This window comes from Burkholderia glumae LMG 2196 = ATCC 33617, assembly GCF_000960995.1.
GTDB classification, from domain to species: Bacteria; Pseudomonadota; Gammaproteobacteria; order Burkholderiales; family Burkholderiaceae; genus Burkholderia; species Burkholderia glumae.
In genome coordinates this window covers 2,326,696-2,383,847 of record NZ_CP009435.1, presented here as the reverse complement: position 1 = coordinate 2,383,847, position 57,152 = coordinate 2,326,696, and the positions used below count along the sequence as shown (strand labels likewise).

The window sequence follows — 57,152 nt, the reverse complement described above, 5'->3', positions numbered from 1 at the left end:
CATTCGGCCGGATCGGCATGATTGATGATAGGAAGTTGCAATACAAGCGAGTAAAACTACCTCATCATTAGAAAAACTTAACGATTGGCATTTTCTTTATAAAATCATATTGTAATTAAAAAGCATGAAAGATATCTAGATGTCAGAAATATTGACATCGCAGCAAGAAAATTCAGCTTTTATTTTTCCGGCCGTCACCCGTATCATTTAGGGATACGGACCGAGGCCGTGCACCGAGCATGACCTGCACTGCATCCGTCCGAATAGAAATAAATCGACTCGACACAGGCCTGAAATCGGCAACATGGATACTGCCGGATCGATTATGGTGAGACCACGCGTCACGAGATGCGCATCCGATCTACGCATCCAATTCACCCGATGTGCCACGATTCGCTTTTGCTTTCTCGGCGGCATACAGACATTACCGGCGGCATGGTTCGAAGCGACTATTTCGCCTTGATTGACGGCTTGTTGCGCGAATGCGCGTACTCTCTCGGCGCGAGGTTTCTCGCTCGCGTCCCGCCTGGGCCCTATACGCTCTCGATGCTCGGAAGCAGGCGGCCTCGTAGCGTGCAACGTCGATCACGTACGCTACTTTTTTATTCCTGCCGCCGCCGGTGACCACCGGCGGCGGACCGCGCGGCGGTTCGGCGCAAAGCCAACGACATCACTGGCGCGTTGACGACCGCTGTCGCACTCGCGCCACCAGTGCCGCCATCAATCACCACGAAAATCGCCCGCTCATCAAAATGTTCTGATTGCGCGTGCGCAATTGAGATCGGTACCCTTCCACGCAACAACGATGTTGCACATCGCGCGCCCAAGCGGCTTCAAGGAGGCTTGGCGGCTGACGATAGGCCGCCCAGGCGCGGCAAAGGCCGGCACCTGACGCCCCCGCCATCAGTTTGCGCGCCCGGGCCTGCGGAACGACTGGTCAGCGCTGCAGTCGGCCCGCGCCAGTGATGTCCACTGCCGCTCACGTTTACGCGGCGACCGCGAGGAATCCATGTCCAGCATTGCATTTATCGAGGTGGAGGGCCGGTTCGCGATGCCATCGTCGCGTTCTTGCGCGCCGTCCTCCTATGGCCACGAATGGGCGCTGCTGCCGCCGGCGCCGGAATCGCGCACGGGCATCCGTTCGCTCTATGCAGCGATCGTGCGCACCGTCTGTCTCGACATCGACGCGTTTCTCGCCGCGTCCCGCTGGGATCGTGGCCGAGACGCCAAGGCGGTCTCGGCCACGATCCCAGCGGCGGTGCACGCGCCCCCGGCGGCGGAAGCACCGCTTGAAACCAAGCTGCCGGAACCCAGGGGGCCAGCAGCCAATGCGTTCCCAGACGAAGCTCGCCCGATCAGCCTGCCCAAGACACCGCGATATCGCGCCGCGCGACGCTCGCCGCATTCGTTGCGGCGACGCGCGGGCCAGATCGGCATCGTTGGGGCGGCCATGCTGCTCGGCTGGATCGTGATCGGCCATGTGCCGCCGAAGCCGGAACGCAACGGTGCCGTCGATGTCTGGCAGGGTGCTGTCAATGGCTCAAGTTCCCGTCGAGCGGCGCCGGTTGCGCTGCGGCAAGCAGGCGCGGACGTCGAACCATCGAGTGCCGATGCCATAGCGAGTCCGCGGCGCACACCGATCTCGAAGCATGCTGCCGCCGGCGCACCTACTCGCGATGAGTCGAAACGCAATCACGCGCAAGCCGGCACCGGGCTTGCGCGCGTCGATTCACGCCGCCTCGCGTCGTCACACGCCTTCGCCCCCCATCGTGAACCCGCTCGCCCCACGGCGTCTGTCGACCGCAGCAGACAGGCTCGCCGCGCTTCCCGCTCAGCGAGCCATCACGACGTCAATGCCCGACGCGGCCTGGTCGCCTCGGATGCTTTCGACATCAACGACTACGCTGATCTCGTCGACGAATTGCGGCAACGTAGCGCAATAGCGACGCGAAACGAGCAGCCGACCACCGGCACCGAATGGGCCGATCAGATCTCACAGCGTCGCCTGACCGATATCCCCGAACAGTTTTCGCAATGAACGAAGCGCATCGACGCAGCACGTGCCGATGATGCCAGGCGCCGACACGGAGCCGTACCGGATGGTAAACATCCAGCCGACGCCGGTTCGGCGTAACGCCGTGCCGGCAGCTACTGCGACCATGCCAAGCAACGCCCGGATTCGGGCCAAGCGCGCAGCCGAACCGCATGACGCCGGTAGGCCTACAGTTATGGAAGCCGTGGCCGAAGCCAACATGCTCTCTTGCACGACGGTGAATGTCGAATCGGTCTGCATCCAGATAGACCGATTCATCGCGATTGCCCGAGTTGACCGTCATCAGCGCGCCCTCTGCGCGCCCCACCAACCTCTCGCCCACCAGCACATCATCGGTCGCGACACGCGGCAGGCCCGCGTGGTTCACCGATAAGTAACGCACCAACTCATCAACGAAATTCCCGGCAAGCAACTCATCAGAGAGAAACTCGGCGAGTGGCCCCGGACCATGCGTCGTCGGAACGGGTAGCTGTCAGATCGGGGCGCGACTTCTACAACTCAGACCGGCTGCGGAGCCAACTCCACTCGCACGCCATAATCGTCCGACAAGGTTGTCTCAAGCTGAACGATCTTTCCAGCGTTACGCAGGTCGGTTTCGGCCAAACCTAAATACGCCAAGCGCTCTGCAGAAGCAGCGACAACCAGTCGAGACACCTCCGCTTTCATCGAAACCTGCGCGTCGGATTTTGCGCGCCTAACTTCTCGCAGGACATCGGAAACCACCATCGTCATTTCTGCGCTTGTACTCCGATCGGTAAAAGCCATAAGCGACGAAGTCTCCGGCCACCCTGCCCGATGTACCGAGCCGGCTTGCCACCATGACCATCCCTCCTCTGCTGCAAACGGTAAAAATGGAGCAAACAGCCTCTGTAACACAGAAAGGGACTCAGCCAGTGCGTTTCGAGCCGAAGCAGCGTCTGCCCCGATTCCGTGGGCGCGGTTCTTGACGAGTTCGACATAGTCATCGCAGTACCACCAAAAGAAGCTTTCCGTGCACTCCAGGGCTTTGCTGTAGTCGAGCGACGCCAAGGCCGCCGTCGCCGCTTCGACAACGGTGGCCAGCCTCTTCAACATCGCTCGATCAAGCGGTTCCGAGACGGCAGCACTTTCGCTTCCTGGCAAACTGAGAACGAACTTGGACACGTTCAACAGCTTGAGCGCGAGCCGACGCCCATTCTTCATTTGGGTCTCGTCGAAGGCAGTATCCATGCCAGGGCGCCCCATGGCCGCCCAGTAACGCACTCCGTCCGAGCCATACTGTTCGAGAAGCGCGACCGGCGTCACCACATTTCCCTTCGATTTGGACATCTTTTTCCGGTCCGGGTCCAATATCCAACCGGAAAGCATAGCGCCCTTCCACGGCAAACTATTTGCCTCGAGATGTGATCTGACTATCGTCGAGAAAAGCCACGTTCGAATGATATCGTGCCCTTGAGGCCGCAAGTCCATTGGAAAGACGCGGTCGAAGCATCCGTCCGCCTCCTCCCATCTCGCGGCAATCTGGGGAGTCAGGGAACTGGTTGCCCATGTGTCCATGATGTCCGACTCCGCGACAAATCCGCCCGGTTTCCCTCGCTGCTGTTCGTCGAAACCGGAAGGGACATGCGTCTGCGGGTCAATTGGCAGCTCGGATTCAAGCGGCCGGATAGGTGCACCGAAATCGGGCCCCCCCTCGGAATCAATCGGGTACCACCAAGGGATTGGAACGCCAAACACCCGTTGCCGGCTGATGAGCCAGTCACCGTTAATACCTGAGACCCAATTGGCATAGCGGCTCCCCATAAAGCCTGGGCTCCAATGCAGTTCTTCGCCCCGCGCCAGGAATGCATTCCGTAGAGTTTCATTCCGCCCGCCGTTTCGAAGATACCATTGACGAGTCGCAATAATTTCAAGCGGGCGATCGCCTTTTTCGAAGAACTTCACCGCGTGCTTGATCGGACGCGGATCTCCTACCAATTGGCCGCTTGCCTTCAACATTTCCACAATGCACCGACGCGCCGACGCGAGGGGCAGCCCCGCGATTTGACAATATGCTGCCTGCCCATCGCGGGATTCGATCCACTCCGGCAAGCTACTCTCCAAGCGACCATCCTTGCCGATGATGGCACGCGTAGGCAAACCGAGTTCTCGCCACCAGATTACATCCGTGAGATCGCCATATGTGCAGATCATCGCAATGCCGGTTCCCTTGGACGGATCCGCAAGAGGATGCGCTAACACCGGTACATTAACCCCGAATAACGGGGAACTCGCCTGATGGCCAACCAAGTTCCGATAGCGAGGGTCGTCCGGATGCGCGACCAAGGCAACACATGCGGCCAAGAGTTCCGGCCGGGTCGTGGACACGACTATTTCGCCCTCCTGCGCGGCGTCGAATCGTAAATCATGATAAGCGCCATCGATCTCACGCTCTTCGAGTTCCGCTTGAGCAATCGCCGTCTGATACGTAACATCCCAGAGACAAGGGGCTTGCTGACTATACAGTTCACCGCGCTCGAGGTTGCGCAACAAAGCACGCTGGCTGATTCGCTGTGCCCGCTCATCGATCGTGGCATAGCCGAGACTCCAGTCGACAGAGATTCCGAGCCGAACAAACAGTTCGCGGAAAGAGACTTCGTCCAATTGAGTTAGACGATTGCAAAGCTCCAGAAAATTCCGACGACTGACACGTGCGAACGATGCTCTGGTTCCAGGAGTGGGCTCGGGCACCTGATAGTCCGGTATGTAGTCAGCCTTGGGGTCACATACAACTCCATAGAAATTTTCGACCCGCCTCTCCGTGGGCAATCCGTTATCGTCCCAGCTCATTGGATAAAAGACCGACCGTCCCTGCATTCGCTGGAAACGCGCGATGATATCAGTATGGGTGTAACTAAATACGTGCCCCATGTGCAGCGAACCCGAGACAGTAGGTGGCGGCGTGTCAATTGAAAAAACCTCATTGCGCCGAGCCGCACGATCGAATGCAAAAATCCGATCGGCCTCCCACCTGTGGGACCATCGTTGTTCAAGGCCTTCAAGCGAAGGCTTCTCCGGAACTCGAATGGACCTCGGCAAACGCGCATCGCGAGAAAAAGTATATTGATTTTTCATTAATAGCTCGCAAGAATTTACGGGAAATCAGCCGTCACATTTCCATATACATAAATCATCAAACGCGAAAGCGTACCGAGGTCCAATTACGATGCAAGGAAAATGTTTCCAATACGACCACCCCTCTACCGCTGAAAAGTAGAGAAACTGGTAAACCGTACAAAGGAATTAGCAATCGCCTGGTCTGGCTAATCAGTGCGACCAGCGAAAACAGGCTGCCGAAGGCAACCGATATTGAACAGATTACGAGAACGCTTGCCGGGGGGTACGCGGCTGTGACGATCCAGGCTCGCCAGTGCAAACCTGCTTTCGAATATCGTCTCGCGTATTTGGCGCGCGTGATGCGAGAACCGGAGATTAGGACTTCATTACGTTTAACGGTGACATAGCATCCTCCTGCGGCTTGAAAAATCGATACTCATCGCATAATAGTTGACATCGGCAGGGTCCGCAACGCTGCGGTAGCCGGGCGGTGGTGTCGCCGGCACGGTGATCCTGCAAATGACGTCTTCACGCGGAGATCGATCATCTGACCAGCACGCGGGCGCTGCGAGGCGTCGCGCTCGAAAGGCAGAACGCTCTATTCTCCGGTGCCGACTTCGGCAGCGAACCTGCCGCCGCGACATACCAGCTAGTTGGCACGGCAGGCCTGAGCAGCCTCGATCGAGAGGCGTATCTCGCCTGCCTGCGCGAACTCATCGCCGACGGCTAGGCCAACCGCATCAAAGCACTGCTACCGCGGGACGTTGCATCGTCGCTGTCGCTTACTGCTCGCGTCGCACTTATCACCTGGCGCCGCGACTCGCTGGCGTGAGTCCCCCTGAACCAGGGTACGGCTCAGGCACTCGCCCCGACGCGGACAGGCACACGGCAGCGGCCTCGGAAGGCTCGATGCGTCATCGAGCACACGCATACCTGAATCCACCATGTCGGTGTCTTCGCATCCAATTCGGACGGTATGCCGGATTCACGAGGCGCTCCCCTCCGCTGCAACAGCTTTCAGCGGCCTTGATGGAATCGTTCTTTAGGCTAGCGTCCGCCGAGCGCAACATAAAGCGCCACCTGATTGGTGAGAGTCGCATAGCGCACGCTTGCGAGTTCGGCATCGGCATCACGAGTCGCCTGCTGCGCGTCGAGCCAGTTCTGTAGCGGTACGGAGCCTGCGCGGTATTGCCAGCCGATGCGCTGCTCGCTTTGTCGTGCAGCTTCGAGCGCGTCCGCCCATTGCGTGATCTCGGCCTGGTAGTCGGAACGTGCAGCAAGGGCATTCTCCACATCGGCGAGCGCCTGATAGAACGTCTTGGCAAACGCGACCGCCGCAGCATCGTAGGCTGTCTGCGCCGAGCCAACCCGCGCTTTCATCGTCCTGAAATTCAGAAACGGGGCTGCGACATTGGCTGCGATCGTACCGAGCGGGTTTTGCAATAAATCGCGCAACGCGTCGCTCGCGGCACCGGCCGAGCCCGTCAACGTGAAGCTGGGGTAAAAGCTGGTTCGTGTCGCATCGACATTCGCGAGCGTGCTTCGCGTTCGCAATTCCGCCGCCTTCACGTCCGGACGGCGAGCGAGTACGGAGGCTGGCACCCCCGGAGAAACGGCGGGCAGCGGAGTCATCAGCCGCGCCGAAGAAACCGCGAAGACTTCGCCCGGTGGTTGACCGAGCAGGATGGCAAGCGCATTTTCAGCTTGTGTTTGCTGCGCCAGCAGAACATAGCGCGACGCGCGTAGCGACGCGAGCGATCGACGAGCGGCTAGCAGATCCACCGCGGCCACCGCGCCCGACGTATACCGGGCATTCGCCAACGCCAGGGTCTGTTCGCCGTAACGAATCGACGCGTCGCTCTGTTCGATCTGCTCGGTTAGCAGGGCGAGTAACCAGTAGTCGCCGGCAACCGACGATGCGACGGCCATCTCGACGGTCCGTTCGTCCTGCTCGGTTGCCTGTTTCTCCCAGCGTGCTGCGTCGACCGAACTCGCCAGTGTCCCCCACAAGTCGACGACATAGCTGGCCGATGCGAGAAGTGATTTCGCATGTGACGCGACTTGCGTGCCGCGCAGCGAGTGAGAATTCGACAGTCCCGCACTTGCGCTAATCGCGGGCAATTGATTCGCGCGTGCGAGATCGACGGCGAATTGCGCCGCGCGCAGGTTGGCGACCGCCGTCTTCAGATCATGATTGCCGGCCAAAGCCCGTTCGACAAGCCGGCTCAGTTCCGGATCGCCAAATGCCTGCCACCAGGGGTCGATGTCCGCGTCACTGCCCGACTTCGCTTCGGCCTCCGCCGGCAGAGGCTTGGACGAGCCGGGAGCGTCACGCTGCGTATAGGGATTCCCAGCTGTCGCGGACGCAGCTGTCCCCCCTGCGGCGGCGGCCCCTGCCTGCCAATGCGGTGGAACCGTAAGCTCCGGCTGCGTCCATGCCGTGCGCGTCAGCGTCCCGCATCCCGCAACGCCCAGCGAGGCAATCGACAAGACAAGCATGGTGAATCGTGACATCGATTTCGGCCTTCCAACCCGCCATGAGACAGTGCGTGGCGAAACCGCATGCGGTGAGCGAGGGAGCTTTTTCATTCGCGGGTCAGCGCTTCTGCCGGGCGCAGGCGTGCGGCCCGACGCGCCGGGAAATAGCCGAACACCACGCCCACGAGTGCGGCACTGGCGAATGCGGTGGCGATCGAACTGAACGACAGGACCATGTAGAAATGACTTCGAGGATCCGAAAAAAAACTTACGACACCGATCGCGAGTGCCACGCCGGCAACTCCGCCAGTAACGCATAGCCAGACGGATTCGATAAGAAACTGGTCGCGAATGTCGGACTGGCGAGCACCGATCGCCATGCGAATGCCGATCTCGTGTGTGCGCTCCGTCACCGAGACGAGCATGATGTTCATCACGCCGATGCCACCGACAAGCAGCGAAATGAACGCAATCGACGAAATGAAGATGCGGAAGGATTGATTCGATGCCGTCGCGATCTGGAACAGGGCATCCGAGTTGAAGGTGGTGAAGTCGATTGCCCCGTGGCGCGCCGCCAGGACCTTGGTGATGCCAGCCAGTGCGGCGCTCGATGGTACGCCATCGGCGAGCCGGACAGTCACGCTCTGAAGGTTATACGATCCGGTCATACGCGACATGACCGAGCTGTACGGCATATAGAGCCCAAGCATGCCGGGCGCAAACGACATGGCGTTCGAACCCGCAACGCCGATCACATGGCACGGCAGGTTTCCAACCAGGACGACTTTCCCTATCGGCGAATCGGTGCTGAACAGCGTTTGTTGCGTCTTCTCATCGACGACGACGACCGGAGCGTTCGATTCCACCTGCGACTGGTCGAACTGCCGGCCTTTGATCATATGGATGCCGTGGACGCGAAAATAGTCGGCACCAGTGCCGTGAACGGTCGCGGATACGTCTTTGTTACCCACACGGATCGTTCCGATACTCGTCACTTCCGGCGTCACGCTGTCGATGTAGCTCTGCGCCTGCAGGGCACGCACATCGGCAAGACTGAGCGTATGGATCGAGTTCGCGCGCAGATCGCCGGCCATGCGACCTGGAAAGATGCTGATCGTGTCCGTACCAAACTGTCGTATATGGCTCATGATCGTTCGGCGGCTTCCCTCGCCTCGGGCGACCATGCAGGCGACCGAGGCGATACCGGCAATGATGCCTAGCATGGTCAGGAACGAGCGCAGACGATTGTTGGCCACCGAGCGCATGGCAAGCCGGAACGCTTCGACGAACCGCCCAAATGCGAGCGGCTGCGCGTTTTTGCGCTGAAGCACGCCCGGGCGTTCGATGGGCAGCGCCATTTGCGCATCGCCGGGGGCTGCCGAAGGGCTCGACTCGAACGAACTGTCGCCGACGATGCGTCCGTCGCGAATCTCGATGACGCGGCGCGCGTGCCGGGCGACATTCATATCGTGCGTGACGATGATGATCGTATGGCCTTGCGCGTTGAGTTCGTGGAACAGCGCCATCAGTTCGTCACCGCTCTGGCTGTCGAGCGCGCCTGTTGGTTCGTCGGCGAGAATGATTTCGCCGCCGTTCATCAAGGCGCGCGCGATACTCACCCGCTGCTGCTGGCCACCAGAGAGTTGCATCGGCCGATGATCGAGGCGGTCACCGAGGCCCAGGCGTTCGAGAAGCGTCCTGGCTCGCTTGCCTCTTCGTGCCGCGTCGAGGCCCGCATAGATGGCGGGCGCCTCGACATTCGCCAGTGCGGTCAAATCGTTTAACAACTGATAGCGCTGGAATACGAAGCCGAAATGCTCCCGACGCAACAGTGCGAGCGCATCCGCGTCGAGCGACTGCGTCTCGACGCCGCCAATCCGGTAAGTACCGGACGTCGGCGTGTCGAGGCAGCCGAGGATATTCATCAGCGTCGATTTTCCCGAACCCGATGCCCCGACGATCGCCACCATCTCCCCACGCTCGATGCGCAGACTGACCTGGTGCAAGACCTTGACCGCCGCCTCTGCGGCGCCATAGATGTGGCTCACACCCAGGAGTTCGATCAGTGGAGCCGCCGGCGACTCGACACGTGGCATGGACATTCCGTTACCTTGGCATGCTGTAAGGATCACGCGTCCCCGCGCCCGAAGCCTGACCGACGATGACTCGATCGCCCGCACCAAGCCCGCCGAGGACCTGGACAACGGTATCGTTGGCAATGCCGGTTCGTATGGCCCGGATGGTGACGTTGCCGTCGGCCCCTAGGAGCCGCACCGTCGCCCGGCCGTCGTGTGCGGGCGCAGTCAACGCCACGACCGGTACGACCGCCGCGTGCCGTGCCCGTGCAAGCACGATCGACACCTGGGCCGTCATCGAGATGCGAAGTCGGTTATCGGGATTCGGCATGTCGAGCAGGCCGTTGTAATAGATGGCCGTATTCGTTGACGACGACGTTGTCGTGGTACTGATTGCCGTGTCGGTCAAGATCGAGTCAGGCGCAGGCTCGATCGCTTTGAGCGTGGTTTCGTACCGATGGGACGGGTCGCCGAGAATCGTGAAATAGGCCGGCAGACCGGGCCTGAGCCGCACGACATCGGCCTCCGAGATTTGCGCCTTGACCTCGACCGTGTCCAGGCGTGCGATCTTGACCAAATTGGGCGTGGTCTGATTTGCGTTGACAGTTTGGCCCTCGACGGCGAGCACGGCGACAATTTCTCCGTCGCTCGGGGCAACAATGCGCGTGTAGCCGAGCGTGACGCGGGCGGTATCCACGTTGACCTGTGCGACCTTTATCTGGGCATGACTCATTTCGACATTGGCGCGAGCCACATCGAAGGCCGCCTGTGCCGTTTCGAAATCGGCATGCGAGCCGGCGTCGTGTTCGGCCAGTTCCTTTTGGCGTTCCAGCGCGAGCCTAGCTTGGACCAGCGATGCCTGGCTCGAATGGAGCGTGGCCACCGCGCTTTGCAATTGCGCCTGCGCCGTGTCCAATGCGTAGATCTGTGGCTGCGAGTCGATTTCCGCGATCAGCTGACCTTTCCTGACGTGGTCGCCAAGCGCCACACGCATCGACTTGATCTGTCCATTGACTTGCGCACCGACGCTCACGAGATCGGCGGCGCGGATCGTACCTACGGCCTCAACGGTGGATTCGATATCTTGATACGAAACGGGAACGGTAAGGCATTGAATATTCGGTTTGTCATGCCGCGCATATCTGAATGCGATAGCAGCTGCGATGGAAATGGCCAAACCTAAGGCGACGTACTGGATAAGCTTTTTACTCACGACGCATGCACCTTCTTATGCGAAGTCCTCGCTTGCCTTCGCGCTCGATGACGTGTCGTGCATAAACACGCCCCGCAATCCGGTGTCGATGGCCGACTCAGCTTCCTGTTTTTGACGGCTTGTTCTGGTTGGCTGAGCAGCGTAACCGAAACAAATTAGAATTTTTTTGCTTTTCCAGATTGGCCGCGGCGGGCAGGTGGCCAGTACCCTTCGGTTTCGCTCAACAGGCTTGGCCCCCCATCCGGCTCGGACAGCAACCGTGGGGCGTCCAGCTGGAGTTGCCCCCGTAACTGAGGACACGGCACCCACTTAGGTTGCTGAATCCGTCGAGCGTCGAAACTCGCGAGGCGAGCGGTACTTCAACGCGCTATGGGGATGCTTTTCGTTGTAGTGCTCGAATGCGATGGCCGGATTCCTAGCCGCGGGCGCTGCATCCGGCTTCGGCAGCAACCGCTTCCCGAACCTCCTTCGTGTAGTTCCTCGATCCCGGTCGTCTTCCATGCACCACTGGCTTCGTCAATCTGATTCCCATTACATCTGATGGGAATCAGATTGACGGTGCCGTGCCCTCGTGAACAGACGGTACGTGTCGAGCGCTTACGGTTTTCCCTACACGTGTGTACGCGAGGTCTGGGGCAGCTCAGTCGCGACTTCTACATCTAAACCTCGCGCGATTCACATGGGTCGAGATACGGCCAACTAGCAACATTCGGCGCGGCCACCGGAATCGTTGACGATTGACGCTCTCATGACAACTTCTACTGTTCCTTCGGCACTCTCTTCACCCGTGCGCCAACCGTTCCAGAGGCCACCGAGCGAAGGATGCGCCGGAATGTAGGGCACTCCATGTGGCTCGGCGCAGGGCACACGGCGGCATGCCGCAGCCCATCGCGCATCGCGCACAGTTTGCGAATCTTCCTGTCCAACTCCCCGGCCTTTGCCACGAGCATCTGGCGGTCGATGCGCGGTTGCCCATCGGCCCCCAACATCGACGCAATATCATCCAACGAGAATCCACCGGCGCGCCCCAAAGCGATCAACGCTAGCTGGTCCAGCACGCCAGGATCAAACAGACGACGCAATCCACGGCGCCCGCACGACCTGATGAGCCCCTTTTCCTCGTAGAACCTCAGTGTCGATGCCGGAACACCGGATCGCTGCGCCACTTCGCCAATATCTAGCTGACCCATCGCTTGACCTCAAGTCGACTTGAAGTTGCATAGTTTAGCTTCCGCCCCCTAGGGGTAAGTCGAGGATAGTGATCGTGGATTCCAGACATCTGACTGAAAGCACGCAAAAGGCCCTTTGGAACGGCAGCGCCGGGCACGCATGGGTGGCCGCGCAGGAAGTGCTCGATCAAATGTTCAAGCCTTTCGAGGATCTGCTGGTCAACATGTTGGGCAATAGAGGTGGACTCCGGGTACTGGACGTCGGCTGCGGCACCGGCAGCACGACGTTGGCCGTGGCTCGGCAGGTCGGAGTAGACGGCAATTGCATCGGAGTCGATATCTCGGCCCCGATGATCGCCGTCGCCCAAGCGCGTGGCGAACGTGAGAGCTCGCCGGCAAGCTTCATCTGTGCTGACGCGCAAACCCATAACTTTGAGCCGGCGAGCTTCGACTTGATCACGTCGCGCTTTGGCGTCATGTTCTTCGATGATCCGGTATCGGCCTTCATCAACCTGCGACGTGCCGCAAAGGACGGCGCCCAACTGCGCTGCATCGCATGGCGCAGTGCCGTCGACAATCCGTTCATGACAACCGCCGAGCGTGCCGCCGCTTCTCTACTGCCGAACTTGCCCGTGCGCCGCCCTGATGCGCCGGGGCAATTCGCCTTCGCAGACCAAAGCAGAGTTTCAGCCATCTTGGAAACGAGTGGCTGGACGGAGATCGACATTCGGCCGATCGATATGAATTGCACCCTGCCCGAGCAGGAGTTGGTCGGCTACTTCAGCCGACTCGGGCCCGTTGGTACGAGCCTTCAGCAGATTGATGAGGAGACGCGCGTGCGCGTGATTGACTCCATCCGCACCGCCTATGATCCCTATGTGCATGGAAACCAAGTTCACTACAACGCTGCCTGCTGGCTGATCAGTGGCCGAGCGGGGTCTACGCCAGCTTAGCTGAAGAATTCAGTCAAGGTCTGAGCAGCCGATTGAGCGATGAGCGCCTTTCGACAAGGACAGGCTCAACGGCGGTGGAGCGGTATCCCTAAGAGGCCAGTTCAAAAACCCTGCTCAGCTCGTCTGAAGATGTTCCAACAGATGAGCGAGCAGCCAAGTTTGAGGAATGCTTCGTGAATGTAGGCACGTCGCTCGAAGCGAGTGCGTAGGCGACGGAAATTGTGGAGCCAGGAATGCGTACGTTCGACTACCCAACGATACTTGCCCAGACCACTGCCATGCTCGGTCCGGCGCTTGGCGATCACGGGCTTGATACCGCGTTCGCGCAACGCGCGACGATGTCGGGTGGAATCGTAGCCACGATCGGCGTAGACGACGCCGGGCTTCTGAAGCGGTCGGCCACGAACGCCGCGAATGGGTGGAATCGCATCAACGAGCGGCAGCAACTGCGTGACGTCGTTGGTGTTCGCGCCAGTCAGGATCGCAACGAGAGGAACGCCGTTGGCGTCTACGAGGACGTGGTGCTTGGAACCGGGTCGCGCGCGATCGGTGGGGTTCGGGCCAGTTTTTCGCCCGCCCCAACGGCGCGCACGGACGACGAATCGACCGCAGCGTATGACAGATCGATTTGGCCGGCCGCACGCAACTTGTCGAGAAGCAACTCGTGCAGTTGGTCCCATACACCAGCCTTTTGCCAGTCGCTCAATCGCCGCCAGCATGTGGCGCCCGAGCCAAAGCCCAGACGAGTCGGCAAGTGGTTCCAACGAATTCCCGTTTTGAACACGAACAGGATGCCGTTGAGAGCCGCACGGTCGGACACGCGCGGGCGACCAGGATCGCTCTTCGCTCGAAGCTTCGCAGGTGGCAGCAATGGTTCGATCAGTATCCACAGTTCGTCGTCAATGATTGGCGCTTCCATCCTTGGACTTCCGTTGTTCTGATGCCCAAGGTTAACAGCTTGCCGAGGAAGTAAACAGCCCCTCTCGGGAGTTTTTGAACTGGCCTCTAAGAGGCCAGTTCAAAAACCCTGCTCAGCTCGTCTGAAGATGTTCCAACAGATGATCGAGCAGCCAAGTTTGAGGAATGCTTCGTGAATGTAGGCACGTCGCTCGAAGCGAGTGCGTAGGCGACGGAAATTGTGGAGCCAGGAATGCGTACGTTCGACCACCCAACGATACTTGCCCAGACCACTGCCATGCTCGGTCCGGCGCTTGGCGATCACGGGCTTGATACCGCGTTCGCGCAACGCGCGACGATGTCGGGTGGAATCGTAGCCGCGATCGGCGTAGACGACGCCGGGCTTCTGAAGCGGTCGGCCACGAACGCCGCGAATGGGTGGAATCGCATCAACGAGCGGCAGCAACTGCGTGACGTCGTTGGTGTTCGCGCCAGTCAGGATCGCAACGAGAGGAACGCCGTTGGCGTCTACGAGGACGTGGTGCTTGGAACCGGGTCGCGCGCGATCGGTGGGGTTCGGGCCAGTTTTTCGCCCGCCCCAACGGCGCGCACGGACGACGAATCGACCGCAGCGTATGACAGATCGATTTGGCCGGCCGCACGCAACTTGTCGAGTAGCAACTCGTGCAGTTGGTCCCATACACCAGCCTTTTGCCAGTCGCTCAATCGCCGCCAGCATGTGGCGCCCGAGCCAAAGCCCAGACGAGTCGGCAAGTGGTTCCAACGAATTCCCGTTTTGAACACGAACAGGATGCCGTTGAGAGCCGCACGGTCGGACACGCGCGGGCGACCAGGATCGCTCTTCGCTCGAAGCTTCGCAGGTGGCAGCAATGGTTCGATCAGTATCCACAGTTCGTCGTCAATGATTGGCGCTTCCATCCTTGGACTTCCGTTGTTCTGATGCCCAAGGTTAACAGCTTGCCGAGGAAGTAAACAGCCCCTCTCGGGAGTTTTTGAACTGGCCTCTAAGGAGCCGTGAAGTGACCATCTCCCGGGCGTGATGACAGCCACCAGTTGCGCCCATCATTTGATTCGTGGATGACGGCTTTTGAAACACACGAGTGTCCGCTACGCGCAGATGCTCTGGAACGCAACTGTCCAATGGCATTCTTCCACGGCGAGACCATGGAGGTCCGCTGGATTACCGTGGGAATGAGCTTGTCAAGCGCCAATCGTTTTGATAGTTGCCTTGATAGCGGCTGCCAAACAAAAACCCCGCGAAGCCTAGACTTCGCGGGGTTCCGCCGCCATTTCTGGCGGAGACGGAGGGAGGCTTTTCCCACCGTCGATAACCACATGATTTCTGACGGTTTTTCTCTGCTCATCTGGATTGCAGTCTCCTCCGAAGAGGTACCCCAGTGAGTGACACCTGTACCCTACGAGCCAAAGGCTGCATCGTCAACTGAGGAGCTACTTCCGATCTGAGAGCTTACGCAGTGTCTTTGGCGCGAAGCGCAGCATTCGCTTCAACCAGCAGCTTGGCGGTACGCGGTCTTTTAACGACGCCCCTCAGCGGTTGAGGCCAGCAGACATTCTCCAAGGCATGAGATCGGCGTAGTCGTCGGCGGTTGCAGCGAGCGGCAACCTGGTGAACAGCCAGACCAGATAGCGATACGGCTCGATGCCGTTCGCCTTGCACGTCTCGACGAGGGAGTACAGGTTGGCACTGGCCTGCGCACCGGCGACCGTATCAGAGAACAGCCAGCCCTTGCGGCCGACGACGAACGGCCTTATCGCGTTCTCGCACAGGTTGTTCGAGATCGGCCAGTTGCCGTTCTCGACGTAGCGGACCAGCTTGGGCCACTGTCCGTTCATGTACTGCAATGCCTTGCCGAGCAAACTCGACGGCACGACGCCCGGCAGATGCTCGATTAGCATGCGCTCGATGATGACGAGCACGCGGGCGCTGTACCGGGCGCGCAGCCGTCGCCGACGTTCAGACTCCCACTTCGCGCTGCGCGCCTCGGCCGCGAACAGCTTGCCGATCAGTGCCACGAAGCGTGTGGCCAGCAGATCCGGTGAGCGTGCCGCCTTCGGCACCGACTCCTCGGCCTTGATGAAGCCGCGGCGCACGTGTGCCCAGCATCCGAGATGCACGAGCTGGTGATCGTGGGCGATGCCGTTATAGAGCTCGTAGCCATCCGTCATCAGCGCAGTGCCGGGCTGTACACCGGCATACAGCTTCTGCGCATGTTGAGCACCGCGCCCGGGCGAGTAGGAGAACATCCGCACGGACGGCCCCGAGCCGTTGACCTGCGCCCACAGGTAACTCTTCGTCTGCGGCCTTCGTCCTGGTTCCTTCAGCACCTGGAACGTGGTTTCGTCGCCGTAGATCAAGTTCGATTCGAGCAGCGCGTCGCGCATCAGGTTGATCACCGGCTGCGTGGCCAGACCTACCCGCACCACGCTGGCGGCCAGCGTATTCGACGAGATGTCACCGCCGAAGCGACGCAGCAGTGTGGCCTGACGATACAGCGGCATGCCGTACTGATACTTGCCGGTGATGATCCACGCCAGCGCGGATTCCGTGAGCAGCCCGCGCGGAATGATGCGCGTCGGCGCCAGCGTGACCTTGATGCCGAGATCGCAGCATGGGCACGCGTACTTGACCCGCTGGTGCTGAACGACGCGCACTTGCTCGGGAATCACGTCGAGCTGTTCGCTCGTTTCCACGCCGATCTCGACGAGGGCCTGGCCGTCATGGGCGCAGAACCGTTCGGACTCGGGCAGCTCGTGCCGCACGACCTCGCGCGGCAGATTCGGATCGAGTGGTTTGCGCCCGCGCTTGCCTCGCGTGTGGGCCGCGACCGATGTACCGGGCATATCCTCGCGCGCGGGCGCGTCGGCAGTCGTCGCCAGCGCCTCGGCTTCGTTGAACAGGCCGAGCTGGTCGGCATGGCGCGCCTCGCTCGAGGCGCCGAACAGTTCGTGCTTGTAGGCCCGCAGTTTCTCTTCGGCCAGATCGCGCTGAGCCGTCACGAGCCGAAGCTCACCGCGCAGCGCATCGCGTTCGGCGAGCAGTGCCTGGTATTGCTCAACACTCGGCATGACGGGGCTGTTCGGCATGGCCAATTAGACCACGCCACCTGCGTGGTGTTCAGCTCATCCGCGCGTAATATCGCTGGGGATGCTTCTGGATCACGGCCAGGTCGATGCCGTCGAGCAGCCAGTGCAACTGCTCGGTGCTGATCGTGATCGTGTCGCCACCGTTCGGCCAGACGAAGCGGTCGGCTTCGAGTCGCTTGAGCAGTAACCAGAAACCGTTGCCGCCCCAGCCGAGGATCTTGACTCGATCACGACGGCGGTTGCCGAAGACGAACAGCGCCGAGGTCATTGAGTTCAGGCGCATCGCCTGTTCGACCAGGATCGACAGCCCGTTGATGCCCATGCGGAAGTCGACCGGATCGCGATGCAGGTAGACCTTCAGCCCTTCGTCGAACCGGAACACGGCAGCCTCCCGAGCATCTGGACGAGCATCGTCAGTTCATCGAAGTTCGCCTGGCTCAGCTCCAAGGAAACGCCGTTTGGTAAGTGCACCTTCAGCGAGGACACCGCAGCCGATTTAGCCGGAGTGGGGGCAGCCGCAGAGGTGACGACCTGCATGAAGGCTGATTCCTCAGGCACGGAAGCCGTCGACAACTCGACGCGAGCCTCTCGTGACGGCTCCGCCGCGGAGCTGGCTATCTCGCCCGCGGCTTGTTCGCGCTGATACTTGGAAATCCACGTCCGAACGAGGTTCGGATTGATGTCGTGCTCCATGGCCGTCCGCGCGATCGACACCCCTGGCTTCAGACACGCCTGTATCAACTCGCGCTTCGCATCCTCGTCGTACTTGCGCCGTCCGTCTCGCTTGCGATCGGCCACCAACCGGCTCTGCAAACCTCCGTGTTGCTCGTTCATGCACACCTGTCCACGCTCATTGAACATGGACACGTAGCCTCGGTGAATCAGCCTCGTCGTGCAATGGCGTCCTTCAAAGAGCGCTTACACTTTTCTGCAGATAGTAAAACCGGGCCGCACGCTGAATGTCCGTGAGCGTTGCCGGATCCGTCTGTTTCAGCCACTCGAACACCTGCCGGCTCGTCAGCGCCCATTTGAACTGCCGAACGAACTCCTCGAGGTGGTGCTGCACGACGCGATACAGGTTGATCAGTTCGCCGTTGACGTCGTTGATCACCTCCACCTTTGCCGGTGGCCTGAGGAAATACAGCGCGGCGCCGCCCGCAAACACCTCGACGTAACACTCATGAGCGGGGAAGCGCGCGAGAAGATGTTCCGCGAGGCGGCGCTTGCCGCCGATCCACGGAATGATAGGAAGGGCCATCTGTGACAAACCTCTGTTTCTGAGCATTGGTAAAATCAGCCCGCCTCCCGGGAGGTGGCAGGGCCTCGGCCTGTCACTGGCACGCTCAGTGATGGGTGGCCACATCGGTGCTGCTACACCGATGCTGGTCGCCCTGTCTTACTACTCGTGATTCTGTTACCGATTGCCGCAACCGGGCGTTGCCGTCCGAATCGCGCACACATACGCCTGAAGCGCCCTCAATTTGTCGATTTCTCGCTGGTCGTCACCGGCGACGGTGAAAGCGCGTTCCGCAGTCGCTCCGTCGAGGTCTGCAATGGCGGCGGCACCATCGCCCATGCTGGCGGCGCCGGAAGCTCGGGGCACGTCGTCGGAACCGGTTGCAGAACAGTTGCGGACGGCGATGCGCAGCCGGTCAGTGCCAGCAGCCAAAGCAGCACAAGCATTCCGATTCTCAGTTTCATGAGCCATTCTCTCCTTGGTCATTTGGGCATCAACGGCGGCCACCCGTGACGCGGCGGCGTCGTGTGCATCCGACGCCAGTCGCTCGGCATCAAGCGCCGCACGGGAGATCGCGAGCAGGTCCTCCGCATGATGCTGCGCGTCGCCTGCCCGGCCGGCTCGCTCCAAGGCCAGGTTGCGAGCGTCGAACACGTGCGCCCCATATGCACCAGCGCCCGCCGCTACTCCAGCGACTAGCAGATACACAACCCATTTCCGAAGCATCGTGCTCACTCCCTGCCGGCTCGCATCATTCCCGCGAGCCGATCCGCACGCGCTCCAACCTGCCGCGCCCACTTCGAAGCCAGCATGCCCGCGGCGGCGACGGCGTAGTCGCCACGCTCCATCGCGCCGAGCGTGTTCTTGAACGTCAATAGCTTGGCGCCGAGGTTGAACGCCATGTTGACGACCACCCGCTGCCGGACTGGATCGAGCCTGCACCACCAAGGCAACTCGGCATCCAGCCAGGCCACCGCGCTCGCGACGTCGTGAGTCAGCAGCAGATCGCACTCGTCATCGCTGATGCCGACGTCCGTCAGGTTCCGCCCCACCCCGATCGTGATCTTGCCGACCGTGTCGACATAGGGCTTCAGCCGCCGCCCCTCGTCCCGCGTCAGCTCCCGAATCAGCGCTGCTTCATCGAACGTGTTCATGCTTCTTTCCTCGCTTCCACCAGTACACTTTCCGAGCCAAAGCCCAAACGATCACGATCGACATGCCGATCAGCATCGTCGTCTCCGGCGTATCGATCAGTTCCGGGCTCCGGATGGGTTTGATCAAGTTGACCATCGCGGACATGCCCACGATCGCGAAGCCGAGCGTGCCCCACACGCCGGTGTTGATCTCGTCGCTCAGCGCGATCCAGGCGCAGAACATCAGCACGACGAGATTCGTCGCCACAAAAATCGGAATCATGCTCACTCCTCCCTTCCGAAGAATCGCCGCTTGAACGCCCCGATCAGATCGGCGTTGTTGATTTCCTTGAACAGTTCCTTGGCGATGGCCAGCCCGAACAGGCCCACCGCGAAGCCGACGCCCATCTTTTGCGAGTCCTCGGTCGCATGCGCGAACCAGACGACAAGCGGCCCGATGTAGTACGCCGTCACGACACCGGCCGCGAACGAGACGGCTCGTTGCTTCCAGCCCAGCCCATCGCCGACGAACCACAGCGACACCAGGGAACCCAGCGCCCCCCGGGAACACCTTCACCAAAATTGCGCCGATACCCGCCGCGACGCTCGTGGTCGGTTCAGCCATAGTTCCCCCGGCACATCGGCGTAATCAGTCCATCCATTGCGCACCTCGAAAAAAGAAAGGCCGCCACGGTTACCGTGAGCGGCCTGTAGATAACAGCGCGCGACGCGTTACTTCGGCGCCGGCACCACCAGGTTGATTTTCTTGACCGGCTTCTTCCGGTGCCTGACCTTCGCTTTCCCCTTGTTCCCTCCGTTCAACGTGACGACCGTGAGCCAGCCGCGCGAGGCATAGGTGTGCTCGACCGATTCGATCAGGAACGCTCCATCCACACCCGCCTTGAAGCCCTGCAGGGCGATGGTCTTTTCCGCAGACAGATCCGCCCGCCCCCGCATCGTCAGCCTGCTCGACGACGTATGCCGATTGAGCGTCGCCAACCTCGAGGTAGCGCCGGCCTTGGCGGCCTCCTGGCTTGAGAACGGATGGCGTTCGGTATGGACCGCCGAAGCGCCCGGCGGCGCATCTGGGTTCGGGATCGTGAGATCGATCTTCTTGCCCGATTTCCGGTCATGCACCTTGGTGCGGACGGCGGCGAAGCTCGCGCGATCAGGAAAATTGATGTCATAGTCGATCAGTGCGTCAGGCGTGAGCGTGGTGACCGGAGCGGTTTGCCGCTCGCGCTGCGCCCTCCTCCGCGTGGCAGCACGATCAGCTTGCCGGCCTTCACCGTCGCCGTCGCACCGTAGAGCCGCGCGACACGCGTGATGAAATGCAGATCGCTCTCGCCGAACTGGTCGATACGCGGCACGATCACATCGACATCGCACGCGGCCGACCAGCGGTTGGCGGATGTACGCGAAGCGGATCTCGTCGATGGTCGCTACGCGGTAATCGAGCTGGACCTTGTCGACGAACCGGGAAACGGCCGACTGGTCGAGATCCAAATGCTCGGCGATCTGCTGCTGAGTCGGCATGAATATGACCCCCTAGGGAGACTCGTCAGTAGAGAAAAATCGCGGGTGCGCGACCCCGCGTGCTGCGATGCCTTGGGGGCCCCCGCCCGCTCGGGACGCGCACTGGGTGGACACCGCGAGACACGAGAGCAGCCATTGCGCTCGATCCAATCGTCATATCGACCCGACCAGTACCATCGACATCGAACACGCCGAACCGCACCCGTCCCCCATAAAGCATGAAGCCCGGAGCGCTCTCGCACTCCGGGCTTCTGGCCGTTTCCGCTCACCCTTCAGCTAACTTTATTTGCAATACGTTAGCTATATGCTAACATTCGATCATGTACTCAGTCGAGTTCACTAAGCAAGCAGCGCAGGCCCTCAAGGCGATGCCCCGCGACGTGGCGATGAGGATCCGCTCGAAGATCGACGCTCTCGCCGTCGATCCTTACGCACCGAATCCGAACGCGAAGAAGCTCACGGGCATCGAAGGCTACCGGCTCCGAGTCGGCGACTGGCGCGTGCTTTATGAAATCGAGGACGACCGCATCGTGATCGTCGTGCTCGCGATCAAGCCCCGTGGAGGTGCCTACAAATGACCAAGGTTCAATTCATCGAGCGAGACGGCCAGCCTGCGTTCGCTGTCGTACCAATCGAAGTTTGGGACCGCGTGAAGCATCTCGTCGAAGACCTTGAGGACGAAGCCCAGTTTGCTCAAGCCAAGGCACAAGACGATGGCGAGCGGATCCCGGCCGCCGTCCTCGATGCAGAACTGGCCGGCGACCATCCCGTGCGTGCCTGGCGGAACCATCGGCGGCTCACGCAAGACGCGCTCGCGACGGCAGCCGGTATCAGCAAGCCGTACCTCAGTCAGATCGAAACACGGCAGCGCGTCGGAACTACAGACGCATTGGTGAAGATCGCTCACGCATTGAACGTGTCCATTGCCGTGCTCATCGAGCCCACGGCCGAGAAGAAATGACACGTATCGATTGCCGTCCCCGCATCGGCTCGATCCGCTAGAGCCCAACACGAAAAAAGCCCCGAGGGCCAACGCACTCAGGGCTTCATATTCATTTCGTAAGGGCGAACGCCCTCCCAACAAATCCCGGCAAGCTTGAAAAATTATTCGTCGCGGCGCTCCCGCGATGCTCTACGCCTGCCGGGCGAGGGTTGCGACACGAGTGTACGGTCGCTCACAAATCGATATCCAGTCACGCAGCAAAGGATAGACGCAGTGTAAGCGATCCACTCTTGATATGGAATGTGCTTCAAGCCCGCAGCTGCTGACGCATTGTGTCGCACACCGACGAGAACGCGTTATCGAGCAGCGCCAGCATGTCATGGAAACGCCATGACCAATTGCGCCGATATTCGACGAGCGGCAGGCCGAGCGCCTGGGCACGCGCAGCATCGTCGATGGGACGTCGGCCCGATCCGCCACACTCAGGGCAAATGCATCGCCCTGCTCGGCGGACGACGCCTTGGCCTTCACAATTCCGGCACCGGTCATTGGTCCATTCGTCGATCAATCGCCGGGCGAAGCGTTCGATGATGTCAGCGTTCGCGCGCTCGACACAATGTACTGCGCGTAGCTCGCGCCGTTCGTCACGCGTCAGGCCCGTGAACTTACCGCGACGAAAGCGCCTCGTCGTTCGCATCATCTGAGCGACGAGCAACGTCGCTCGCCGCAGCATCGCGGGCGTCGCCTGCTGTCCCGCCTTGATGCGAACCAGCAATCGACCCAGCTCGTTCGCAAAGGCCAACGCGCCCAAAGTAACTTTCGGATCGGCAGTCGAATCGCTGAACTGCCCTCGGGCATTCATCGCCACCCCGGCCCGTTCGATGACGTCAATCATTTCATTTCTCCTTGTCGTCCCGCCGTCCCATATCGGTAAGAACAAAAAAATGAGTGTGTGCTCGCGCGACATGCCCCCATGTCGCGCATGTCGCGGGCACGCTATGGTCGACGAAAAGCGCGGCGTCCCATGGGACGTGGGACGGCGGGACAGGTCTGCGGCGCGCCATCTAGCGAGCGTTGGCGCGCCGTCTCCGGTGTTTGATCAAAGCGCTGCATCATCACCTCCGGCGGGCACACCAACACGATCGGCCGCAAAGCGTCGCAATGACGTCTCGGCCGAGCGCGCGTAATACCATCGCCTCGCCCCCGTCGACTCCCGCTTCCGCGCCCAGCCGATCGCCTGCATCGCCTCCCCGATCCGGAATGGACGGCCGAGTTGGCAGCCAAGCATGCAGCCGATCAGGAGGCCGCGTGATGGTTCGCTCGGCCCTTTCCACCCCCTCCCCGCTGCCGCATACCCGGAAAAACGAACGACACCGCGCAGCGATGACACGCGCAAGCGTAGACAGCGCCGCTCACGCGGCGCAAACCTGATCAGGAGGCCGCGTGATGGTTCGCTCGGCCCTTTCTACCCCCTCCCCGCTGCCGCATACCCGGAAAAACGAACGACACCGCGCAGCGATGACACGCGCAAGCGTAGACAGCGCCGCTCACGCGGCGCAAACCTGTCCAGACGAACGAAGCCCCGGCGCTATCGCGCCAGGGCGCGACGGAGCACATCAAGGCGCTGCGCTCCGAGATCCGGTCGCTCGTCGCTGAGATCACGCATGCGGCCAATGTCAGCCAGCTAGATCTGATGGTCGACAAGAGCGGCTGCTACGCCAGGTATAGCGCCGTGCAGGAAGCGCGATCGTGGGCCACCGCTGCCGGCATCACGCTTGAAACCGGCTTGATGCAGATCCAGCACGCGATCGCCGCGTTGGAGAGCAGCAAATGACGGACACCCCCGAAGTGGCCCTGACATTGCAGCAGGTCGCCGACCGCCTGCAGCTCTCCTACAGCACCGTGTTCGCGATGCGCCGCCAGATTGGTTTCCGCATGCCTGGTTCGCGGCTCTGGCGCGTCTGGCCGTCCGATCTTGCCCGTCTTTCCGAAAAGCGCAACAATCCGACCCGGCTGTCGCTGCGAGTCGGTGGAGATGGTGAATGTCAATTCGCAAACATCAAAAATCCGGCATCTGGCACATCGATATCAGCGCGCCAGACGGCACGCGTATTAGACGATCTGCTGAAACCCGCGATCGAAAGGCGGCGCAGGAGTACCACGATCGGCTGAAGTCGGATCTATGGCGGCAGGACAAGCTTGGAGAAAGGGCCGACAGGACTTTCGAGGAGGCGGCTGTGCGGTTCCTGCAGATGTGCGCTGGCCAGCGGGACTATGCCGGCAAGCTGCGTCACGTACTGTACTGGCGCGAGCGCTTCGGTGCCGCGCCCGTGCGGCTGCTCACGGCCGAGCGGATCTTCGACGCACTACCGACGCACAAGCTCGTGAACGGAGCGCCCACGAAGCTGCTGGCGCCCGGCACGCGCAACCGATACATCAACACCATCCGCCGGATGCTGAACCTCTGCCTCGAATGGGAGTGGCTGGACCGGGTGCCGAAGCTGCGCCGGTTCGAGGAGCCGGACATCCGGGTGCGATGGGAAACGCCGGCCGTCATCACGCGAATGATCGGTGCGCTGCGCCTCGACTGGATGCGCGACGCGGCGATCGTCGCCGTGGCGACCGGCATGCGCGAGTCCGAGCTGTTCGGCCTGCGCCTCTCGCAGTTGGATCTCGCGCAGTGCAACGCGTGGATCACGCACGCCGGCGCGAAGTCGAAACGCGCCCGGTCGGTTCCGCTGAACGAGGATGCGATGAGCGTCCTCGAGCGGCGCGCGAGAGCGGCCACGGATCTCATTTTCACGCGCGGCTACACGCGGGACAATGGGCCACCCAAGCTGATTCAGCAGATCGACAAGCGCGACTTCGCGCGGGCGTGCGCCGCGGCCGGCATGGTGGACTTCAACTGGCACGACTTGCGGCACACTTGGGCGTCGTGGCACGTCCAGCACGGCACGCCGCTGATGGTGCTGAAGGAGTTGGGAGGTTGGGAGACGGTGGCGATGGTCCAGAAGTACGCGCATCTGGCGCCTAGCCACCTTGCGCAGCACGCGGCGAACGTCAATTTTCTGTCAAAGTCGCTGAACCAACTGGACGAGGCGACCGAATAGGATTCGGCGCAAAGCCTTATCGCATAAAGACTTCAAGCTGGCCCGCCCTACACGATTCGAACGTGTGACCTACGGCTTAGAAGGCCGTTGCTCTATCCGTCTGAGCTAAGGGCGGTCATGAGACAGGCAGTGCCGCTTGCACTACCCGGAAAGACGAGCGAAGAACGGACGTTCTCGCCGACGCGCCACAGCCGGCCCCGCGCTGGAGCCGCCCGCATGAAGCACGCCATGCGTTCAGACATCGTCGGCCGCAGCGCCCGTCAAGGCAGGCTCGGCCGAAGATTCCAAGCGCGCGATTATACCCGATCGGCACCGCACGGCCAGTACCCGATCGGCCATTCCCGGCCGGCAGGCACGCGCGACGCCACGCGCCGCCCGCCCTTCCCGTGAGGCAGCCTCACACCGGCTGCGGATGAAACGCGAACCATCCCAGGCAGAACAGTCCCGCCAGCACGCAATACACGCCGAACGACGCCAGCCGTCCGCGCCCCTCGAAATAGCGCATCAGGAACCGCACGCTCAGGTACGCCGCAATCGCCGTCAGCACGCCGCCGAGCGCGGCGTCGGCAAGCTGGCCCGGTGCATGCAGCAGCTTCGGCAATTCAAGCACGCCGGCCGCGAAAATGATCGGCGTGCCGAGCAGGAACGAGAACTCGGCGGCCTTCTCGGTGGTGAGCCCGGCCGCATTGCCGGCGATCATCGTCAGGCCGCTGCGCGAGAAGCCCGGAATCAGCGCGCCGATCTGCGCGAGCCCGACGAAAAATGCCTGGCCGAACGTGAGCTTCTCGGGCGCACGATGCTGGCGCGCACGCTGCAGCCGGTCGCCCCACCACAGCAGAACGCCGTTTACCATCAGCGCGGCGGCCACGATCCGCAGGTCATGGAAGACATGCTCGATGCGCTTCTCGAGCACGAGCCCGACGAGACCGGCCGGAATCGTGCCGATGATGAGCGCCCACATCATGTGCGCGTCGTCGTTCGGGCGCCCGGCGAACGAGGCGAAGAAGCCGCGCACGAGTGCGCACCAGCGGGCACGGAAATACCAGAGCAGCGCAAGCGCGGTTCCCAGGTGCAGGGCCACCAGGAACGGCAGCAGTTGCGGTGCGTGTTTGTCGATATGCATGCCGATCAGCGCCGGCACGAGCAGCGTATGACCCAGGCTGCTGACAGGGAAAAGTTCGGTTACGCCTTGCAGGACGCTCAGAAATACCAAAAACCAGAGGCTCACGCGTCGGTCCTTTTGTCGATGATTGAACGGGAAGTGGCCGGATCAGCCCGGCCGGCCGGCGCGAACGGCCGGCCGCGCCCCGATTATGCCACCAGCATCCCATGCGCCAAGCCGCTCGGCGCGATCATCGTAACCGCCAACGCATCACTGCAAAATCGAAATAAAAATCAAAAAAACAAACGGCCCGCGGTCCGAAGACGGCGGGCCAGTCGACACGGCGGCGCCATCCCATGCGCCGCCGCCCGGCATCAGCGGCCGAGCTGGTAGAAAAACAGCAGCGTGCTGCCGGTGAACATGCCGAACAGTGCGATGCCCATGGCCATTGCCAGATCCATGCTCAGACTCCCTCACTCGACTGGAACGTTCAGTGTAACGAAAAGTAACCGATCGATACAATTATCCAGGCTGTTCGGCGCGATGCCACTCCGCGATTTCCCGAGCGGGTTTCCCCTAGGTGCCGGTCGCCCGTCTCGATCCGGCGCGCGCGCCGCGAGACGGCGCCGCGCCGCACAAGCGCGCGGCGATCCGTTATGCTGACGGCCGTTTTCACGATGCCGAGCGAAGGCCCCTCATGCCCATCTTCCAGCAGCAGGACATCATCGAACTCGCCGACGGCGCCTCGCGCCTGCGCATCGCCCCGCAGGCGGGCGGCCGTCTTTTGTCTTGGGACATCGGCGGCGAGCCGATCATCTTCTGGCCCGAGCAGGCCGACTGGAGCGCGCCGGCCAAGGTGCGCGGCGGCAACCCGCTGCTGTTTCCGTTCCTCGGGCGCCATCGCGTGGGCGACACGATCGGCCGCTGGCGCGACGCGGCCGGCGTGGTCCGCGAGCTGCCGATGCACGGCTTTGCGCGCGACCTGCCGTTCGCGGCTCACGTCGACGCGGACGGGCGCGGCATCGACATGACGCTGGAGAGCAGCGAGGCCACGCTCGCCGCCTACCCGTTCGCGTTCCGCTTCGACGCGCGCTACCAGTTCGCCGATGCCCACACGCTCGACGTCGAACTGACCACCCGCAACCTCGGCGACGCGCCGCTGCCCTATTACGCGGGCCACCACTTCTATTTCGCGCTGCCGCACGGCGAGCGCGCGCAGACCACCATCGAGCTGCCGCCGACGCAGCGCCGCCACCAGCAGCCGGACGGCTCGATCGCGGCGCCTGAAGCGGGCGAGTTGCGCTACACGCTCGACGAGGCCCGCATCCACGACCGTTTCCACTGCCTCGAAGGAGTGCCGGCGCAACCGGTGCGCATCACGATGCCGGGGCGCAGGCGCCGCATCGAGATCGACCTGAACCGCCCCGGCTCGATCCCCTGGTACACGGTGACGACCTGGACCGAAAAGCCCGAATCGGACTTCTACTGCGTCGAACCGTGGCTCGGCCTGCCGGACGCGATTCACAACGGCCTGGGCCTGCGCCTGCTCGCGCCCGGCGCCACCGAGACGGCCGCGCTGCGCATCCGCGTGACGGCGCCGGACTGAGCGCGCGGCGCGCCGCCCCCGCAATAGCATTCGCCTCACTGTACCGGCCGCGCCATGCTTGCGCGCCGCCGTCCATCCGAAGCGTGTCGTTTCTGCGCGGCGAAGCGCGGTGCAAGCGCGCCCTCACGGCGTGCGTGACGCGCCACCGCCCCTTCGCGCCCCTCGCGCGGCGCCGCGCCACGCGAGCCTCCGCTTCCGATCGCCACGGTCAAATACCGGGCACCGCGCCGAACCCGGTAAAATCCGTGGTTTTTGCCTTCGCTGCCGTCGACATCGCGGCGGCCCCCTGCGAGGTTTCATTGCGAGGTTCCATGTTGGTCAAGACCACCCGGCGGCTCGTCGTCGCTTCACTCGTCGCCGTGCTGGCCGCGTGCGGCTCCGCGCCGGTCGGCCCCGGCTTCTATCGCGTCGAGCGCGGCGACACGCTGTCGAGGATCGCCCGCGCGAACCACCAATCGGTGTCGAACCTCGCGCGCTGGAACTCGATCGCCAATCCCGACGCGATCGAGGTCGGCCAGGTGCTGCGCGTCGTGCCGCCGGGCGCCTCGGGCAGTGCGCCGATCCGCACGACGGACGGCGCGCCCGCATCAAGCGCCCCGCCCTCGGCCGCCGCCACGGCGGCCACGCCGTCGGTGCGGCCGGCCAGCTCGATTTCGCTGATCTGGCCGGCGGCGGGCACCGTCGTGCGCGGCTTCGACGGCGCCAATTCGAAGGGCATCGACATCGCGAACACGGCCGGCACGCCGGTGGTTGCGGCGGCGGCTGGCACGGTGGTCTACGCGGGCAACGGGCTGCGCGGCTACGGCAACCTGCTGATCATCAAGCATGACGCGGACTACCTGACGGCCTACGCGCACAATCGCGTGCTGCTCGTGAAGGAAGGCCAGGCGGTGACGCAGGGCCAGAAGATCGCGGAAATGGGCGACACCGACAACGATCGCGTCGCGCTGCATTTCGAGCTGCGCTACGGCGGCCGGTCGATCGATCCGTCGCGCTACCTGCCCGCGCGCTGAAACACGCCGGCGGCCACCAGGACGCTGCCGGCTCAACGCTGGCGATGCCGGCCGTCAACCCTGCCGCACACCGGATCGATGCGTGTCGCGAACCCGGCGAGGGCGCCGTTGCCGGCGAGGCTGAGGTTCGCGGCAATCCCAAGCCGGCTCGGCTTCCCGTTTCGAATCCTCGGGAGCGCGACAGTGCGCGCCCCGCCGACGCCTGCCGCGAGACGCGGTGTAGCGGAGCGTTGCACGGCAAGACTGTCATGCGAGCAGCGTGACGATCCGGTGTAATGTCGTCGGAATTCGCGACACGAGACTCTTGCCAGGAGCGCCGATGCTGCCCGAAGCCGACGATTACCCCGCCCTGCTTGCCGCCTTTTCATGGCGGATTCCCGAGCGCTACAACATCGGCGCGGACGTCTGCGACCGCTGGGCCGACGGCAGCGGCCGGCTCGCGCTGATCGACGAGCGCGACGACGGCCGCGTCACGCGCCATACGTTCGATGCGCTGAAGGCGGCCTCGAACCGGCTCGCGAACAGCTTCGCGCGGCTCGGCGTGGTGCGCGGCGAGCGCGTCGGCATCTTCATCGCGCAGGGCGTGCAGACCGCCGTCGCGCATCTGGCCGCCTACAAGGCCGGGGCGATCGCGGTGCCGCTGTTCGCGCTGTTCGGTGCCGAGGCGCTGGAGTTCCGCCTCGCCGACAGCGGCGCCGCCGCGCTCGTCACCGATCGGGCCGGCGCAGCGAAGATCGCGCCGCTGCGCGCGGCGTTGCCGGCGCTGCGCACGGTCTACTGCATCGACGACGACAGCGGCGGCGTGCCCGAGGGCTGCCTGTCGTTCGAGGCGGCGCTGGCCGCCGAATCCGACCGCTACACACCGGTCGACACGCTGGCCGACGACCCGGCCATGATCATCTACACGTCGGGCACCACGGGCAAGCCGAAGGGAGCGCTGCACGCGCACCGCGTGCTGCTCGGCCACCTGCCGGGCGTGGAGATGTCGCAGAACGGTTTTCCCCGCCGCGCGCGCGCGTTCTGGACGCCCGCGGACTGGGCCTGGATCGGCGGCCTGCTGGACGTGCTGCTGCCGGCCTGGCATCACGGCGTGACGGTGGTGGCGCGGCGCTTCGAGAAGTTCGACGGCGAGGCGGCGTTCGCGCTGCTGGCGCGCCACCAGGTCAGCCACGCATTCCTGCCGCCCACCGCGCTGAAGCTGATGCGCGGCGTGGCGCGGCCGCGCGAGCGTCATGCGCTGCGGATCGAATCGGTGGCAAGCGGCGGCGAATCGCTCGGCAGCGAGTTGCTCGAATGGGGCCGCGAGGCGTTCGGCGTGACCATCAACGAGTTCTACGGGCAGACCGAATGCAACGTCGTGCTGGCCTCGTGCAGCGCACTGTTCGCGCCGCGCGCGGGCGCGATCGGCAAGGCCGCGCCGGGCCATTGCGTCATGATCGTCGACGCCGCGGGCACGCCGGTGCCAGCCGGCGTCGAGGGCAACATCGGCATCCGTGCGCCGGACCCGGTGATGTTTCTCGGCTACTGGCGCAACCCGGCCGCCACGCGCGAGAAATTCGCCGGCGACGTCCTGCTGACCGGGGATCGCGGCGTGGCCGACGAGGATGGCTTCATCCGCTTCGTCGGCCGCGACGACGACGTGATCACGAGCGCCGGCTACCGGATCGGCCCCGGCCCGATCGAGGACTGCCTGCTGCGCCACCCGGCCGTGCGCATGGCCGCCGTGGTCGGCGTGCCGGATGCCGTGCGCACCGAGATCGTCAAGGCTTTCGTGGTGGTCCAGCCCGGCGTGGAAGCCGGCGACGCCCTCGTGCGCGAACTGCAGCAGCATGTGCGCACGCGCCTCGCCGCGCACGAATATCCGCGCGCGATCGCGTTCGTCGAGAGCCTGCCGATGACAGCGACCGGCAAGATCATCCGGCGCGCCTTGCGCGACGCGTAGCGCCGCAACACCGGCCTGCCCGGGCGGGCGAGCCGGCGCCCGTGCCGCCCTGCCTGCGGGCCTGGTGCACGCCGGTCGCGCGCCGGTCGAGCACCGGTCATGCGCCGGTCGGGCCGCCAGCGCCGGATCGGCTAGAATCATGCGCTGCGACATACCGCTTGCCATCGTTCGTGCCTCGTCGCGCGCCTCATTCCGGCGGCACGCTGCGAGGGCCGCGCCCTGCCCCCAAACCTCCGCTCATGACTTCATCGAACCCTCCGTCCGCCGGCGCGGCGCCTTCCGCGCTCTACACCCAACTGCTCGGCGAAACCGCGAAGATCGACTGGTGCGATCTCGAACGCTTCTTCGCGCAGGGCAAGCTGCTGTCGGTCGCGCGCGATCTCGATCTGGTCAGCGTCGCGGAGGCGATCGCTGCCGACCGCACCGAGCAGGTCACGCAGTGGCTCGCTGCCGGCCACGTGGCACGCATGCCCACCGAACTCGCGCAGGACTACGCGGCACGCACGCCCGAGCTGTGGGCCGTGGTCGTGTCGCCATGGATCTGCGTGCAGGAGCGCGCACCGGAACGCTCCTAGGCGGCGCGATGTCGTCCTCCTCCGCGTTGTCCACCGGGGCCGCGGCCGGCCACGCCGGCGTCGGCCACCGCAGGGTGCTCGGCCTCGCCGTGCCGATCATGCTCGCGAACCTGACGCAGCCGATTCTCGGCGCCGTCGACACCGCCGTGGCCGGCCATCTCGAGGGCGCGCAGATGCTGGGCGGCGTGGCGCTGGGCAGCCTGTTCTTCGGGTTCGTCTACTGGGGCTTCGGCTTCCTGCGGATGGGCACGACCGGGCTCGTCGCGCAGGCGTATGGCGCCGGCGACCAGGCCGGCATCCGCCTCAACCTGCTGCGCGCGCTCGTGCTGGCCGGCCTGCTCGGCTTCGCCGTGCTCGCGCTGCACGGCCCGCTGATCTCGATCGCGCTGACACTGCTCGGCGGCAGCGAGGCGGTACGCGCCACCGCGCGCGGCTACGTGCTGGCGCGGATCTGGGCCGCGCCGTTCGCGCTGGCCAACTACGCGATCCTCGGCTACCTGCTCGGCGTGCAGCGCGTGCGGCTCGCGCTCGCGCTGCAGGCTTTCATCAACCTCGTAAACATCGTCGCGGTGATGCTGTTCGTCTACCGCTTCGACGGGGGCGTGGCCGGCATCGGCGCGGCCACGGCGGCGGCCGATCTGGCGGGCTTCGGGTTCGGCGTGCTCGCGCTCGCGCGGCGGCGCCAGCGCGGGCTAGGCAGGCCGAGCTGGCGCCAGCTCCTCGATCGGGCCGCGCTCGAGCGGCTGGTCGCGCTCAACCGCGATATCTTCGTGCGCACGCTCTGCCTGCTGTCGGCGTTCGGCTGGTTCGCGCATCTCGGCGCGCGGCAAGGCGATACGATGCTCGCCGCCAATGCGCTGCTGCTCAACTTCCAGACCTTCATGGCCTACGCGCTCGACGGCTTCGCGCATGCGGCCGAGGCGCTGGTCGGCGCGGCCGCCGGCGCACGCGACCGGGCGATGTTCCGCGCCACGCTGCGCGTCACGCTGCAATGGGCCGCCGGCTGCGCGCTCGCGTTCTGCGCCGCCTACGCGCTCGGCGGCGGCTGGATCATCGCGCGGCTCAGCGACCAGCCCGCGATCCGCGCGGCGGCCGGCCACTTCCTGCCGTGGGCGGCCGCGATGCCGCTCGTGTCGGTGTGGGGGTTCCTGCTCGACGGCGTGTTCATCGGCGCCACCCGGACGCGCGCGCTGATGGTAGCGATGGCCGTGTCGCTCGGCGTATTCGTCGCCGCGACCCTGGTACTGACCGGGCCGCTCGGCAATCACGGGCTCTGGCTCGCGATGTCGATCTTCATGATCGCGCGCGGCGTGACGCTGGCGAGCCGGATGCCGGCGCTGTCGCGACAGATCGGCGGCGAAGGGACCTAGCCGCGTGGCGGACGTCGGCGTGGCGGAGCGCGCGGCGACGCCGGTGACGGCCCGAAACCGGGCACCGCCGGCACGCGCGCGAGCCGCCCGCGCGGCCGCTTACTGCGAAGCGGGCAGTGCCGGCGCGGCCGGCTCGCCGAGCATCGACGGCGGCGTCATGTCGGTCGGCACGCCCTGGTAGTCGGCCGGGTCCTCGGGCGGCTTGCCGTGACGGCGCGCCGAGCCCGAATCGCCGACACAGCCGGCAAGCGTTGCCGCGACGAGCGCGGCCAGAACGATACGAAACATCCCTCACCTCGAAAGATCAGCGACGCGGCGCCGGGTGCGCCGCGCGAGCCCGGAGTCTAGCCGAAACCGGCCGCGCACGCCCTCGTCGGGCCGGCGCGTCGTCCGGGCGCACACGCGCCGTAAACGACTGCGGCACGACGATCGTCTCGTCGTGCCGCGTGGTGAGCGCTCTGCTGCCGCCAGCCCGATGGCGCCGCCGGCTCAGCGTGCGAGCGGCTCGCCTAGGAAGTGGCGGGCGTAGCGCGCGTTGATGTCGGACAGGCGGAACAGCGTCAGGAAGTCCGCGCAGTTGAAATCGGGGTCCCAGGCGGGCGCGCCGCAGATCTTCGCGCCGAGACGCAGATAGCCCTTGATCAGCGCCGGCGGCGCAACCTTGGTGCCCGTCTGCAGTTCGTCCACCGGCAGCGCCGTGTGGGGGAACGCATGATACTCGGGCGCCGCCAGCGAGTTGCCGAGCGACTGGTAGAGGTTGGCCGCGTAATGGCCGCCGTCGGCCATCGACACGCTGGCGCAGCCGAGCATCGTCTCGTAGCCGTTCTGCATCATATAGGTGCCGAGGCCGCCCCACAGCGCCATGATCACGGCGCCGCTGCGGTAGTCGCGGTGGACGCAGGAGCGGCCCACTTCGACCATCTTCGAACGCAGGTGCGCGAGGCGCGACAGGTCGAACTCGCCTTCCGCGTACAGGCGGCCGATCCGCGCGGCCTGGTGCGGCGGCAGCACGCGGTAGGTGCCGACCACTTTGAGCGTGTCGAGGTCGCGCACCAGCAGGTGATCGCAGTAGGCATCGAAGGGATCGACGTCAAGCCCGGCGGGGCCGCTCACCGCGGCGCCCATTTCCTCGGCGAATACGCTGTAGCGAAGGCGCTGCGCCTCGCGCAACTCGTCCTCGGTGCGCGCCCACACCGCGCGCAGACGGAACTCGGAGGTGACCGTCTCTGCCGCGCGCGGCAGGCGGCGGCGCGACTGGTCAAGCGGCAGCGAAGCGAATGGGAGCGTAGGCGTCGGCAGATCTCGCATCAGGCTTTCCTGGTCGTAAGGAAGGGAACGACATGGTCGCCAATGTAGTAACCGGCCGTGACGCTTGGATGGCGAATCGGTGTCAATTCGGTGACATGTCGTCCGGCTGACTTTAGCAGAAAGTCGGAAGAAAGATATGATCGCGCCCTTCTCAGACCAGATCCGGCGAAATTGCCGCTCTCAGCACGGCCTGCTCACCGCCTTCGCGGGACCGGCTTTGCAGCCAGATCAGGCTGCCTTTCTTCAGCGACCAACCCTGATCGCTGTTGGCCAGCAGCCGTGCGGCCACCTCGCCCAGCGTCGGCTGATGGCCCACCACCACCACCGTCGGCGCGATGCCGTCGGGCCAGCCCGCGGCGGCGAGCACCTCGACCACGCTGCCGCCCGGCGCGAGTTCGCGCACGGTGCGGTACTGGTCGGTCAACGCCTCGACGGTCTGCACGGTGCGCGCGGCGGGGCTCGCCAGGATCACCGCGCTGCTCTCGAGCCGCAGCCTGAGCCATTTGGCGACCGCCTGCGCATCGCGGCGGCCCCGCGTGGTGAGCTGGCGGGCGAGATCGCTCGCGGCGTAATCCTCGGCTTCGGCATGGCGCCATAGAATCAGATGCATCCGGATAGTCCTCGTTCGACGATGCTCGGAGCGATCATGCTAACGCGTCCTCGGTGACATCTGTACGAGGGATTGACCCGAGTGTGGCGATGGGGCACAATCTCCTGCTTGTCGGAGCGTAGCGCAGCCTGGTAGCGCATCTGATTTGGGATCAGAGGGTCGTAGGTTCGAATCCTATCGCTCCGACCAAGGAAATCAAGGGGTTAGCTGATGCTAACCCCTTTTTCTTTTGGGAACCGGCAGCGTATTGCTACTACTTTGCTACCATCTGGGGTGAGTTCTATAAGGAGCCGCGCCCGATGGCTACCCATCCCGTCCCCGCTGAGCACCGTTTTTTCATTGCCCGTGAAGACTGGCGCGATGCCACTAGGTACCCGCCCTCCGACCTTCAAGACCCATCTGTAGGGGCCTGGGAACTGCTTCGACGCAACAACCAGTACGCGCAGGATTTTGCCGACTGGCATCAACGAGTGACTGATGTCCCCCCGGTCCCATTTCCCAAAATGTCCCTGCGGGGATATTTCTGCGTCCCAGCCCCTAATCCTGACACGACGTACGAACAATACCGGACAGAACACCCCTATCACCTCGTACTCCCGCTCCTAGATCATGTTCGAGAACGCTGGGGGATCACTCGCCTGATCGACCCGACTCTAACTGCTGCCGCAGTCGCAGACTTGAATCCCGCCCGTGAACCACGCAACAAACTGGCGTGGTTGTTCGCCTGCACTACGCCCGAAATTCTCAACCCACCAACTCACTGGCCGGGGAAAAACTATCTCAATTATCTGTCGGTGTCGATGCTGGCATCCGGGTTCTGTACTGGCACCGAGATTATGGTCCGCCTCGACTTTACAGGGAATTTTGAAGCACAAGTCGAGTCGTTACGTCGACAGGTTGGCGCCTTCTTCGACAGCGGCACACGAAGCGGGACAGCCGTCGTTGAGAGAAAAAAATACACCACAGCCGACGACACTGGACAACTTGATAACTCCAGCATCTTGAACACGGAAAGCCTCTTGCCCTTTCGTGCGGTTAAGCCGAACTGGAACACCACTCCGGCAAAACTCAAATCTATTCACTACATCACACGTATGGCCGACGTGATTGCTTCGTTGGAAGCAGGCACGCTTGAGGACCAGATCCGCGAAAAACGAAGCCACTTTCCCGCAGTAGATATCAGCGACTTGGACCTATCGATCGACCCTAGCTGCGCCTTCGTGTCACCTAGCTACATTCAGGAACACTGGCGCGTTCGCAAAGATCTGAATCTAGCCCTAAACCGATATTTCAAACAACACCCCTTCGAGGACGGACGGCACGGTCAACGCCTGATCAACCAGTGGCTAGATCACGCATATCAGCTCGTCTGCGGGGACCACGTGTTAGTTGCCAGACTGGCTCCGCCTCGGCCACGTAAAAAATAAATCGGCCGGCGAGTAGGAAATGCCTCGTTAGCATGCACTTTCCTCTCCAGACCATTTTGCATTTTCATGTCCTCCTGATCTACCTAAATTACGCATGCCGATTGGGCATAACTGGAGATCAGGATGATTGGAAAGACCACCACCGCTTCGCCGCTGCTCAGCAGTCTGCTGCACGAATTCCTGGACGATCGGGCGCTCGCGGTACTGCTCGACATCTCGGACAAAACGCCCGCACAGTGGCGCCACCTCGGCAAGTTCACCGAAGAACTGCCGTTCTACAAGTTCGGCCGCTGCGTGCGCTACCGCCGCGAAGACGTCGAGGCGTTCATCGAGAAAAGCCGTGTCGGCGGCATCACCATTTCGGAGGGCGCGTAATGCCGTTCAAGAAACCCTCCATGCCTGCCGCAGCGGAAAAGCGATCGCCTCAAGGGGCAACGGGCACCCGCATTTCAAGTACCAAGAAGACCCGCGTGGCCGCAGTCGATTCGCTCCACAAGTTCATCAGGCCGACGCCGCCCGGTTTGACGGCTCTTGTGGTCCGCGACAAGCATCTGGTCCGCGATGCTCGCGCTGCAATCGAAACGCAGTACATGAGCTTCGGCAACGTTGCCGGTATTCCAGCCCCGGACGCCGAGTTCATGTCGTCCCTGCACTCCGGCAATCTGCAGGCGCTGGATGAAATCGAGGCTCTTGCCGAACTGGAGAAGTTGCCCGACACCGCACTCGAACGTACCTTCTACGTATACGGCTCGCGTCCGAATTTCAACTTCTCCGGCAATGAAGGACTGAGCATGCTGCTGCCCATCATCGAGGATGCCGAAAATGGCTGGGTAACGCTCGCGCAGTCCTGCGATTCGCTGTCGGCAGAACACCTCATCGCCGGTATGTGCCAGATGCGAGCGTCGGCGCAGAATGCGGCGGCTTACGTGCTGCTGGTCATCGTGTGTCCGAGTAAAGAGCAGGTACCGGGCATTCGAGACTTCTGCGACGAGTATCTCGAAGTTGACGCATGCGAGCCGGACCCCGACGCGCATCTCGCCTTTTCCATCGAAGCGTTGCGGCTCGCCGACATGCATACGCTCGGCTACGGCAAGGTGATCTGCAACGTCACCTTGACCGACGACGGTTACATGCGCACGTTCGAGCCATTCATCGCCACGTCGTTGCGCGACCGCCTCATTTGGAAGCTCCGCGCCGCCGGTAAGTCGCTCTCCGAAATCGGCGAACTGGTCGACCTGCACAAGTCGAGCGTGAAGCGTTGCCTTGACGCAATGCGCCCGGTCCGCCGTCGCGCTCTGTCCGAAGTCGAGATCACCCAGTACATCGACGCTCTCGATGTCGAAGAGCCCGCCGAAGATTCGCCCGAAGTGCGCGACGATGACACGGAGAAGTTCGCATAAGCGTTGTGCAGCCTACACGCAACTTATGTGTAGAAGTCGCGACCCGATCTGACAGTTACCCGTTCCGACGGTGCGTGACTGTCAGATCAGATTCAGGTGGCTCACTTTCTCCTTCCACACCTCCTTGCCCGCGATGAGCGTCTGCAAAGGCGTGCGACCACAACACATCTTACCTTGATGCGTTCGCTCGCCGTTGTAGTACATCAGCCAAGTATCGAGATCGACCTGCAGTTCCGCCAGCGTCAGATAGAGCTTGTGGCGGAACGCGACCTGATAAAACTCCTGCAGGATGGTTTTATGGAACCGCTCGCAGATGCCATTGGTCTGCGGATGTCGCGCCTTGGTTTTGGTGTGCTCGATGTCGTTCAGCGCCAGGTACAGCTGATAATCGTGCGATTCCGGCTTGCCGCAATACTCCGTGCCTCGATCGGTCAGCATGCGGATCACACCCATGCCGTGCTCCTCGAAGAACGGCAACACCCGGTCATTGAGCAGATCGGCCGCCGTGATCGGCGTCTTGGTCGTGTACAGCTTGGCCATCGCCACTTTGCTGTAGGTGTCGACGAAGGTCTGCTGGTAAATCCGGCCTACGCCCTTGATCGTGCCCACGTAGAACGTGTCCTGCGAGCCCAGATAGCCGGGATGAGCGGTTTCGATTTCGCCATGAGCCACATCGTCGTCCTGCTTTCTTTCCAGCGCGGCCACCTGGTCCTCGCTCAGCACGATGCCTTTTTCAGCGACCTGCTTCTCCAGCGCCACGAGCCTCAGCTTGAAGGACGACAACGCGTGACGCAGCCAGATCGAACGAACGCCGGATGCAGACACGAAAATGCCGCGCCGGCGTAATTCGTTGCTGACCCGAACCTGCCCGTGGGCGGGCTGCTCGATGGCATAGGCCAGCACGGCGATTTCCGTCGCTTCATCGACTCGATTCTTGGGATTCGGCTTGCGCCGATTGCTGTCGAACAGGGCATCGACGCCGCCCTCGGCCACGGCGTTCTGATAGCGGTAGAACGTATCGCGCGACAGCCCCATCACCTTGCAGGCTTTCGACACGTTGCCCAGCTCGGCGGCCAGATTCAGCAGACCGATCTTGTGGCGGATGACATTTTGGTTGAGACTACTCACGGGGTTACTCCTTGGCGCTTGCGCGCTGTTTTGATGAAGATTCGCACCTCTATCAAAACGGGTAACCCCGCCTCTTGGCAAGGCCTTACTGTCAGATCAAGTCTGAACTTCTACAACTTATGCAACCAACGCAACGCCGAAGAGGAAAGTCGCTCACTTACCCTCTCCGGCTCCCGATCACAGCCTGCAGTGCGCGCTTCATCCGCACGCGACATTCGGCATCAGCTCGGAGAGACTAATAAGAGAGTAACTCCCTACTATCTATATGTATAGCAGCCGACTCGCCACCTCACCGCGAAAACGCTGAAACTTACCCTCTCCGAGAAAACTGTAAAGCATTGGGCATCGTCACCGTGCATGCTCGCGTCCCAGATGTCTGCTCTCGCAATTCGAATAGGCATACTTATCAAATATCCATCGTCGCACTGTGTAGATGCAATCGTGCTTTCCATAAGAACGCTTGCTCAATCTATTTCCAAGGAGCCTTCATGCCGCCGCATATCAAGACACCAATTCCGAAGCGACCTTTTGTCGACTATCTTCGCTTCGTGCTTCCTTGGGCTGCTAATCCCGGTGACAATCACCAGCTCATGTTCGAGCGCGCCCGCCGCCGCATTCAGGCAGAGATCGAAAACGGTACATGCAAGGGCACGTTCGCCAACCGCGGTCGTTATCGCTTCGTTTTTTCTATCCCTCTGTCGGGCGAATTTGCTGCGACTGTCTGGATCGGAGCGCGTGATCCTGCACGCCAGAAGGGAGGCATCTCCGTATCGTTGAACCCGTCAAAGCTCGAGCCTGGCGACATGGAGCACTTCCACGAAGTCATGGAGCGCATCGTCGGTCCCGCCTACAAGAGGGTGCTTCGGGGTGCTCTGATCAACCGCATCGATTTCGCCGTCGATATCGTGGACGCGCGCCTGGATCGCTTGCTGGTCTCGTATCAGTACGCGCAGCAGTTCACCGTCTTCGGCAAGACCGTCAAGAAAGGGGTTGTCGAGACCTACAACTTCGGGAGCGAAAAGAGCCCTTATATGACGACCGTCTACGACAAGAACATCGAGCGCCGCCACAGAGCGATAGAGGCCATCGCAAAGCACGGTCTTCGCAACGAACCGTTGAAAGCATATTTCATCAAGCAGTTGGATCAACTGCACGGTGCGCCGCCGCTCGTTCGCGTCGAGGTCCGCGGCATGCAGTTGAAGGGGCTGTCTCTGAGTGATCTGCACAAGATGGCGAACCGGTTTGCTCGCTTCACATTTGCCGATCTGAATGGAACGGGCAAACCGCTGCCGAAAAAGTTGCTGGATGCGTTCATGTCGCTCTGCCGTGATCGCGGCGTGAAGGCTGCGCTCGACCACTACAAGGGCACGCCGGATGTGCAGAAGGTGAACGCGTTCTGGCGTTCGCGCTGCGCCAAATGGTGGAAGCCGGAAAGGATGATGGAACAGGCGTGTGATGCGCTGCGCTGCAGCGGGATTTTTCCGATCGAAGCGTTCGGCGCGCGTGATGGCGATAACGGTGAGCGAAACGTGTCGGCATCGAGGCCTGGCAAGCTGCACGTCTCTACCCTCACGCACTCAACGACCGGCGCGAAACTCCGACGCATCGCGCCTGATCTCTTGAATCTGGGCGTGAAGCGTACAACGATCGCGTCGACAGCACCAATGCGCGGCAGAGTTCGCCGTGTCGGCTGATGGCTTAGGCTGCGGAGCAACGCGTACTCCGCTGCCGTCAGCAGTTGCGAGCCGCCCTCTGGACGGCTCGTTCTCCGCGATTTACACGAACCACCCAACCAAAATGCTGGTGCCGCCGACAGCACCAACGTAGAGGCCGACGATCTGCGGACCGATACTCCAGCAAATCCGAACCCATAACGCATCCGAAATGCCGCCGCTCACGACGAGGATGTCTGGCTTGGCGATCCGACGCACGGCATCACCCAGTCGAACGCCGGCGTATCCGAGGAACGTACCGGAGAACCACAGGAGGAAAAACTTGAGAGGCATCAGGTGGGCGTGCGGCGACATGTACACCACCACTGCGAAGAACTCGACAATGAGCGCGACGACGATCCATATTGCTGTTCCGAGCCTACTCCTTCTAACTGCTGGGGTCGTCTCCGGCGTTGCAGCCGGGGCATTGGTCTGGTCTCCAGGTGAACTCATCCCGAGCTCCTTTTTGAATTGAATGTAGGTCTGCTGCGAACCGAAGTTACCGGCGTCTCGGAACGTCAGTCGATGCTGCCTCTGCCGACCGTATTGATAGATCACTGCGCCGCGCATTGCCGTTTCACGCATGCAGTTCGCGAGGTAAGCTACATGCATGTCATACGGCCTACGCTCCTCGTCACGGGACACTGACAGGCTTGCCGTTCTCCGTTAGCGTTTTGCCGTCGTACGCATATGTCATCCGTTTTCGCGCGGCACGCTTTCGCTCAGCGGCTGGTTCGGCGTCGCCAGCGAAGCCGGGCATGGTTACGACAAGTACACCGGATGCGGTCGAGACCTTCGCCAGATCGGAGCAGGAACCGAAGTCCGGGCTGACGGTGTTGCCGCCGTCCGAAACGATCACCCACTGATACGTGGCAGGACACGCCGTTCCACCATTGTTCTGAACTAGCACCGCACGGCGGTTCTTCAAGGCAACCTGTGCCACGAAGCTCAGCGAGTTGTTGCCTTCGACGCGTGGGTTCACGGCCTTGCCATCAAGCATGAGTGCGTTATCGGCGCTGACCGTGAGCTTGCCGAACGGCGTCGTCATGCTTCCGTCCGATGACACATCGGCTTTCATGACAGTGCCGACCGGTGCGCCACTCTCGTCTGCCTCCTGTGCATCGGCATCCTCATCCCCGCCCTTCGGGTTCGCGCCCGGATCAGAGGCGGCCGAGACTGACGACGCAGCCGGAGACGGCGCGGATGCCGATGGCTCAGACAATGCCTCGACCGTGTTGGAAACCGCTGAGGCCGGTGCAGCGACATCTGAGGTACTAACGGGCTTCGAGCACGCCGCCAAAATCAGCGGCAGCATGGCGACGAGATAGGGGGAACCAACGAAGGTCGGGCGCTTCAGTATGCGTTTCACTTTCATTTCCTGGTGTGAGCGGCGGATTCGCCAGTGGTCGGTGATGCGCTGCCCGCCCTTATCAACACGGGCGGGCATCAACACGTAGGCAGTTACCACTTTCGCCGACTACAAGGCACGCCACGATCGAAGCAGCCGAGGTAGTAGTCGGTAATTTCCTTCCCTCTCCGTGGATCGGTCACGTTGTCTTCGAAGACATCCTGAACCATCGAGGAAAGATAGGCTTGGGCGAGAAGCGGAAATCCGCCGACATAGGTCATCTCTTGCTCTTCAGACAGTCCCTTGTTCCGGCATCGGATAAATTGCTCAGCTCTGTTGTACTTCGGGTTGGCCAGGTCGGGGCACATTCCGATCATCCTCTGAGCGGCGTCGAGCTGCTGCTGCCCTTCCTGCTGATCGCGCCGCTGCATAGCCTCATATTTTTGCTTGTCATCAGCGTCAAGCGGGCAGTTGGCGTTGCACGGCGGGTGCTGTTTCAGATAGTCGACCCGTTGCTGTTGAGCTTGCTGCGCCTGCTGCTGGGCGGTGTCCTGCTGCGGCATCAGATTTTTCACTTCCGTGACGGCGTCTTGAGCTGAATGAAGAGCCCCAAAAATCTGGTTCATCTGCGCATGCGCAATTACGGGTACGACGGCGGCCAGAATGACGGCTGAAAATCGCGGAATGTTCACGGTTTTTGGTTTCCTCTGTTGTGTTTGTAACTGACGGCGATTTGGTCGCGCTGCTTGTGCGTCATGTCCTGCGTCCTTTTCCTGAACCCGCCGCGCCAGGAGCGCGACCAGTTTATCGTTAACGATGCTTAAAAGCACCAATAATTTGATGCTTTTAAAGCGTGGTTTCATAGACATCATGTCCGCATGCTTTGTGGCATGAGTGAGAAACCGAAAATCCGTGACCGGCGTAGTCCGGTGGCAACGGCAGTGGGCGAGCGCGTCAAGGCGTGCCGGATCAAAGCAGACAAGTCACAGGAGGAACTCGCGTACGAAGCCGGCCTGGACCGGACCCGCGTCAGCGCCATCGAGCGTGGAGTGGCAAATCCGACGGTGGAGACGCTCGCGACTATCTGCTACGTGCTTAACATCACCCTTGCGGACCTGTTTGAGCCGCTGGCTCTGGCGCTCAAACCATCTGGTGAGCATCGTCGTGGTACAGCACCGCAGCCCCGGCGCAGACCCCTGCGATAGACTGTTGCTGCTACTGCGGCTTCCCACTTCGGATCGACATCGCCCCCACGAGCGCGGCCTTCCGCTCATCGAATGCCGTGGCATATCGCGCATATCCGTTTGGTTTGCCGCACCGTTCCGTTGCCCACGTCAGTCGTGCGTTGTGGACCGCCAATACAGGCTCGGTTTCTGCGGAGTCGATCAACAGCAGCGAATGTGCTTCGAACGCCCGGCCGGTCTGCCGCCCCTCGACTCCGACGGCGAGGACCGCATGCAGAGCGGCCCGGCGCAACCGCTGCAACGTGACAATCACTGGCCGACCGGCCAATAGCTCCTGCTCGCAAAACTGAAGAACGTTCGCATGTGACCCTTCGAATACGGTTGGCCGGAGCCCCCAGTCAAGCTCCAAGATCAGCGCCTCCAGTTCCTCCAGCGTGACGCCCGATAGGTAGAATGGCCAAGCGAGTTCCCAGAATGCTGCTTCCGGGCCGTGTCGTCTTGACGGCACGCGCAGGGGATCGGACAGGTGGCCTAGTATCGCAATTGCCATTGCTGTGGCGTGCAGTGCGCAACCGCCGTCCCACGCTCCCTGAAAACTGAACGCAGGAACATTTGAGCCAACAATCGTCAGACGCCGACCGGGCCGCAATTTGGCAAGGAGTTTCTGCACGGTGAATTCCATCAGTATTCACTCGGCAACAGCAGCGTCGTTACGCGCCGATCGGCCTCGGTGATGATCCATGGAGTTGCCCCCGTAACTCAGGACACGGCACCCACTTAGGTTGCTGAATCCGTCGAACGTCGAAACTCGCGAGGCGAGCGGTACTTCAACGCGCTATGGGGATGCTTTTCGTTGTAGTGCTCGAATGCGATGGCCAGATTCCTGGCCGCGGTCGCTGCGTCCGGCTTCGGCATGATAGCGACGTAATCGCGCTTCATGGTCTTCACGAAGCTTTCCGCCATGCCGTTGCTCTGCGGGCTGCACACCGGCGTGGTCAACGGCTTCAGGCCGAGCAGCGCCGCAAACTGACGCGTCTCCTCGGCCGTATAGCCCGAGCCGTTGTCGCTCAGCCACTCGATTTCGGACTCGGTATGCAGCACATCCCCAAATCGGCTTTCCACCGCAGCCAGCATCACGTCGCGCACGATGTCGCCGCTATGGCCGGCCGTCGTGGCCGCCCAGCTCATCGCTTCGCGGTCGCAGCAGTCGAGCGCGAACGTCACGCGCAACGGCTCGCCGTTGTCGCAGCGAAACTCGAAGCCGTCGGAACACCAGCGCTGATTGCTGCGCTCCACCGCAACCTTGCCATCGTGACGGCGCTGCGGCCGAACCGGTGCCGCTCTGCGTTGCATCAGCAGGCCATGCGTGCGCATTACGCGGTAAATGCGCTTGGCGTTCAGCGGTGCCTGTCCCGCCGCGATACGCTCGCGGCGCAACGTCCCCCATACGCGTCGATATCCGTAGCTGGGCAAGTCGCTGATAACCCGCTCAATAGCCTCGACCACCGGTGCATCGTGGGTCGATCTGGGCTGCCGCCCGTCGCGCCAAGTCGCCTCGCGCGACCTGCGTGCCGATACGTTCGAGCGCGACACGCCGAGGACTTCGCAGACCAGTTTCACTGGCTGTCCTCCGGCAACGATGGCGAGTGCGCTATCCATTTTTTTGCCCGGCCGTATTCGACAGCCTCGCGAAGAATCTCGTTCTCCATCGTCTTCTTGCCGAGCATGCGCTGCAGCTCGCGAATCTGTTTGAGCGCGTCGGCCAACTCCGAGGCCGGAACCACTTCCTCGCCAGCCTTGACCGCCGACAGGCTTCCATCCTGGTACAGCTTGCGCCAGTGAAAGAGCTGGTTCGGATTCACGCCGTGCTGGCGCGCTACCATCGAAACCGATTTCCCCGGCTCGAAACTCTCGCGAACCATCGCCAGCTTTTGCTCTGCCGTCCAGCGCCGCCGACGCTCCGGGCCCGTCAACACGTCCATCACTTCCTGCCTGGTGTGAGTCAAAAACACGGTCTTATACCTACCCGTTATTGTAAGTGGGTGACTGTGTCCGGTGTTTCAGGGGGCTGCTCCAATCCACAACAACTCACGTCTAACGCCAAGTTCATAGGCGCTGACAATGCGAGTTCCGTCAGTAATTGCGTTGTCGTTCAACTTCGCGTCGGCGGGGCAGACGATGCCCCAATCGCCCCCCTGATGCCGGTTCAACAGGTTGGTGCCATAGGTACCGGTTCGATCCAGAAGGGCGAGCGCACCGGTCGTTGCCACCGTTCGGCCAAGAGAGAAAAGCGGTACGCTAGTTTTTCTGTTCATAATTAGGTTTCCTTATCAGCAAGGCGAGCGTTATCTCCGGACGGGCGTCCGGTGGAATCTCGATTTGAAAAAAACGGGGAACGCGAGGTGCCTTTGGGGCGGCTCAGTGACGCGAGGAACGCTGCGGGGTGATTTGCAAGACTCCGTGACGCGTCCGCTCAGGTCGGAGGCATAACTACGCAGGCAAAGACTAGGTTGATGCCTCGAACGGGACGAATTTCCCTACAAACGGCCAGCAGTTAGCTAAAAACGTCTGCCCAGTGGCGCAAATGTAGCATAAAAACAACAAAAAGAACAGGGTCGAGAAATTCAATCGGTAATTTTTGCTTATCCAATGCTGCGAATCATTCCCGCTCGGACTTCCGGGCACGGAAAGTCCCCGTCTGCCCCATCTCCCGCCCTACAGCGGCTCCGCGTGAGCCGGGTAAGGGGTGGGTTTGGCAGGACTCGCCAGCCGCCCCGAGAGACCGGATTTCGTCACCGAAAGCTTTGCAATGTTTGAAATTGACATTTTCGTCTCTGAGTACAGACGGGGATCGTCCCATTTTGCTCATTTTTTAAGCAAATTAGGCCGTTTCAGGCCGTATGCCAACGGCAGCAGAGGCTCGATCGATGGTCAATGCCTCGTGTCGGCGGAAGCGATTGATGGTTATTCGGACAGGCGACGGCACGACGGCGTTCGCCGTTCCGTTTGCGTTCTGGTTACATGCGCGGACAACGGCATCTCATCCCTGCCGGAATTCCTTTGGATTGTGCAAGGTGTTCCGGTAAATTACCGCCTTCGATATATGAGATGAAAAGATTAGGCGGGACGGCCCATGCCAAAAATCTTCGACAACATTGACAAGGCCCTGCTTCCCGCGCTTCGAGACACCCTCCAGGTTGCCGAGCGTGCGGATTTCTGCGTGGGGTACTTCAACCTGCGCGGTTGGAAACACCTTTCGGGCTATGTCGATCGATGGGCCGGGGGAGAGGGGCAATGCTGTCGGCTCCTCGTCGGCATGCACGTCACTCCCTCCGACGAACTGCGTCGTGCCCTTCGCGCCAGAGATGACGGCGAGGCTCTCGACAACCAGACCGCCATCCGCGAAAAGCGCAAGATCGCCGAAGACTTCCGCAGTCAACTGACATTTGGCGTGCCCACCAACGAGGACGAGGCAGTCTTGCGTCAACTCTCCAGCCAGCTCCGGGCCGGGAAGTTGACCGTCAGCGTTCACTTGCGCCATCCTCTGCACGCCAAGCTTTATCTCCTTTTTCGCCGGGACCCGATCAACCCTGTTGTCGGCTATCTAGGGAGCAGCAATCTGACGTTGGCCGGGCTCGCCCACCAAGGCGAACTAAATGTGGACGTCATGGATTCCGATGCCACGGCGAAGCTGGCCGACTGGTTCGAGGACCGCTGGCGCGACCGCTGGTGCCTCGACATATCGATGGAACTCGCCGACATCATCGACCAGAGTTGGGCCGGCGAGCAGTTGGTGCCGCCGTACCGCGTCTATCTCAAAATGGCTTATCACCTGGCGCAGGAAGCGCGCGCCGGCCTGTCCGAGTTCCACATCCCTGCGGTATTCGGCAATACCCTCTTCGACTTTCAGGTGGCGGCGGTAAAGATCGCGGCCCACCATCTTCACAAGCGTGGCGGCGTGCTGATCGGCGACGTCGTTGGCTTGGGCAAGTCGATGATGGCGACAGCATTGGCCAAGGTCTTCGAAGACGATTTCGGCACCGAAACTCTGATCCTATGCCCGAAAAACCTTGTGCCGATGTGGGAAGACTATGCCCACCGATATCGTCTGCACGCCAAGGTACTCTCGCTTTCCAGGGCGATCCAGGAGTTGCCGGAGAACACGCGCCGCTATCGCGTCCTGCTAATTGACGAGTCGCACAACCTGCGAAACCGAGAGGGTAAACGATGGAAGGTCATCCGCGACTATGTGGAGCGGAACGACAGCCTCTGCGTCCTGCTTTCAGCGACCCCCTACAACAAAACCTATCTTGATCTGTCCGCACAGCTTGGGCTCTTTCTGCGGGAGGACGCTGACATTGGCATTCGTCCCGAGAAGCTCATTGCCCGTCTCGGTGGCGAGCACGAATTCATTCGCCGTCACCAGTGTCCAGTACGGTCCCTCGCCGCATTCGAGAAAAGCGAAGAGGCCGACGACTGGCGTGACCTGATGCGCCTCTACATGGTACGGCGCACCCGCAGCTTCATCATGCAGCATTACGCGCACGAAGACGCCCGGGGCAAGTACCTACAATTCGCCGACGGCTCGAAGTCCTATTTTCCCAAGCGCGTACCGAAGAACCTGAAGTTCCACATCGACGACAACGATCCGACGGATCCCTACGCCCGGTTTTATTCGACCAGCGTCGTGGCGACTATCAATGCACTCATATTGCCGCGCTACGGACTAGGCAATTATCTAAAGACCGGGCTCACGCCGACTCCACAGCAAGTGCGCATCATCGATGGCCTGTCGCGCGCTGGCACGCACCTAATGGGCTTCTGCCGCACGAATCTGTTCAAGCGGCTAGAATCGGCCGGCCCTGCCTTCCTGCTCTCCATCGAGCGACACATCCTACGCAATTATGTGGTGCTGCATGCTTTGGAAAACGGGCTGGACATTCCTCTGGGCACCCAGGGTGCGGAACTGCTCGATACTCGTTACTACGACGAGGACCCGGAAACGACCCTGGGCGCAGACGACGATAGCGGGAGCGGGGAAGATGTCGGTTCGCCCGACAACATTACAGGCCTACGGTCCGAATCAGCGCACAAGGCCCATGCCGCGAAGGTCTACGCAGCCTACGCTGGTCCGCTGAAATCCCGTTTCAAATGGTTGCCTGCGGCGTTCTTTACCAAGGACCTAGCCAAGCACCTCAAGACCGACGCCAGAGCGCTACTTGAAGTCCTCGCTTTCTGCGGCGAGTGGAATCCCGAGCATGACGCCAAGTTGGCAGAACTGGCTAAGTTCATCGGCAAGAAGCACAGCAAGGAAAAGCTGTTGGTCTTCACCCAATTTGCGGATACAGCCCGCTACCTTAAAGCCCAGCTTGTCGCCCGAGGAATCAAGCAGATCGAAGAAGCCACCGGCCAGAGCGTCGATCCCACCGCCTTAGCCTGGCGCTTTTCGCCGGAATCGAGTGGCAAGCGAGACCAAGTGCGTCCCGCTGACGAGTTGCGCGTGCTGATCGCGACCGATGTGCTGTCCGAGGGCCAGAATCTTCAGGACTGCGCTGTCATCGTGAATTACGATCTGCCGTGGGCCATCATCCGGCTCATCCAACGCGCAGGCCGTGTGGATCGCATCGGCCAGAAGGCGGCCGAGATACTGTGCTATTCCTTCGTGCCAGCCGATGGTGTGGAAAGGTTGATTCGACTTCGTGCCCGCGTGCGCCAGCGCTTGATCGAGAACGCCGAGGTCGTCGGTTCAGACGAAGCTTTCTTCGACGACGACAAGCCCGATGAGCGCATCCTCGATCTTTACAACGAGAAGAGCAGCATCCTCGACGACGATGGCGACACTGAGGTCGATTTGGCCTCATATGCCTATCAAATATGGAAGAACGCATGTGACGCCGATCCGTCGCTCGCCGCCAAAATCGAGGCCATGCCTAATGTCGTTTATGCGACCAAGGGACACGCCCCGACACCCGAGGCACCCCGGGGCGTGCTGGTCTACCTGCGCACCGGTCAGGGCAACGACGCTCTGAGCTGGATTGACGAGTCGGGCAAATCCGTCACACAGTCCCAGCTGACTATCCTCAAGGCCGCCGCATGCGCCGCAGACACGCCAGCACTGCCGCGCGCCCAGAATCATCACGAACTTACTGCGCGGGGCATGCAGCATATCGTCGAAGAGGAGAAATCTAGTGGCGGGGCACTAGGTCGTCCCTCCGGCGCGCGCTTCAAAACTTACGAGCGATTGAAACGCTATCGCCAAACACTTGGCGAAAGGCGTGATCTCTTTATCACCGACGCGCACGTGCGCGAGATCGACCGCGCGTTGGAGGAGATTTACCGCTATCCGCTTTATCCGACTGCGACCGACACGCTCAACCGCCAACTCAAGGCCGGCATCGACGACCACAAGCTCGCCGAGCTTGTATTGAGCCTGCGCGAGGACGGCCGCCTGTGCGTCATTGACGAGCAGGAAGGACAGCGCGAACCCAAGCTCATCTGCTCCATGGGCCTCGTTTAACCTTAGATAACAACGTCATGACCATCGACGCCGCACGCTTTCAGAAACTGCTCGCCGAATGCAGGCTCGAACAGCTTTTCAACGAACTCGGCTGGGATCACGCGCGAATCGGACCTCAGGAAATCGCCGTCAATGGCGAGCGCTACACCGTGACGGCGGTCGCCCAGAAGCGCGGCGTAACCGTTTTCCAATGCTCGCCAGGCACGGACGGCACCATACCGGCCCGTGCTGTGTTGCTGAAGATCGAGAAGGAGGTCGGAAAGCTCGCGCACGAACACCTGCTCGTATTCGTCGATGCGGCGCAGACCACACAAACTTGGCTGTGGGTCGCACGCGCGCCGGGCCAACCCGCGGCTACCCGTACCCACACTTGGCACAAAGGGCAGACGGGAGAGTCGCTTCGCCAGAAGCTGGAGGCCATCGTTTGGTCGCTGGAAGAGGAAGAAGCGATCACGCTCACTGATGTAATTTCTGGCCTAAAGCGTGCCTTTGACCGCGATCGTATATCGAGGAGTTTCTACGACCGGTTCAAGGAACAGCACGAAGCTTTCGCTGATTTCATCAAAGGGCTCGCCGGCACGGCAGACAAAGCTTGGTATGCCTCATTGATGCTCAACCGCCTGATGTTTGTCTACTTCATCCAACGAAGAGGATTTCTTGATGGCAATCCCGACTATTTGGTCGATCGGCTGCGTGCCGTCCGGGAGGCAGCCGGCAAAGGTAAATTTCATAATTTTTACCGGCAATTTCTGCGCCGGCTGTTTCACGAGGGGCTGGGGCAACCAAAGAACGAGCGCAAGTCCGATCTTTCCGGTCTGATCGGTGACGTCCCCTATCTGAACGGCGGGTTGTTCGAGGTGCATGCTCTGGAAGAGGCCAACCCCAGCATCGACATTCCCGATGAAGCGTTCGAGCGTTTGTTCGCCTTCTTCGATGGCTGGGACTGGCATCTCGACGATCGTCCTCTGAAGAGCGGCAACGAGATCAACCCCGACGTGCTGGGCTACATCTTCGAGAAGTACATCAATCAGAAACAAATGGGGGCGTACTACACCAAGGAGGACATCACTGAGTACATCAGTAAGAACACCGTGATTCCTCACCTGCTTGAAGCAGCGCAGGAGCGATGCAAGGTCGCATTCGACGGCGAAGCATCCGTCTGGAATCTGTTGCGAGATGCCCCCCATCGCTATATATATCCCGCCGTGAAAACTGGCGTCATCGACGCAGCAGGCGAGATTGTGCCCGAATCCGCGCTGCCGGACTTCGTATCCAAAGGCATGAAGGACGCCAAGGCACGTATGTTCGACAAGAGCTACAACCTCGGCGAAGCGGTGTTCACGACCGCTACTGGCGAGCGCGGAACGCTGCCCACCGAAACATGGCGCGAGTATGTGGAGCGAAGGACGCGCGCACTCGAACTTCGGGAGCGGCTCGCCAATGGCGAGGTGCGGACAATTGACGCTCTGGTCACGCTAAATCTCGACATCCGCCAGTTCATGCAGGATGTGGTCGATAATTGCTCTAGTCCCGATCTGCTACGCGCCGTGTGGCAGACAATCGTTGGTCGCGTACCGGAAACGGCAAAAGAGAAGTTTCGTCACGGCATCACCATCCTAGACCCGACCTGCGGGTCGGGTGCTTTCTTGTTCGCGGCCCTCAATATCCTAGAGCCGCTTTACGAAGGCTGCCTGGATCGGATGGAGGGATTTGTGGAGGATGCGAAGAAGCTGGGCAAAACCTGCGACGCGGATTTTGTCAAAGTGCTGGCGGAAGTCGACAAGCACCCCTCGCGTCGTTACTTCGTCTACAAGAGCATCATCCTGCACAACCTATTCGGCGTTGACATCATGGCCGAAGCGGTGGAAATCTGTAAGCTGCGGCTGTTTCTAAAGCTCGTCTCGCAGGTCGACCGAGCGGTTCAATTGGAGCCGCTGCCCGACATCGACTTCAACATTCGCTGCGGCAACACGCTAGTCGGCTATGCCAACGAGGCACAGTTCGACGCGGCGGAAAACCTTGCCTCCGATGCCGAACACCGCAACGAGATCAAGGCCAGCATCGCCGATCTGGCCGACTTGTTTGACCGCTTTCGCGAACAGCAGACCAAGCATGGTGAGAAGCTGGTCAGGTCCGGGGAAAAAGCGCGACTGCGCGAGAAACTTGGCGAAATGGCCCTCGAACTTGACCGGTATCTGTCCCGGGATTACGGCATCGACCCTGACCGGCCGAAGAATTTCAGGACATGGCGCGAAACCCATCAGCCTTTCCACTGGTTCGCAGAGTTCTACGGCGTCATGCGCGAAGGAGGGTTCGACGTATTGATCGGAAATCCACCGTACATTCAGCTTTCCGAGATCGACCAATACGACACAAAAGGGTATTCCTGCACCGACTGCGGAAATGTCTATCCCGTGGTTCTGGAGCGATGCCTCGCCTTGAATGCGTCGACGGGCCGACAGGGCTACATCGTGCCGGTCTCGTCAATTTCGACTGACGGCTACAAATCGCTACAGCAAAAATACCGTAGCATGAATGTCCATGTCAGTTGCTACGATGATCGGCCATCGCGTTTGTTCGACGGACTTGAGCACATTAGACTCGTAATATTTCTGCTATCCCACAACGCGCCGGGTTGGCATTCGACGCGCTACCATAAGTGGACAAGTCAGGAGCGCAGTACGCTGTTCCAGCGCTTGGCATATGTGCAGGCCAAAGAAAGAATCGTCAGGAATGCAGTGCCTAAGCTAACGTCGGCCCACGAGCTGACAATCCTCGATAAGCTTTCGTCTTGCTCAATGACAGTTGGCGCCCGAGCATTACGGGCCGGCCCCCACTCAATCAACTTCTCGCGTAAGGTTGGCTATTTTCTGCAGGTCTTGGACTTTCAACCCCGTGTCGTTGACGGTTCCGGCAGTCTTCGTCCGCCTAGCGAATTCAAGCCCCTTGTCTTCGCTAGCCCGGAAGAAAAGTCAGCTGCACTTGCATTGCTGAATTCGAACTTGTTCTATTGGTTCATGACGGTGTTTTCGGACTGTCGCCATCTCAACAAGAGGGAAATCGACGCGATGCCGTTTCCAGACGTGTTGCATGGCCAGGCCCAACTAGTCAACGGACTCGACGGGCATTCGAAGGATTTAATGGCGAATCTGCGTGCGACCGCAGACACGCGGACCATGCGTTTTCGGCATGATCGCCTTGAGATCGAATGCATCATCCCCAAAAGAAGCAAGCGTTTTATCGACGCCATCGATCAGGACTTAGCAAAGGCGTTTCGGTTCTCCGACGACGAAACCGACTTCATCATCAACTACGACATCAAATACCGCATGAGTGGAGTGGACGACGAGGCATGAAGCACGCGCGCGTTGCCCTGCCGGCCCGGCTATGTCATTGCCATCGGCGATGGTGCGCCGCGCACAGTGGGCCTTGGCGGTATCGCCAAGGCCGGTCGATGCGCTGGCACGGAGGGATTACTGGTTGAGTTGCTTGCGAATCAGAATCGGCGACTCGGTCAACATTTCGGGTGCGACGCAGCGGCCATACTTCTCGTTGCTTGGCTAAACGACGCTCAGCTTGGCTTTGCTCTTACCTCGAGTAGCCCCGCCGCCCTCGATACTATGGTAGTTGGTGAGACGGAACACAAGGTTGTCGAATTCCACGACCGGCAGTGACAGCGCACTCGCGATCGCGTGTTTCGTCATGCCCTCGGCGCGCAACATCTGTAGTACCTTGTCCCAAACCACGGAGGTTTCGCGTTCGACCGAATACGGCTCGGATTGCCGATAAAGTTGCGATATCTGGATCGAGAAATTGCGGTACTGCCAGTCGGTGGTAACGCCTAATCGATGGAGTCGATAGTTCAATGCGGCGACCGATACTCGCCATCGCTTCTTGGCTTCCACTATCTGGTTTACCGCATTGATTCGAGGAAGTCGCGCTTTCACGTCTCCTTCTGGCATCAGAAACGCCGAGGCAAATTGGTTCGCCTCATCTTCGACAACCCTACCGCCCTGTGGGCCACCGTGCTTGTGCAGGACAAGGTGTCCGAGTTCGTGAGCAGCATCGAATCTGCTGCGTTCCGATGTCTTAAACGTGTTCAGGAAAACGTAGGGGGTTTCCTTCCTCCACATCGAAAAGGCATCGACGGTCTTCGTGTTTTCCGCAAGCGAAAACACTCGCACGCCCTTGGCCTCGAGGAGATGAACCATGTTCGTAATCGGGCGATCTCCAAGCCCCCACTTCTCGCGCAAAACCCGTGCCGCAGCTTCGGGATCGGCACTGTCCTTACAGTCGATGAGGTCATGTGAAGGCAAATGAAATCGCGCATCCACCCAGTCGCTGAGAATGAATGAAAAAGCGCCCGCGGCGAGTGCCGCATCTCTTTCGCGAGCAGACATCGTGCTCATCGACCGGAAGCTAGCAGCTTCCGGTTGAGGTTCATCGATGTCGTTTCCGGAGAAGAAGGCAACCGGAAAATTCAACACCTTCGAAAGCGAATTCAAACTATCTTCGGGCGGCTCTGCTTCGCCGCTTTCATACCGAATGATTGTCTTCTGATCGCAACCTAGTGTCTCAGCAAGAGCTTTTTTCGTGAACTTGCGTCGACGCCTAGCGAGACTCAGTCGGCTTGGATTAAACATACTTACTTACGGGTTACTTCGATAGGGAATGCGTCGAGATCGTCATCATCGTCACTGCTATTCTGATCGCGGATCGGAATGTTCCACTCACCGGGAGCCACGAGGATGATCTTCTCAAGACACTCGGAAGCGTAACCGCCGTCGAAATCGCCAAGCAACGTCAACTCGGCCTGAACGTTGTCGCCCTTGATGAAAACACAAACATGCCATGTCGCGTATTCGCTGAGATCGGTGGCCGACACTTCCCCCTCGGGAACTGGCCAATCGTCGGCATCCGGCAGCGCAAATTGATGGACCTGTTTATTGTTGAACGCCGCACGCTCGGAGTTGGGGCCTTTCTTGGAGCGGTTCTGCGGGACGCGGTCGGGAATTCCAGCTCCGTCATCGGCGTTCATGATGGCCAGCCGCACCTTTTTATCGCGGTTCAGGCAGGTCGCATAGCCGCCGGTATTGTCCTTGAGCCAACCGAGCGGCCGAAGCAATTCGCGGCTTCGACGCACGCCATACCGCCACGATGAGTAGCCTGGCGCGCCCGGCGGGTCATTGTCAGTACAGCCGGCGTCTCCTGCGACGCACGCCTGCACGATCTCGATCAAGATGTCGCGGGTGAGGCCGAGTTGCGAGAGCCGCGATTCGACTTCTTCGAATTTCTGATGCACGACCGCCGGCATATGAGGACTCCGTGTCCGTTTTTGGAGCCTCGATTGTATTTGAAAAAATGGACATTGTGGAGGCGAGATTGGCGGCAGCGGAGGTACGCCGAAGGGCCTACCGGCGCTAGGGTGCGGTGCATACATCGAATATCGCTAGAACAAGCCGGGCCGGATATCGCACGCTCTTGATCTGTTTCAGCTCGCACCGGGCGAGCGCGGTCATTCCAAGGAAGACGGTCGACTCCTTAGCTCGTTTGGGTACACCGTAACGGGCCAAGCGCCAGGACGTTTGAACATGGATCAACAGGATCAACCGGTCATTTGATCCATGATAAAATTGATCCATGCATTCAAATAATCCCTTTTGAGCCATGCGCAAACTCTATTACGGGCGGATTTCGACCACGGACGGTCAGTCAGCCGCGAGCCAGTATGAGGACGCCAGAGCCCACGGCGTGCAGGACAATGATGTTTTCATCGATGAGGGCGTGAGCGGCTATCACGTGGCTCCTGACGCGCGGGAACAGTGGCGCAAAGCCGAACACGATTTGCGGCACGGCGGCATTCTCATCGTGCGTTGGCTGGACCGGATCAGCCGCCGCTATGACGAGCTACACGCAACCATGCGCCGACTTATGGAATTGGGTGTGCGTGTCGAATGCACGCTCAACGGGATGGTGTTCGACGGGAAGGCAAAGGACCCCATCGAGAAAGCGACGCGAGACGCGATCCTTGCGTTCATGGCAGCGCAGGGCGAAGCCGACTACCTCAACCGCGCCGAGATGCAGCGTCGCGGGGTGGCGATCGCGAAGGCGGAAGGGAAATACAGGGGCCGCGCACGGTCACACGACTACGCGGCGATCAAAGCATGGCGAGCAGAGAATGGCGCGAGCATCCGCGAAACCGCCGAGAAGTTCGGCGTCGGAACTGCGACGGTCAAACGTGCTTGCGCCGATCACGCCGACATACGTTAGCCTGGGCTACGCAACGCACGAGACTCTCACGCGTCGCGGCGCTTGTGCTCTCCAGCCTCGACTATGAATCTCGCTCGTTCGAAGAGTTCATCGAAAGTGATAATTTCCGGCGCGGCGACGCTTTTGCGGAAGAGCTCAAACGAAGAGTACTTCTCTTCGTTGATCCCGTGCTTTGTGCGGAATTCCGCCAGAGACCCGATCACGAGAAACGAGCGTGGCTGGTAAAGGAATACCGTCTCCCCAGTGGGAGCGCCATCGTCGCCCCTTACATCGAGCCGTAATCGAATGCTGGTGAGAGAAACTTGTACCGAACGCTGTACCTGCGCAATTGCTCCCGCAAGTTCATCGGAGATTTGCCAGCATTCCTTTCGATACGGGCTGGCAACCTGCTTGAGAAGCGGCGTCGCGTGGGTTTTGATTTCACCAAACGATACAGCACTGATCAGACCATGAGTTTTCAAAAGGACATCGACACGCTTCCCGGCACCTGCGATGTCGTGTCCTCTCACCACCTGCTCAAGCTTTTGGTCGTCCAGTGTTGAGTTGAAAACGTAGTTAAGACCGTAGCCAAAAATCCACGTATTCTTTTCGAAGTACGTTTGCCATACTGCCTCGGGGCCACCGCCTTTTCCCGTCTCCAGCCTTCGTTGTTCAAAGTGCTTCTCGTCGCACAATAAGCGTTCGAACTCGCGAAGCTGCTCCTTTCGAAGGCTAAGCTCGGCAACGTCGCGTGCCGTGACCCGGCTTCGGACCAGCTCGTCAAGAAGATCAGGCTGCTGATTCAGCAGTTCGAGAGCCTGTTCGCGACTCAGTACGAGGCTTTCCACGAACTTATCGTCGAGCTTCGCGCTCTGCTCGTCCTTTAGCGGCAGAAACTGAACGTTTCTGAGGAAGTTGTACAGGATCGCAATTTCGTCGTTAATGAAGGTGAAGTAGGTGCCGTGCGGACTCCCGCTTTCAACTGTATACCGTTGAATAGTCAACGTCGAGACGCCGCGAGTATCTTCATAGAACTTCGCCTTGATCTCCTGTCGCGCGCCTTCAGTAATTCGAAGCGATACCTGCTTACCGTCGCGAAAAAATTGGTGCGACTCAGCGCAATCGATGACTTTGGAGACGATGCGAAAAGGGCGCTCAAATTCCTCCACGCTTCCGTCTTCGCCCTTCCGATATTGCGTATCGGACAGCGAACGGCTCAGATAAACACGATCGGCGCGCTTGTTGCGAAAATACTCGTAATCATCACCCATTCCAGTTCCTCGACCTCAATATTGGTCACGATGCGCCGGGCATCCGATCCCGTCGGCCATCGCCGAGCTTCATCGATGCGGGAGTCTCACTGTATTACGGCTTCGTTCAATGCGCCACGCGCGGCGTCAAGAGCAAGCGTCTTGTCCTGATAAAACGGCAGGTACGAAATGTAATCCGTTCCAACAGCCTCGATCAACGCGGTTAGTTCGGCTCGCAAAGCGCCAACGTCCACTTCTTTCTTCGACTCGTTGATTATTTTCCGCGTCCCGTCTGGCGTCTTAAGCTGCCGCGCGTAGCCGAGATTCGTTTCGAGCCTGAACAGAAAGTTTTCGATGCGATTGAGTAGTTGCAGAGGCATGTACCAAGGGACGGTTAGCTCATTCTTCGTCAT

Annotated in this window: 52 protein-coding genes, 2 tRNA genes and 4 pseudogenes (1 of these 58 running past the window's edge); 23 read left to right on the top strand and 35 right to left on the bottom strand. The window is 61.2% G+C overall.

Translation table 11 applies throughout. The features are described 5' to 3' along the window. Positions 1–1,009 precede the first annotated feature (1,009 nt). Positions 1,010–2,038: a hypothetical protein gene (locus KS03_RS32095; protein ID WP_015875276.1), complete on the top strand. Its 1,029-nt coding sequence runs from the start codon at positions 1,010–1,012 to the stop codon at positions 2,036–2,038. A gap of 513 nt (positions 2,039–2,551) precedes the next feature. On the opposite strand, the gene valS is transcribed toward KS03_RS32095, so the two are convergent. From valS to KS03_RS23275, 6 genes and pseudogenes are all read right to left on the bottom strand, one after another. Continuing rightward, positions 2,552–5,146, bottom strand: a complete 2,595-nt coding sequence (valS, locus tag KS03_RS23295; RefSeq protein ID WP_015875275.1) for a valine--tRNA ligase — start codon at positions 5,144–5,146, stop codon at positions 2,552–2,554. Positions 5,147–6,175: 1,029 nt separating this feature from the next. Continuing rightward, positions 6,176–7,642 carry an efflux transporter outer membrane subunit gene (locus tag KS03_RS23290; RefSeq protein ID WP_015875274.1) on the bottom strand — a complete coding sequence of 489 codons (1,467 nt, stop codon included), beginning with the start codon at positions 7,640–7,642 and terminating at the stop codon, positions 6,176–6,178. Between the two features lie 71 nt (positions 7,643–7,713). Then, positions 7,714–9,708, bottom strand: a complete 1,995-nt coding sequence (locus KS03_RS23285; protein WP_015875273.1) for a MacB family efflux pump subunit — start codon at positions 9,706–9,708, stop codon at positions 7,714–7,716. A 4-nt stretch (positions 9,709–9,712) separates the two neighbouring features. After that, a complete protein-coding gene (locus KS03_RS23280) occupies positions 9,713–10,894 on the bottom strand; it encodes an efflux RND transporter periplasmic adaptor subunit (protein WP_015875272.1) in 1,182 nt (393 codons plus the stop codon). A 309-nt stretch (positions 10,895–11,203) separates the two neighbouring features. Continuing rightward, positions 11,204–11,341: pseudogene (locus KS03_RS31690) on the bottom strand (integrase core domain-containing protein); the annotation flags it as partial. Positions 11,342–11,652: 311 nt separating this feature from the next. Next, positions 11,653–12,084: a helix-turn-helix domain-containing protein gene (locus KS03_RS23275; protein WP_015875271.1), complete on the bottom strand. Its 432-nt coding sequence runs from the start codon at positions 12,082–12,084 to the stop codon at positions 11,653–11,655. A gap of 74 nt (positions 12,085–12,158) precedes the next feature. Here KS03_RS23275 and KS03_RS23270 point away from each other — a divergent pair, with 74 nt between their 5' ends. Next, complete coding sequence (locus KS03_RS23270) at positions 12,159–13,016, top strand: class I SAM-dependent methyltransferase (protein ID WP_015875270.1); 858 nt, start codon at positions 12,159–12,161, stop codon at positions 13,014–13,016. Between the two features lie 101 nt (positions 13,017–13,117). Here the strand turns inward: KS03_RS23270 and KS03_RS30395 are convergent. Both KS03_RS30395 and KS03_RS30390 read right to left on the bottom strand, forming a co-directional pair. Further along, positions 13,118–13,935 (bottom strand): IS5-like element ISBugl2 family transposase gene (locus KS03_RS30395; protein WP_085962346.1). Its coding sequence is split into 2 segments (ribosomal slippage): positions 13,118–13,587 and positions 13,587–13,935, totalling 819 coding nucleotides; the frame shifts between segments, so codons are not numbered across the junction. Between the two features lie 99 nt (positions 13,936–14,034). Continuing rightward, a protein-coding gene (locus KS03_RS30390; protein WP_085962356.1) for an IS5-like element ISBugl2 family transposase occupies positions 14,035–14,852 on the bottom strand; the annotation gives its coding sequence in 2 pieces (ribosomal slippage) (positions 14,035–14,504 and positions 14,504–14,852; 819 coding nt in all). Positions 14,853–15,074: 222 nt separating this feature from the next. On the opposite strand from KS03_RS30390, the gene KS03_RS31675 reads away from it, so the two are divergent. Beyond that, positions 15,075–15,335, top strand: coding sequence for a hypothetical protein (locus KS03_RS31675; protein ID WP_127913958.1), 261 nt, complete (start codon positions 15,075–15,077; stop codon positions 15,333–15,335). 147 nt (positions 15,336–15,482) lie between these two features. Here KS03_RS31675 and tnpC read toward each other — a convergent pair whose 3' ends face one another. From tnpC to KS03_RS31670, 10 genes and pseudogenes are all read right to left on the bottom strand, one after another. Continuing rightward, positions 15,483–17,039, bottom strand: a complete 1,557-nt coding sequence (gene tnpC, locus KS03_RS23265; protein WP_012732752.1) for an IS66 family transposase — start codon at positions 17,037–17,039, stop codon at positions 15,483–15,485. Between the two features lie 31 nt (positions 17,040–17,070). Further along, on the bottom strand, positions 17,071–17,421 hold the full coding sequence (gene tnpB, locus KS03_RS23260; protein WP_012732753.1) for an IS66 family insertion sequence element accessory protein TnpB: 351 nt from the start codon (positions 17,419–17,421) through the stop codon (positions 17,071–17,073). Further along, the gene (tnpA, locus tag KS03_RS23255; RefSeq protein WP_012734051.1) at positions 17,397–17,873 is read right to left on the bottom strand and encodes an IS66-like element accessory protein TnpA; all 477 of its coding nucleotides are present in this window, start codon (positions 17,871–17,873) and stop codon (positions 17,397–17,399) included. Before tnpA ends, tnpB begins: the two co-directional genes overlap by 25 nt. An 88-nt stretch (positions 17,874–17,961) precedes the next feature. Further along, positions 17,962–18,297: pseudogene (locus KS03_RS23250) on the bottom strand (DNA adenine methylase); the annotation flags it as partial. Between the two features lie 156 nt (positions 18,298–18,453). After that, on the bottom strand, positions 18,454–19,002 hold the full coding sequence (locus KS03_RS23245; RefSeq protein WP_012735258.1) for a lysis system i-spanin subunit Rz: 549 nt from the start codon (positions 19,000–19,002) through the stop codon (positions 18,454–18,456). Between the two features lie 5 nt (positions 19,003–19,007). Next, positions 19,008–19,430, bottom strand: coding sequence for a glycoside hydrolase family protein (locus KS03_RS23240; protein WP_012735257.1), 423 nt, complete (start codon positions 19,428–19,430; stop codon positions 19,008–19,010). Continuing rightward, positions 19,414–19,692: a hypothetical protein gene (locus KS03_RS23235; RefSeq protein WP_012735256.1), complete on the bottom strand. Its 279-nt coding sequence runs from the start codon at positions 19,690–19,692 to the stop codon at positions 19,414–19,416. The genes KS03_RS23240 and KS03_RS23235 overlap by 17 nt, the downstream gene beginning before the upstream one ends. Positions 19,693–19,694: 2 nt before the next feature. Further along, complete coding sequence (locus KS03_RS23230) at positions 19,695–19,952, bottom strand: hypothetical protein (protein ID WP_012735255.1); 258 nt, start codon at positions 19,950–19,952, stop codon at positions 19,695–19,697. A 189-nt stretch (positions 19,953–20,141) separates the two neighbouring features. Further along, a pseudogene (locus KS03_RS23225) lies at positions 20,142–20,815 on the bottom strand (phage late control D family protein); the annotation flags it as partial. Position 20,816: 1 nt separating this feature from the next. Next, positions 20,817–20,945: pseudogene (locus KS03_RS31670) on the bottom strand (MarR family transcriptional regulator); the annotation flags it as partial. A 320-nt stretch (positions 20,946–21,265) separates the two neighbouring features. On the opposite strand from KS03_RS31670, the gene KS03_RS23220 reads away from it, so the two are divergent. After that, positions 21,266–21,523, top strand: coding sequence for a type II toxin-antitoxin system RelE family toxin (locus tag KS03_RS23220; RefSeq protein WP_012735254.1), 258 nt, complete (start codon positions 21,266–21,268; stop codon positions 21,521–21,523). Next, a complete protein-coding gene (locus KS03_RS23215) occupies positions 21,520–21,906 on the top strand; it encodes a helix-turn-helix domain-containing protein (protein ID WP_012735253.1) in 387 nt (128 codons plus the stop codon). The genes KS03_RS23220 and KS03_RS23215 overlap by 4 nt, the downstream gene beginning before the upstream one ends. A gap of 289 nt (positions 21,907–22,195) precedes the next feature. Here the strand turns inward: KS03_RS23215 and KS03_RS23210 are convergent, their stop codons facing one another. Continuing rightward, on the bottom strand, positions 22,196–22,783 hold the full coding sequence (locus KS03_RS23210) for a hypothetical protein (RefSeq protein WP_012735252.1): 588 nt from the start codon (positions 22,781–22,783) through the stop codon (positions 22,196–22,198). 798 nt (positions 22,784–23,581) lie between these two features. Here KS03_RS23210 and KS03_RS33235 point away from each other — a divergent pair. Genes KS03_RS33235 through KS03_RS23200 form a run of 3 tightly spaced genes read left to right on the top strand, consistent with a single transcriptional unit; the run spans position 23,582 to position 24,998 of the window. Continuing rightward, the gene (locus tag KS03_RS33235; protein ID WP_017432733.1) at positions 23,582–23,722 is read left to right on the top strand and encodes a hypothetical protein; all 141 of its coding nucleotides are present in this window, start codon (positions 23,582–23,584) and stop codon (positions 23,720–23,722) included. Then, positions 23,719–24,060 (top strand): helix-turn-helix transcriptional regulator, encoded by a 342-nt coding sequence (locus tag KS03_RS32915; protein WP_012735250.1) that lies wholly within the window; start codon positions 23,719–23,721, stop codon positions 24,058–24,060. Before KS03_RS33235 ends, KS03_RS32915 begins: the two co-directional genes overlap by 4 nt. Continuing rightward, complete coding sequence (locus tag KS03_RS23200; RefSeq protein WP_254225681.1) at positions 23,961–24,998, top strand: tyrosine-type recombinase/integrase; 1,038 nt, start codon at positions 23,961–23,963, stop codon at positions 24,996–24,998. Before KS03_RS32915 ends, KS03_RS23200 begins: the two co-directional genes overlap by 100 nt. A gap of 38 nt (positions 24,999–25,036) precedes the next feature. On the opposite strand, the gene KS03_RS23195 is transcribed toward KS03_RS23200, so the two are convergent. Both KS03_RS23195 and KS03_RS23190 read right to left on the bottom strand, forming a co-directional pair. Further along, positions 25,037–25,113, bottom strand: a tRNA-Arg gene (locus tag KS03_RS23195). A 282-nt stretch (positions 25,114–25,395) separates the two neighbouring features. Beyond that, a complete protein-coding gene (locus KS03_RS23190) occupies positions 25,396–26,226 on the bottom strand; it encodes an undecaprenyl-diphosphate phosphatase (protein WP_012735248.1) in 831 nt (276 codons plus the stop codon). Between KS03_RS23190 and KS03_RS32190 the strand changes: the two genes are divergently transcribed. The 6 genes from KS03_RS32190 to KS03_RS23165 all read left to right on the top strand — a co-directional run bounded on the left by KS03_RS32190 (position 26,149) and on the right by KS03_RS23165 (position 32,606). Next, positions 26,149–26,493 carry a hypothetical protein gene (locus KS03_RS32190; RefSeq protein ID WP_162486901.1) on the top strand — a complete coding sequence of 115 codons (345 nt, stop codon included), beginning with the start codon at positions 26,149–26,151 and terminating at the stop codon, positions 26,491–26,493. The two genes, KS03_RS23190 and KS03_RS32190, sit on opposite strands and share 78 nt — an antisense overlap. A gap of 304 nt (positions 26,494–26,797) precedes the next feature. Then, the gene (locus KS03_RS23185; protein ID WP_012735247.1) at positions 26,798–27,706 is read left to right on the top strand and encodes an aldose epimerase family protein; all 909 of its coding nucleotides are present in this window, start codon (positions 26,798–26,800) and stop codon (positions 27,704–27,706) included. Between the two features lie 311 nt (positions 27,707–28,017). Next, complete coding sequence (locus tag KS03_RS23180; RefSeq protein WP_012735246.1) at positions 28,018–28,719, top strand: peptidoglycan DD-metalloendopeptidase family protein; 702 nt, start codon at positions 28,018–28,020, stop codon at positions 28,717–28,719. A gap of 319 nt (positions 28,720–29,038) precedes the next feature. Further along, positions 29,039–30,661, top strand: coding sequence for an acyl-CoA synthetase (locus KS03_RS23175; protein WP_012735245.1), 1,623 nt, complete (start codon positions 29,039–29,041; stop codon positions 30,659–30,661). A 239-nt stretch (positions 30,662–30,900) separates the two neighbouring features. After that, positions 30,901–31,236 carry a DUF2288 domain-containing protein gene (locus KS03_RS23170; protein ID WP_012735244.1) on the top strand — a complete coding sequence of 112 codons (336 nt, stop codon included), beginning with the start codon at positions 30,901–30,903 and terminating at the stop codon, positions 31,234–31,236. An 8-nt stretch (positions 31,237–31,244) separates the two neighbouring features. Continuing rightward, positions 31,245–32,606, top strand: coding sequence for an MATE family efflux transporter (locus tag KS03_RS23165; protein ID WP_012735243.1), 1,362 nt, complete (start codon positions 31,245–31,247; stop codon positions 32,604–32,606). 99 nt (positions 32,607–32,705) lie between these two features. On the opposite strand, the gene KS03_RS23160 is transcribed toward KS03_RS23165, so the two are convergent. The 3 genes from KS03_RS23160 to KS03_RS23150 all read right to left on the bottom strand — a co-directional run bounded on the left by KS03_RS23160 (position 32,706) and on the right by KS03_RS23150 (position 34,524). Then, positions 32,706–32,894 carry a hypothetical protein gene (locus KS03_RS23160; RefSeq protein ID WP_012735242.1) on the bottom strand — a complete coding sequence of 63 codons (189 nt, stop codon included), beginning with the start codon at positions 32,892–32,894 and terminating at the stop codon, positions 32,706–32,708. 201 nt (positions 32,895–33,095) lie between these two features. Beyond that, entirely contained in the window at positions 33,096–33,914 is an 819-nt protein-coding gene (locus KS03_RS23155; RefSeq protein WP_012735241.1) for a GNAT family N-acetyltransferase, read from the bottom strand. 151 nt (positions 33,915–34,065) lie between these two features. Beyond that, positions 34,066–34,524: a SixA phosphatase family protein gene (locus tag KS03_RS23150; protein WP_012735240.1), complete on the bottom strand. Its 459-nt coding sequence runs from the start codon at positions 34,522–34,524 to the stop codon at positions 34,066–34,068. Positions 34,525–34,636: 112 nt separating this feature from the next. Here KS03_RS23150 and KS03_RS23145 point away from each other — a divergent pair. The 4 genes from KS03_RS23145 to KS03_RS23135 all read left to right on the top strand — a co-directional run bounded on the left by KS03_RS23145 (position 34,637) and on the right by KS03_RS23135 (position 37,351). Then, positions 34,637–34,713 (top strand) — tRNA-Pro (locus KS03_RS23145). A 110-nt stretch (positions 34,714–34,823) separates the two neighbouring features. After that, a complete protein-coding gene (locus KS03_RS31655; RefSeq protein WP_127913959.1) occupies positions 34,824–35,951 on the top strand; it encodes a transcriptional regulator domain-containing protein in 1,128 nt (375 codons plus the stop codon). A 123-nt stretch (positions 35,952–36,074) separates the two neighbouring features. After that, the gene (locus tag KS03_RS23140) at positions 36,075–36,326 is read left to right on the top strand and encodes a helix-turn-helix domain-containing protein (RefSeq protein WP_045678899.1); all 252 of its coding nucleotides are present in this window, start codon (positions 36,075–36,077) and stop codon (positions 36,324–36,326) included. Next, complete coding sequence (locus tag KS03_RS23135) at positions 36,326–37,351, top strand: hypothetical protein (protein WP_127913960.1); 1,026 nt, start codon at positions 36,326–36,328, stop codon at positions 37,349–37,351. The genes KS03_RS23140 and KS03_RS23135 overlap by 1 nt, the downstream gene beginning before the upstream one ends. Before the next feature lie 81 nt (positions 37,352–37,432). Here the strand turns inward: KS03_RS23135 and KS03_RS23130 are convergent, their stop codons facing one another. Further along, entirely contained in the window at positions 37,433–38,479 is a 1,047-nt protein-coding gene (locus KS03_RS23130; RefSeq protein WP_015877383.1) for an IS481 family transposase, read from the bottom strand. 488 nt (positions 38,480–38,967) lie between these two features. On the opposite strand from KS03_RS23130, the gene KS03_RS23125 reads away from it, so the two are divergent. Continuing rightward, the gene (locus tag KS03_RS23125) at positions 38,968–40,173 is read left to right on the top strand and encodes a hypothetical protein (protein WP_127913961.1); all 1,206 of its coding nucleotides are present in this window, start codon (positions 38,968–38,970) and stop codon (positions 40,171–40,173) included. A gap of 81 nt (positions 40,174–40,254) precedes the next feature. Here the strand turns inward: KS03_RS23125 and KS03_RS29010 are convergent, their stop codons facing one another. The 3 genes from KS03_RS29010 to KS03_RS23110 form a co-directional block, all read right to left on the bottom strand. Beyond that, the gene (locus KS03_RS29010; RefSeq protein WP_145961913.1) at positions 40,255–40,776 is read right to left on the bottom strand and encodes a hypothetical protein; all 522 of its coding nucleotides are present in this window, start codon (positions 40,774–40,776) and stop codon (positions 40,255–40,257) included. Between the two features lie 49 nt (positions 40,777–40,825). Next, the gene (locus tag KS03_RS31650; RefSeq protein WP_127913963.1) at positions 40,826–41,560 is read right to left on the bottom strand and encodes a hypothetical protein; all 735 of its coding nucleotides are present in this window, start codon (positions 41,558–41,560) and stop codon (positions 40,826–40,828) included. 92 nt (positions 41,561–41,652) lie between these two features. Next, the gene (locus KS03_RS23110) at positions 41,653–42,411 is read right to left on the bottom strand and encodes a hypothetical protein (protein WP_232252265.1); all 759 of its coding nucleotides are present in this window, start codon (positions 42,409–42,411) and stop codon (positions 41,653–41,655) included. A gap of 6 nt (positions 42,412–42,417) precedes the next feature. Here KS03_RS23110 and KS03_RS30385 point away from each other — a divergent pair, with 6 nt between their 5' ends. Continuing rightward, positions 42,418–42,744, top strand: a complete 327-nt coding sequence (locus KS03_RS30385) for a helix-turn-helix transcriptional regulator (RefSeq protein WP_080942767.1) — start codon at positions 42,418–42,420, stop codon at positions 42,742–42,744. 10 nt (positions 42,745–42,754) lie between these two features. On the opposite strand, the gene KS03_RS30380 is transcribed toward KS03_RS30385, so the two are convergent. The 3 genes from KS03_RS30380 to KS03_RS30375 form a co-directional block, all read right to left on the bottom strand. Next, positions 42,755–43,405 carry a hypothetical protein gene (locus KS03_RS30380; protein ID WP_232252267.1) on the bottom strand — a complete coding sequence of 217 codons (651 nt, stop codon included), beginning with the start codon at positions 43,403–43,405 and terminating at the stop codon, positions 42,755–42,757. A gap of 95 nt (positions 43,406–43,500) precedes the next feature. Further along, a protein-coding gene (locus KS03_RS23105; protein ID WP_085962364.1) for an IS3-like element ISBugl1 family transposase occupies positions 43,501–44,705 on the bottom strand; the annotation gives its coding sequence in 2 pieces (ribosomal slippage) (positions 43,501–44,390 and positions 44,390–44,705; 1,206 coding nt in all). 78 nt (positions 44,706–44,783) lie between these two features. Further along, on the bottom strand, positions 44,784–45,038 hold the full coding sequence (locus tag KS03_RS30375; protein WP_080942766.1) for a hypothetical protein: 255 nt from the start codon (positions 45,036–45,038) through the stop codon (positions 44,784–44,786). Between the two features lie 818 nt (positions 45,039–45,856). Between KS03_RS30375 and KS03_RS23095 the strand changes: the two genes are divergently transcribed. Beyond that, positions 45,857–49,240 carry a helicase-related protein gene (locus KS03_RS23095; protein ID WP_045678896.1) on the top strand — a complete coding sequence of 1,128 codons (3,384 nt, stop codon included), beginning with the start codon at positions 45,857–45,859 and terminating at the stop codon, positions 49,238–49,240. Positions 49,241–49,257: 17 nt separating this feature from the next. Beyond that, positions 49,258–52,596 (top strand): Eco57I restriction-modification methylase domain-containing protein, encoded by a 3,339-nt coding sequence (locus tag KS03_RS23090; protein ID WP_045678895.1) that lies wholly within the window; start codon positions 49,258–49,260, stop codon positions 52,594–52,596. A 204-nt stretch (positions 52,597–52,800) separates the two neighbouring features. On the opposite strand, the gene KS03_RS23085 is transcribed toward KS03_RS23090, so the two are convergent. Further along, the gene (locus tag KS03_RS23085; protein ID WP_042967288.1) at positions 52,801–53,883 is read right to left on the bottom strand and encodes a helix-turn-helix domain-containing protein; all 1,083 of its coding nucleotides are present in this window, start codon (positions 53,881–53,883) and stop codon (positions 52,801–52,803) included. Between the two features lie 2 nt (positions 53,884–53,885). Further along, positions 53,886–54,554 (bottom strand): hypothetical protein, encoded by a 669-nt coding sequence (locus tag KS03_RS32910; RefSeq protein ID WP_017432379.1) that lies wholly within the window; start codon positions 54,552–54,554, stop codon positions 53,886–53,888. 353 nt (positions 54,555–54,907) lie between these two features. Between KS03_RS32910 and KS03_RS23070 the strand changes: the two genes are divergently transcribed. After that, a complete protein-coding gene (locus tag KS03_RS23070; protein ID WP_017432380.1) occupies positions 54,908–55,510 on the top strand; it encodes a recombinase family protein in 603 nt (200 codons plus the stop codon). Positions 55,511–55,536: 26 nt separating this feature from the next. Here KS03_RS23070 and KS03_RS23065 read toward each other — a convergent pair whose 3' ends face one another. Both KS03_RS23065 and KS03_RS23060 read right to left on the bottom strand, forming a co-directional pair. Further along, complete coding sequence (locus tag KS03_RS23065; protein ID WP_017432381.1) at positions 55,537–56,760, bottom strand: Shedu immune nuclease family protein; 1,224 nt, start codon at positions 56,758–56,760, stop codon at positions 55,537–55,539. A gap of 86 nt (positions 56,761–56,846) precedes the next feature. Next, positions 56,847–57,152, bottom strand: the final stretch of a protein-coding gene (locus tag KS03_RS23060) for a nucleotidyltransferase family protein (RefSeq protein WP_045678894.1). 831 nt of this gene lie beyond the right edge of the window; 306 of the gene's 1,137 nt are visible here — the last part of the coding sequence; the start codon falls outside the window, past its right edge; it ends in the stop codon at positions 56,847–56,849.

Coding starts and splice junctions, on each gene's coding strand:
- tnpC (WP_012732752.1), bottom strand. CDS start 17,039: ATGCCGAACAGCCCCGTCATGCCGAGTGTTGAGCAATACCAGGCACTG.
- KS03_RS32915 (WP_012735250.1), top strand. CDS start 23,719: ATGACGGACACCCCCGAAGTGGCCCTGACATTGCAGCAGGTCGCCGAC.
- KS03_RS23085 (WP_042967288.1), bottom strand. CDS start 53,883: ATGTTTAATCCAAGCCGACTGAGTCTCGCTAGGCGTCGACGCAAGTTC.
- KS03_RS23095 (WP_045678896.1), top strand. CDS start 45,857: ATGCCAAAAATCTTCGACAACATTGACAAGGCCCTGCTTCCCGCGCTT.
- KS03_RS23240 (WP_012735257.1), bottom strand. CDS start 19,430: ATGAACACGTTCGATGAAGCAGCGCTGATTCGGGAGCTGACGCGGGAC.
- KS03_RS23165 (WP_012735243.1), top strand. CDS start 31,245: ATGTCGTCCTCCTCCGCGTTGTCCACCGGGGCCGCGGCCGGCCACGCC.
- KS03_RS30380 (WP_232252267.1), bottom strand. CDS start 43,405: ATGGAATTCACCGTGCAGAAACTCCTTGCCAAATTGCGGCCCGGTCGG.
- KS03_RS30375 (WP_080942766.1), bottom strand. CDS start 45,038: ATGAACAGAAAAACTAGCGTACCGCTTTTCTCTCTTGGCCGAACGGTG.
- KS03_RS23155 (WP_012735241.1), bottom strand. CDS start 33,914: ATGCGAGATCTGCCGACGCCTACGCTCCCATTCGCTTCGCTGCCGCTT.
- KS03_RS23070 (WP_017432380.1), top strand. CDS start 54,908: ATGCGCAAACTCTATTACGGGCGGATTTCGACCACGGACGGTCAGTCA.
- KS03_RS32095 (WP_015875276.1), top strand. CDS start 1,010: ATGTCCAGCATTGCATTTATCGAGGTGGAGGGCCGGTTCGCGATGCCA.
- KS03_RS23160 (WP_012735242.1), bottom strand. CDS start 32,894: ATGTTTCGTATCGTTCTGGCCGCGCTCGTCGCGGCAACGCTTGCCGGC.
- KS03_RS23090 (WP_045678895.1), top strand. CDS start 49,258: ATGACCATCGACGCCGCACGCTTTCAGAAACTGCTCGCCGAATGCAGG.
- KS03_RS33235 (WP_017432733.1), top strand. CDS start 23,582: ATGGTCGACAAGAGCGGCTGCTACGCCAGGTATAGCGCCGTGCAGGAA.
- KS03_RS23245 (WP_012735258.1), bottom strand. CDS start 19,002: ATGCTTCGGAAATGGGTTGTGTATCTGCTAGTCGCTGGAGTAGCGGCG.
- KS03_RS29010 (WP_145961913.1), bottom strand. CDS start 40,776: ATGCGTGAAACGGCAATGCGCGGCGCAGTGATCTATCAATACGGTCGG.
- KS03_RS32910 (WP_017432379.1), bottom strand. CDS start 54,554: ATGCCGGCGGTCGTGCATCAGAAATTCGAAGAAGTCGAATCGCGGCTC.
- KS03_RS23220 (WP_012735254.1), top strand. CDS start 21,266: ATGTACTCAGTCGAGTTCACTAAGCAAGCAGCGCAGGCCCTCAAGGCG.
- KS03_RS23215 (WP_012735253.1), top strand. CDS start 21,520: ATGACCAAGGTTCAATTCATCGAGCGAGACGGCCAGCCTGCGTTCGCT.
- KS03_RS31675 (WP_127913958.1), top strand. CDS start 15,075: ATGGCATTCTTCCACGGCGAGACCATGGAGGTCCGCTGGATTACCGTG.
- KS03_RS23235 (WP_012735256.1), bottom strand. CDS start 19,692: ATGATTCCGATTTTTGTGGCGACGAATCTCGTCGTGCTGATGTTCTGC.
- tnpA (WP_012734051.1), bottom strand. CDS start 17,873: ATGAACGAGCAACACGGAGGTTTGCAGAGCCGGTTGGTGGCCGATCGC.
- KS03_RS23140 (WP_045678899.1), top strand. CDS start 36,075: ATGATTGGAAAGACCACCACCGCTTCGCCGCTGCTCAGCAGTCTGCTG.
- KS03_RS23170 (WP_012735244.1), top strand. CDS start 30,901: ATGACTTCATCGAACCCTCCGTCCGCCGGCGCGGCGCCTTCCGCGCTC.
- KS03_RS23285 (WP_015875273.1), bottom strand. CDS start 9,708: ATGTCCATGCCACGTGTCGAGTCGCCGGCGGCTCCACTGATCGAACTC.
- KS03_RS23290 (WP_015875274.1), bottom strand. CDS start 7,642: ATGTCACGATTCACCATGCTTGTCTTGTCGATTGCCTCGCTGGGCGTT.
- KS03_RS23275 (WP_015875271.1), bottom strand. CDS start 12,084: ATGGGTCAGCTAGATATTGGCGAAGTGGCGCAGCGATCCGGTGTTCCG.
- KS03_RS23150 (WP_012735240.1), bottom strand. CDS start 34,524: ATGCATCTGATTCTATGGCGCCATGCCGAAGCCGAGGATTACGCCGCG.
- KS03_RS23110 (WP_232252265.1), bottom strand. CDS start 42,411: ATGATGTCTATGAAACCACGCTTTAAAAGCATCAAATTATTGGTGCTT.
- KS03_RS31655 (WP_127913959.1), top strand. CDS start 34,824: ATGGCTACCCATCCCGTCCCCGCTGAGCACCGTTTTTTCATTGCCCGT.
- KS03_RS23185 (WP_012735247.1), top strand. CDS start 26,798: ATGCCCATCTTCCAGCAGCAGGACATCATCGAACTCGCCGACGGCGCC.
- KS03_RS30385 (WP_080942767.1), top strand. CDS start 42,418: ATGCTTTGTGGCATGAGTGAGAAACCGAAAATCCGTGACCGGCGTAGT.
- KS03_RS23210 (WP_012735252.1), bottom strand. CDS start 22,783: ATGATTGACGTCATCGAACGGGCCGGGGTGGCGATGAATGCCCGAGGG.
- KS03_RS23175 (WP_012735245.1), top strand. CDS start 29,039: ATGCTGCCCGAAGCCGACGATTACCCCGCCCTGCTTGCCGCCTTTTCA.
- KS03_RS23180 (WP_012735246.1), top strand. CDS start 28,018: ATGTTGGTCAAGACCACCCGGCGGCTCGTCGTCGCTTCACTCGTCGCC.
- valS (WP_015875275.1), bottom strand. CDS start 5,146: ATGAAAAATCAATATACTTTTTCTCGCGATGCGCGTTTGCCGAGGTCC.
- KS03_RS32190 (WP_162486901.1), top strand. CDS start 26,149: ATGACCCAGGCTGCTGACAGGGAAAAGTTCGGTTACGCCTTGCAGGAC.
- KS03_RS23135 (WP_127913960.1), top strand. CDS start 36,326: ATGCCGTTCAAGAAACCCTCCATGCCTGCCGCAGCGGAAAAGCGATCG.
- KS03_RS23125 (WP_127913961.1), top strand. CDS start 38,968: ATGCCGCCGCATATCAAGACACCAATTCCGAAGCGACCTTTTGTCGAC.
- KS03_RS23065 (WP_017432381.1), bottom strand. CDS start 56,760: ATGGGTGATGATTACGAGTATTTTCGCAACAAGCGCGCCGATCGTGTT.